This window comes from Bradyrhizobium sp. ISRA464 (assembly GCF_029910095.1).
In the GTDB taxonomy this organism is placed as follows: domain Bacteria; phylum Pseudomonadota; class Alphaproteobacteria; order Rhizobiales; family Xanthobacteraceae; genus Bradyrhizobium.
Window position 1 is genome coordinate 971,858 of record NZ_CP094526.1, and the last position, 55,584, is coordinate 1,027,441.

The window sequence follows — 55,584 nt, forward strand, 5'->3', positions numbered from 1 at the left end:
CGGGATGATATTTGCGGACGACGATCCCGCGCGGCGGTACGCCGGCGGCGGCGAACGTGGCCTGGATTTCGCGCAGCGAATCCTGGGCGGCGCGGGCGTTCGGCGTGTCGGCGGGGACGTCGATGGTGACGGCGCCGGTGCCTTCACGCATCCAGTCCCGCGCCATCCCCATCACTTCGGCGCGCTGCTCGGCGGTCAGGCCGCCGCGGCTGCGGCCGACGAAGACCACGATCGAGCGATCCGCCTCGGTGACCGCGATCGGATGACGCTGGCGATAGTCGGCCGGCGCGTTGATCATCGCGAGGCTGTCGTCGTTGGTGTGCTGGCAGGCGCCGAGCGTCACGGAAAGCCCGATGAGCGCCCCGCTGAGACAGAGGGCGCGCTTCCAACTGGCGGATGTCATGAATGTCGTCTGCGTCATTGTCCCCGCCTCAGTCGGTAATGAAGCCGTAAGTGCCGCGGTAATTCCGCGCCGGCTCCGCACGACCCCGTACGCCGTAGATGCGATTGATGCTGCCGAGCAGGTCGGCCTGCGGATCGGATGCGTTGACGAAGCCGTCATCCGGACGCGACAGGTCCTTTTGCGCCACCGCGCGCACGACATAGGGCGTCACCAGCACCATCAGCTCGGTCTGCTTGTTGACGAAGTCGCGGCTGCGGAACAGCGTGCCGAGCACCGGCAGCGACGCCAGGCCGGGAAGGCCGTTGATCGCCTGCTTGGTCTGGTCCTGGATCAGGCCGGCCATCGCCATCGAGCCGCCCGAGGGGATTTCCAGCGTGGTCTCGGCGCGGCGGGTCTTGATCGAGGGAATCGTCGTTCCGCCCTGGCCGCCTTGCAGCGCATTCTCGCTCGATACTTCCGACACTTCCGTCATCACCCGCAGGCTGATTCGCCCCTCGGTCAGCACCACCGGCGTGAAGTTGAGCGAGATGCCGAATTTCTTGAAGCTGACCGTCTGGACGCAGTTTCCGATCGTGCCAGTTGACGACGTCTGGCAGGTCACGCCGGTCGGGATTGGAAATTCGCCGCCCGAGATGAAAGTTGCCGATTCACCGGAGATCGCCGTCAGGTTCGGCTCGGCGAGCGTCCGGACGACACCCGCGCTTTCCATGGCGCGGAGCGTCGCCGACACCGACGGTGTGGAGCCGAACGAGGTGGCGAGAGCGTTGCCGGACACGAGCGGGGCGTTGTTCGCCGTGAACGGATTGTTGTTGGTGAATTTCACCACGGCCGTGCCGTAATTGAGGTTGGCGGTGAGGTCGATGCCGAGCTGCTTGATCAGGCTGCGCGAGACTTCGGCGACGGTGACCTTCAGCATCACCTGGTCGCGACCCCGAACCGTAATGGAGTTCACGACTTTGTCGGCGCTGCCGGCCAGCCGCGTTGCAATGTCATTGGCCTGCTGCGCCTCGATCGGGCTCGATGCGATGCCGGTCAGCATGATGCTGTCGCCGATGCCCTCGACCTGGATATCGGCATTGGGCATGACCTGCCGCAATGCGGCGCGTATGCCGTTGAGGTCGCGCTTGACGGCGATGTCATAGGCGGCGATCTGCTGGCCGGCGGCGTCGAAGAACACGATGTTGGTCTGGCCGACCGTCGCGCCGATGATATAGGCGCGCTGCGCGGAGCGGACGACGGCGTTGGCGATCTTGGGATCGGCGACCAGCACGTCCTTGATGTCCCTCGGCAGGTCGATCACCACCGATTTGCCGACGCCGAGCGACAGGAAGCGCGCATTCATCTGGCCGTCGGCTGAATTCGGCGCCGCGGCGCGATAATCGCTCGCCAGGACCGAGGTCAGCGCCGGGTTGAGTGTGAGTGCGGCGACCGCCGAAAACGACAGGGCGCGGACCAGCATGGTCCGCATCGTCCGTTGAGTTGCCCCGCAGTTCATCCCGTGTGCCCTCACCGTCACTTCTGCATCGTTGCCTGGCTGGCAACGCCGTAGCGGATGACGTTCACCGTCTCGCCGCGTCTGTTGTTGTGGTTGTCATCGGTCTGGTCGTCGGTCGCGTTGACGTCCGCGATGCTGCGCAGCGCGAGCGACAGCGTGCCGCTCTGGCGCGCGCGCGCCAGCGTCTCGGTCTGCTCGGGCTTCAACTCCAGCGTCACGGTCTTGCCGACCAGTGCGTTGGTGCCGTCCTTTTCCTTCGGGGCCTGATCGATCGCGAGCACGCGGACATTGGTCAGGATGACCTCGGAGTTGACGACGTCGGCGCCGGTGCGGTCCGGATTCTTGTCGCGCCGGGACAGCAGCACATCGACTCGGTCATTCGGCAGGATGAAGCCGCCGGCCGCCGTCTCAGGCGAAATTTCGGTCGAGACGGCGCGCATGCCGCTCGGCAGGATCGCCGCCATGAAGCCGCTCCCATTGGCCTTGACCAACTTCTGCTCGCGGATCGGCTCGCCCTGGATGAACGGGGCGCGGGCAATCGAGCCCGTGACGTCCTTGATGGCGTCGGCATGGTTGTCGCGGCGCATGAAGCTATTGCTGGCCGTCGCCGCCGGCCAGGTCTGCCATTGCAGGTCGTCGGGCTTCACGGTCTGACCGAGACCGATATCGGACCGTGCGACCAGGATGTCGACCGTCGGCAGCTGCGCAACGGGCGGCGCGGCGGGCGCCGGCTTGTTGTCGCTTCCGCTCGCCAGATAAAGGGCCGCGAGGCCGGCGCAGCCTGCGATAGCCAGGACCACAATGCGGGCCGTATTCATTACGCTTCACTTTCCACATGACACCGCGACGCTGCCGCCGCCGTGATGGGAGTTGACCAGCTATTCGTCAAAGCATGGTTAATGAGGCGTATCTAAATCGCCTTAACGGGCGGTTACCCCGTCTTTCTCAGCCCATGGCGAGGTGAGCGAGATCAATCGTCTTGATCCAGACGGTCTCCGGATAGACCAGCAATGCGCCGAGCGCGAGCGCGATGCCGTAAGGGATGCCGGTCTGCTTGTCGTGCAGGCGGGCGAGCCAGGCCTGGGACGCAAGCGGGTAGGGCAGCGGCCACAGCCTGAACTGCAAGAGCAGCACGGTCAGCGCACCGCCGAACAGTGATGCAAGCACCAGGTATTCGAGCAGGTGATCGAATCCGAACCAGAGGCCCACGGCCGCCGCGACCTTGGCGTCGCCGCCGCCGACCCATCCCATCGCGAACATGCCGAACGCCACCGCGAGCACCAGCGCGCCGGCGCCGACATGGCTGAGCATATCGTGGAGCCCCATGCCGGTCAGCGGCGCCAGGATCGCGAAGCCGGCGAGCAGCGCCAGCGACACGCGGTTCGGGATCGTCATGGTCAGGAGATCGCTCGCCGCCGCGAAAGCCATCAGGGCCGGAAACAGCATCAAGCGCGCGATGTCGAGGATCATGGATGAAACGCCATCAAGCTGGAGCTGAGGTCGAAATCCGAGGCTAGCGGCCAATGGTGAACAATCGGGAAAAGATCGTCCGCGGCCTTCGCAGACGGCGGACGATGGTCTCGGAATAGCAAAGGTCCCGGGAACGCCGGGACCTTTGAGGCGAGCTTCCCGAAACCGCTTACTTGAGCGAGGTCGAGATCGAGCTGAAGGTGGTGGACAGCGCCTTGCCGACGCCGTTAACCGCAGCGATGATCGCGATGGCGATACCGGTTGCGATCAGGCCGTACTCGATGGCGGTCGCGCCGGACTCATCCTTCACGAAGCGCGAAACAAGGTTCTTCATAAATGGCTCCTGTGTACACGTGGCTGGTCGAACTACATTTGGTCTGGCCGGCGTTCTCAGCACCGTGACCATTGCGGCACCCTAAGTTTCGACAATTTCGGCGCAGTTAATTTGATCGCGCAAAAACGGGACGAACCTGCAGTTGTTGCGCACAGTAAATTTGGCATTAAGCCGATCGCGAAAATTGCGCGTTGTTGCCGGACGTCAAAAGTTGATGAGGATTCACAGGTCTTTAAGCGCAGGTCGATACCCATGAGACTTGCCATTGGACGGGACCGCCATGCCTACGCTTCCCCTTGAAGTCATCGAGATGCTCGGCCAGACCATGATCAAGGTCGTGCCGATCACGATCATGCTGGCGATCGTCTTCACCGTGCTGACCCACTTCTGGGCCTGCAATCCCGGCAAGCCCTGGTGGCAGAAGCGCGAGCTCGTCACCGACATCTGCTACTGGTTCTTCGTGCCGGTGTTCGCGCGCGTGTTTCGCATCGGGCTGCTGATGGTCGGCGCCGCGGCCGTATTCAACGTGCATGGTGCCGACGAGCTGATCGCATTCTACGACAACGGACACGGCCCGCTGTCGAAGCTTCCGCTGGTGCTGCAGGCGATCATCTTCCTGGTCGCCTCCGACTTCATGCTCTATTGGCTGCACCGGATGTTTCACGGCGGCGACTTCTGGAAGTATCACGCGATCCATCACTCGTCCGAGGATCTCGAGTGGATTTCGGCCGCGCGCTTCCATCCCGTCAATCTCTTGATCGGCACGATTTCCGTCGACGTCATCCTGCTGATGGCGGGCATCTCGCCGAACATCATGCTGTGGGTCGGCCCGTTCACCACATTCCACTCGGCCTTCGTCCATGCCAACCTGAACTGGACGCTCGGTCCCTTCAAATACGTGATCGCGACGCCGGTCTTCCATCGCTGGCATCACACCGCCCTCGATGAGGGCGGCGACACCAACTTTGCCGGCACCTTCCCGATCTGGGATATCCTGTTCGGAACCTTCCGGATGCCCGACAATGTGCTGCCCGCGGATTACGGCGCCGACGACAAGGCAATTCCGACCGAGATCGGCGGACAACTGGCCTATCCGTTCCGTCAATGAGTTGATTGACCGGCGCATGCCGCCATGAGCTCAGAGATCGCAACCATTCCACGGGAGAGAGCCTCGGTCTTCGGCGAGGTGCCCGCGTGGTTTCTGGTGGCGTGCGGCGTCTACGCGCTGCTGTTGCTCGCCGGCAGCAAGCTGCTCGCCGATTCCGACACCTACTGGCAGATTGCCGTGGGCCGATGGATCCTCGATCACGGCACGGTGCCTTCGGTCGATATCTATTCGTTCACCAGAGCCGGCGAACCATGGATGTCGTCGTCCTGGCTTTCGCAGGTTCTGTACGCGAAGGCCTACGATCTCGCCGGATGGACCGGGCCCGCGGCGCTGGCCGCGATCTGCATCGCCGCCGCGTTCGCGCAGCTCACCGCCATTCTGAGCGGCCGGATGCCTGCGACCTATGCGAGCGTCGTCGCGCTCGCCGCGTTGGCGCTGTCGACGCCGCATCTGCTGGCGCGCCCGCACGTCCTCGTGCTGCCGGTCATGATCGCCTGGACCAATGCCCTGATGGTCGCCAGCGAGCGCCGCGAGACGCCCACGTTCTGGCTGCTGCCGTTGATTGCGCTCTGGGCCAATCTGCACGGCGGCTTTCTGTTCGGCCTGGTGCTGGTCGGTGCATTCGCGCTCGACGCCATCTGGAATGCCGCGCCGGCGCAGCGGCCATCGCTGGCGCTACGCTGGTTGGCTTTCGGGGTCGGCGCGCTGGCCGCGTGCTGCGTGACGCCCTATGGCTGGGGTTCGATCCTGGCTTCGCTGAAGATCCTGGGTCTCGGTGAACTGCTGCATCTCATCGGGGAATGGATGCCGGCGGATTTTGGCCATATCGGCGGATTCGAGTTTGTCGTTCTCGCCCTGATCGCCGCGGCGCTCTACGGCGGCGTGAGGCTGCCGCTGCCGCGGATCGCCCTGGTGCTCGGCCTGCTGTACATGGCGCTGTCCCACGTCAGGAATATCGAGATCTTCGCGCTGTTGTTGCCGATGGTCGTCCTCACGCCGCTGGCGTCCCAGTTCGGCTTGCGGGCGGCGGGCGTGGTCCGGCTTAGGGCCGCACCGGCATTCGCGCTGCTGGTGGCGCTTTGCATCTCGACCTGGGCCGTTGCCAGAAGCGAGCGTATCGCACCGCCGCCCCCGCAATCGCCTGCGGCCGCGGTGGACGTGTTGAAGGCGCGCAATGTCAAGCGGGTCCTCAACGACCTCCCGTTCGGCGGCTATCTGATCTGGCGGCAGGTGCCGGTGTTCGTCGACGGTCGCGCCGAGCTGTATGGCGAGACGTTCGATATCGCCTATTACCGTGCGCTGCAGCTCAAGGATGTCGATCGCTTCATCGATCTGCTCCGCACCTACGATATCGACGCAGTGATGCTCGAGCCGACGACGCCTGCGGTCAAACTGTTGGACCGGATTGGCGGCTGGCAGCGCGCGTACGCTGACGATCACGCGGTGGTTTATGTGCGCACCGCCGATTGAGCAGGAAGCCGTTGCCGCCGCATCGATGCCGGCGCGTCTCCATTCGGCGGGATCGGGCACGAGCTTGGCCGACGCCGGAAACGACGGCAGGCAAGGCGTCCTGCGGCCGCCTGTGGTCGTGCTCGTTGTCGGCCTGGTGACGTCGGTCTATGTCTGGGCCATCCTCGCCACGACCATTCCCTATCCGGGCAGGATCGGGCTCGACCACAACACGCTCGGCACCGACTGGATGGTGTTCTGCGGGGCGATCCGTTCGGTCCTTGATGGCAACGCGTCGCTGATCTTCGACGGTGATCGGTTCACCGGCTTTCTCAATACAGCGTTTGCAGGCTGGCTCTCCAAACCGCTGGAATTCCGGCCGTGGGCCTATCCGCCAAGCTTTCTGCTGCTGCTTCTGCCGTTCGCCCCGCTGGGGTTCTTTGGCTCCTATGCGGCGTTCCAGGCTGCGAGCGCAGGCCTGATGGCTGCCGCGCTGCGGTTGAACGCGGCCGGCTCGGCGTCCTCTGGAATTCTTCTGGCGATGGCCCTGCTGTGTCCGGCATCGGCGGTCAATGTGATCGATGGACAGCTCGCGTTCCTGGTCGTCGCGCTGATCGTCGCCGGCTTGGGGCTTCTCGAGGCGCGCCCGGTTTTGTGCGGGTTGACGTTGGGGCTGCTGACGTTCAAGCCGCAATTCTGCCTTCTGGTCCCGCTGGCGCTGATCGCCGCCGGACAGTGGCGCGCGCTGTGGGCGGCCGGTCTGTCCGCGCTCGCCATGGCCGTTGCGAGCGACCTGATCTTCGGGTGGGACCTGTGGCTTCGCTGGTACCCCCTCATGATCGACAATCTGGTCCGGCCCGATGCGAAGTGGATCGAGTACGGCCGCATGTGGGGCAACAGCGTCTACACATGTGTCGGCCTGCTTGGCGCTCCGCCGCGGCTGGCCTCGGCCATCCAGCTTGCCGCGATGATCGGCGCTGCGGCCTCTGTCGTTCTCGCCTTCCGCTCACGGCTAAGCACGATGGAGAAGACGGCCGTCTTTCTGGCGGCCACGGTGCTGGCCGCGCCGCATTCCGGCCCCTATGACCAGGTCCTGCTGGTGGTGGCGGCGGCGTATTGGCTGATGACGCAAGGGCGCGCGCAGCCGGTGTGGTGCTGGATTCTGATGTTCATGATCTGGCTGGTGCCGATCGTCAGCCCGCCACTTCTCTTTGTCCCGGGCCGCTTGGCTCCGTTGTTGACGGTCATGCTCATCGTGCTTGTGCTTCGCCGCGCGGCGCCGATGCTGGAGCCGCCAGCGCGGTAGACCTCGCTGAGGTGCGATGCGACCCTGCGCCCCGGCATTGCCTCAATCGATCAGGCGCCGGTGGATTGTACGTCCTGCGCCTGGATCGGTGTCGCCGTATTCTGGCGACGGACCAGGAGGATTGCGCCGATGGTCAGGGCGGCGCCCGCCAGCACATCGGCGAGGTGATGACCTCCGACGGGCATCGTCGCCAGGATCATCGTCGCATTCACGATGAGCAGGGGGATCAGGAGCCAGCGCGTATCGCGCGCCGCGTAGATCGTTATGAGGCCCAGCATGGTGTGAAACGAGGGAAAGCTGACGATCCCGTCAGGTGTCGAGAGGTCGATGATGGAGAGTGTTCCATCGCGCAGCATGAGGAAGGTTCGCAGAAAGGGCCACATCTCGCCCAACGCCGAGAAGTTCGCAAAGAGCTGCGGAGCGGGATGGAAATATGCGAAGGCGCCAGCGGCCGGAACGAGTGCCATGCCGATGCACACGGCGACCGTGCTCAGGCTCAGAACGGCCATGAATTCCGTGATCCTGTCCCCGCGGCGTCGCAGAACAAGCGAGATCAGGACCAAGTTGGAGAGGAGACCTACCGCATTGTAAGCCCTGGCCAGCAGATTCACGACGAGCGGGCTGGAGTTTGTCGCCTGTAGAAAGCCCAGCCAGTCAAAGCCAAGCAGGCGGTCGACATGCGCCAGCACATTGTCTCTCAAGGGCAAGTTCGCGGCGGTGATCAAATAGGTCAGTGTGACCCCCGTGAGCAGCAGCCCGCCGATGGGCAGGCTGGTACGCCACAGCAGTTCGGTTAGAAGCAAAACCCGTCGCAACAGAATCGCTGGTCGACTTTGGTCCCCGGCAAGACGGCCGTATGCAACGGCGATAAAGATACCGGCGAACGCGCTGCAGGCGACGCATTTCAGAATTATCGTCCAGTTCGAAGGAGCGAACGAAAGCCCTGAGCTTTGCAGCCAGATCACGTCGACAAGGGCGTATCCGACGACGCAAGACCAGACGATGGCCATGTGACGCTGCGCGACTGCGCCGTAGTCGCTGAACATGAACCAGCGTCCAAGGGCTACTCGAACCCGGATCGGATCCGGGGTGAGGCCGCGCACGCCAGCGCTGGCGGTGGGCTTCTCGATCCCGGATATCGACGACACGTGGTGCCCTCGCTGTTGCGGCTCCCGCAGAAGTTGCTGCCAGACTCTTAAGATTGCTATAACCCTGCAACGTGCGCTCAGTGCCGCCGCAGCCAGACGTCGGATGCGTCATCGCGGGTCTTGAGCACCGTATTTTTGCGGTTCGTTGCGACGGCCGCTGGCCCGACCGCAAGGGCGACGACGATGTTGAACCCACCGATCCAGATCGCCGGGATGCTGGGCCGGGGTGCCGCTGTTGCCCGCGTCTGTCGCACCGGGTTTCCGCTCCGGAAGTCGCGACATCCGCTCAATTGGCGGAGCGATTTTTGCTCTTCTTAAATGAATTGCGGTCAGATTTGCCGCGTCGGGCGCCGGTCCGCTGCGTATCGCTTTTGCCGGCTTGTCAACGTCCCGGGGTAGAGTATGTCGTTTCAGTCCCAGCGTATTCGCGCCGTCACGCGCGTCGGATTCGTCTCCCTCGCCGCAGCCATGCTGCTGTGGCCCGCCGTCTCCACGGCTGCGCCAGATCCCGACAGGATCGCGGTCAATGTTGACCAGGCCAAACTGGTCAAGCTGCCCACGGGCATCGCCACCATCGTCGTCGGCAACCCGCTGATCGCTGACGTGACCCTGCAAAATGGCGGCGTCGTCGTCGTCACCGGCAAGGGCTATGGCGCGACCAACTTCATCGCGCTCGACCGCACCGGCCAGGTGCTGGTGGATCGCCAGATCCAGGTCGAGGGCCCGACCGATCAGCTCGTCACGGTCTATCGCGGGGTCGATCGCGAGACCTACAGCTGCATGCCGGTCTGCCAGCGCCGCATCACGCTCGGTGACGGCGAGACCTACTTCAAGGCGACGATGGACCAGGCCGGCACGTTGAGCAGCCAGGCCTCCGGTTCGAGCGCCGCCGCGGCCAAGCCGACCAACTGACCCCTCATTGCTCCGGCGTATCCTCGACGCCGGGGCGGCGGTCGATCGCAGGCCGGCAATCCGACACGGTTAAGATTGGCTTAACGGAACGGGTCGCTCTGTCTCGATCCGGCGAAATACTTCAACAACGAGTCTTCGGTAGTCGTTGCCGCCATTAATCCGGGGTCGTTGATGCCGCTGCCCGCTCGTTTTTCCCTAAAACTCCTCAGACGCTTTCGCCGCAATCGCCGCGGCTCGGCCGCCGTCGAATTTGCGCTGATCGCGCCGTTGTTCTTCGGGCTGCTCTTCGCGATTATCGAGACGGCGATGACGTTTTTCGCCGGCCAGGTGCTGGAGACGGTGACGCAGGACTCCGCGCGCATGATCATGACCGGTCAGGCGCAGAAGGCGGCGCTCACCCAGGCGCAGTTCAAGAACTACGTCTGTAGCAAGACCAACGTGCTGTTCGATTGCGTCAACGGAATCTACGTCGACGTCCGTAGCTACCCGGCGAACCAGTTCGGCTCCGTCAACATCACCCCGCCGATCGACTTGACCGGAAACTTCCTCCCGACCATGCAGTACAATCCCGGCGGCGCCGGCAATATCGTCGTGGTCCGCCTGTTCTATCAATGGCCGCTGTTCGTGACCGGGCTCGGCTTCAACGCCGCCAACCTGAACAACAACAAGCGGCTGCTGACGGCGACCGCGGCCTTCAAGAACGAGCCCTTCTGATGCGGAACATGCAGCGGACATCTCGGATCCGGCTCTGCCTGCGCCACTTTGTGCGCGACGGACGCGGGCTCGCGGCCGTCGAATTCGCGATGGTGTTGCCGTTGATGCTGGTGATGCTCTTCGGCACCGTCGAGTTTTCGTCCGGCGTCGCCGTGGATCGCAAGGTGACGCTGATCGCGCGAACGCTGTCTGATTTGACCTCGCAGTCGACCTCGGTAGCGGACAGCGACCTCAGCAACTTCTTCAGTGCCAGCATCGGCATCATGACGCCCTATGATCCGACGCTCACGAAGGGCACATTGTCGGAGGTCTACATCGACTCCTCGAAGATCGCGCGGATACAATGGAGCGTGGCTGGGATCCTGACGAGCGGCTCTACGGTGGCGACGTTGACGACCTCGACCCGCAAGGTGGGTGACGTCGTGACCAGTATTGTTCCGCCCGCGCTGCTGATTCCGGGGACCTATCTGATCTTCAGCGAGGTGAGCTACACATACAAGCCGACGGTCGGCTACGTGATGGCACCGGCCGGCATCACGCTCAGCGACGTCGCCTATACCCGTCCCCGGCAGTCGCTGTGCGTATTCTATACGGCAAGCTCCGGAACCGCGCAGACGACTTGTCCGACCACTTAGAGCGTTTTCGAGCGAAGTGGACACCGGTTCGCGTGAAGAAAACGCGTCAAAACTAGAATCTAGGGCTTCGGTTCTGATTCTATCAGAACCGAAAATGCTCTAGCATTACAGTTGTAATTTTTGCTTGAGATGCGCTTTGCGCGCGTTGGCTTGATGAGCCCTGCGCCAGGATGACCATGCGAGGATGTGGGCATGCGGGATGCGCCGCTGGGCGAGCTTCATGGCGATGCGGCGGATTTCCTGGATCGACCAGCGGATCAAGAACGATGCTTCGGTCGGGGCCGCGGTCGCGTTTTTTTAAGCAATGCTCCGGTGTTGGCCCGATGACGGATGACGGCCATCGTGGCGAAGGCAAGCATGACCAGTGAGACATGGCGATGCCAGCCATGCCAGGAGCGGGTTTCGTTGTGATCAAGACCGAGCTCGTTCTTGGCGGTTTCGAAGCTGTCTTCGATGGCCCAGCGATGGCCTTCCACGGATACCAGCTTCTGCATGGACGTGCCCTTGGGGCACCATGTGGAGAAGAAGGCTAAGCTGTTGTCGGCAATATTGCGGCGGATCAGAAGACCTCGGGTCCATTCCCCGGCAAGGTCGTCGTTGTATTCGCCGGCGTCGAGATCGGCCAGCTCAAGATAGGCCCAGTCGTGCCAGCGCGGACCTTTGGTTCCTTCGCCGGACGGCAGGCGGCGCCAGGCCTTCTTGGGAAGGCTCTGCGCGATCGTAGAGGCAGTGCCGGCGACAGGCTGCTGCTTGCCCCAGGAATAGAACACGTGATTGGAAGCAACCCCCAGAACAAGCCTTTGCCCGCCTTGCGCAGCAGGGTTTCGATCGCTCCCGTGCCATACACGCTGTCCGCTGCTACGAACGAGAACGGCACCTTTGCGGCGATCGCGCGAGCGATCATTTGATGCGCGATCCGGGGCTTCGTCGCAAAGCTCACATCGCTCGGGACATGTGCGGCCTTCAGGCGAGCGGGTTCGTCCGTCCATTCCTTTGGCAGGTAGAGCGCCCGATCGATGAAGGCATGGCCATGCCGCGACACATAGGAGGCAAACACTCCGATCTGGCAATTGGTGATCTTGCCCGCCGAGCCAGTGTACTGGCGCGCGACCCCACACGAGGCCTTGCCCTGTTTCAAAAAGCCGGTCTCATCGATGACCAGAACCGCGTCCTCGTCACCCAGCGTTTCCAGCGCGTACTCACGTACAATATCGCGCAGCGCGTCGGCATCCCACTGCCCCCGACCCAGAATCGCCTGCTGGCGCCACGGGCCTGGATCGCCAGCCGCTTCCGCCCGCATCCAACCCGTCTTGCGCGGCTCGTTGCCCAACAGTCCGTCGAGAAATTGCCCCGCCGAGGCCGCGACCCGCTCTTGCGTAAACAGCGGACGGATGCGTTGCTTGGCATCTCGCAACGACGAAGCCCACAGCGTCAGCGTATCCTCAACCGACGCGCCACCAATCATCAGATCCCGAATCATGGTCGCCCATAGATTCAGAACCTTCAGGAAGATGCAACTGTAATGCTAGGCCGCGGTCGTTCGTCCGCTCGACAAAAAGGCCGCATCCGAGGAAGCGGCCTTTGTTGTCTTGACGCAATTTCCTGGAGCTTCGCGCGTCCGGGAAATCGGCTTATCCAGCGGCGCGGAGATTATCGGCCGAGGATTTGCCGGAACGGCGGTCAGCCACGATCTCGTAGGAGATCTTCTGGCCTTCACGCAGAGTGCCAAGGCCGGCGCGCTCAACGGCACTGATGTGCACGAACACGTCGTTCCCGCCTTCATCCGGCTGGATGAAGCCATAACCCTTGGTCGCGTTAAACCACTTCACGGTTCCCATGCTCACGTGGGTAGTCCCTTCTCAGATAGACAGTTCAAGACCCGCTTGGTCGGCGGGGTGGTGAGATCGAATTTTTGGAAGGGTCGTCAGCGTCTGAACCGGCTGTACCGGTGTTAGCTAATGTCGTCCGGCCGAAAATCGATAGCCAATATTATTCGATAGAACGGTTCAAAACAATCCTGACGTGCGCGATTTTTTGGCCGGCGGGCCCGCCGGCCATTTATCGCGCAGGACATCGGGATGTCACGCGCGCAGCAGTTGCAAAAGTTTCCCTCAGCGGCGGCGGAACTGGCCGCCGCGCTGCTGGCCGCCCCGCGGCGGACCGCCGGGGCTGCTCGGGCGCTCATCCTTGTGACGGAAAATCAGTCGTCCCTTTTCGAGGTCGTAGGGCGACATCTCGATCGTCACGCGGTCGCCGGCCAGCGTCTTGATGCGGTTCTTCTTCATTTTGCCCGCGGTGTAGGCAACGATCTCGTGTCCGGCATCGAGTTGGACCCGATAACGAGCGTCGGGGAGGATTTCGGTCACCAGTCCTTCGAACTGGATCAGCTCTTCCTTAGCCATGTGTTTCTCCAGATCGAGCGACGGCTAGTGCTGCGGTTGCTTGTTGCGGTTGGGTTGCGGTTTCGGCCGGCTCTCGCGATGCAAGAAGGCGACGCCCTGAATGCCTTCGCTGCTGCCGGTCTGCGACGGACGTGGCGACTCGCCCCGGTTCGTCTGCGGTGCGCTATTATTACCACCTCGACGGCGGCGGCGGCGAGGGCCTTTTGCGCCTGGAGTGGCCTCATTCCCACGGACATTATGTGCGCGTGGCGCAGAGCGGCCGCCCCGGTGCGGTTGGGAAGGAGGCTGCGCCGGCGCCGCGGCGTCGCGGTTGCCGGGCGTACGGCGGTCCTCCCGCGGCAGCGCGATCCGGATCAGCCGCTCGATATCGCGCAAATAGCCCATTTCCTCGGCGCCCGCGATCAGCGAGATCGCGACCCCGTCGGCGCCGGCACGCGCGGTGCGGCCGATGCGGTGGACGTAGGTTTCCGGCACGTTGGGCAGGTCGAAATTCACGACATGGCTGATGCCGTCGACGTCGATGCCGCGGGCGGCGATATCGGTCGCCACCAGCGTGCGGACTTCGCCGGAACGAAACGCCGCCAATACGCGTTCCCTATGGTTTTGCGATTTGTTGCCGTGAATGGCGTTGGCCTCGATGCCGGCCTTGGCGAGGCCCTTCACCACCTTGTCCGCGCCATGCTTGGTGCGGGTGAAGACCAGGGCGCGGTCGACCGGCTCCTGCTTCAAGAGCTGGGCCAGCACCGCCGGCTTGGCGGCGAAATCGACCTGGATCACGCGCTGGGCGATCCGGTCGGCGGTCGAGGACACCGGCGTCACCGCCACGCGAGCGGGGTCGCGCAGCATCGCCTCGGCGAGTTCGGCGATGTCCTTCGGCATGGTGGCCGAGAAGAACAGCGTCTGCCGCCTGATCGGCAGCTTGGCGACGATCTTCCGGATGTCGTTGATGAAGCCCATGTCGAGCATGCGGTCGGCCTCATCGAGCACCAGGAACTCGACCTGGTTGAGCTTCAACCCGTTGCTCTGCACGAGGTCGAGCAGGCGGCCGGGGGTGGCCACCATGACCTCGACGCCCTGCATCACGGCGCGCACCTGGCGGCCCATCGGTACGCCGCCGATCGCGAGCGCCGAGGTGAGGCGGATGTGGCGGCCATAGGCGTTGAAACTGTCGAGGATCTGCCCGGACAGCTCACGGGTGGGCGAGAGCACGAGCACGCGGCAGCTCTTGGGCTGCGGGCGGACCCGGTTCTCGAGCAGCCGGTGCAGGATCGGCAGGGCGAAGGACGCCGTCTTGCCGGTGCCGGTCTGGGCGATGCCGACGACGTCACGGCCAGCGAGCGCGAGCGGGATGGTCTGGGCCTGGATGGGAGTCGGCGTGAGATAGTTTTCTTCTCGAAGCGCGCGGGCGATGGGATCGGCGAGGCCGAAATCCTGAAAGGAGGTCAAAAGGTCGGTCTTTCCATAAAAGCAGTCGTCGTCCCGGCTGGTATCGCCGGGATCGCACGAGGGCGTCGGGACACCCGCGTGTCTAGGGCATCTAGCTTGGTTGGCTGATAAGGCGAGCCAGAAGCCGTTGGGACGGCCAGAACACGCAGCTCGCGGGTCGCTCCGCGATTCTCGCGGGCACGCCGCTGATATGGCCCAGGAACACGGCGCTTTCAAGATGCTGCAAATGCGAGGTTAGAGACCGCCCGATCATCGCGCAGACTGTCACAAATTCATGCCGGAAATTTAGCCAAAACGCCAATCTTGCTCATGAAATAATCAGTCTGCTCTTTCGGCATTCATTCGCACAGCCCAATGATTGGGCAGCCGATTTCCGTATTTCCCCGGAACTTTCGAAATTATCCAGTAAAGTCATAGGCTTAATTGACGCGCGGACCGTGGCACAGTTCTTGCGATTCTCTTAACCGCAGGCGGCCAGACGGCCGTTCGCAGCGTTCACGCCTGCGTCAGGGAGATGACATTTCATGCTTACTCAGCTTACTCACGATATAGCGACGATGACCCGTCGCCGCGCTCTTGCGGCGACTGCCGGCCTGGTTTTGGGGCTGGCTGCGTCTTCGCCATTCTCGCCCGCGCAAGCGGCCGACGACACCATCAAGGTTGGCGTTCTCCATTCGCTCTCCGGCACCATGGCCATCAGCGAAACCACGCTGAAGGACACGATCCTTTTCCTGATCGACGAGCAGAACAAGAAGGGCGGCGTGCTCGGCAAGAAGCTCGAGGCCGTCGTGGTCGACCCCGCATCGAACTGGCCGCTGTTTGCGGAAAAGGCGCGTGAACTGATCACCAAGGACAAGGTCGCGGTCGTGTTCGGCTGCTGGACCTCGGTGTCGCGCAAGTCCGTGCTCCCGGTGTTCAAGGAGCTGAACAACATCCTGTTCTATCCCGTGCAGTACGAGGGCGAAGAGTCCGAGCGCAACGTGTTCTACACCGGTGCGGCGCCAAACCAGCAGGCGATCCCCGCCGTCGACTATTTGATGAAGGAAGAGAAGGTGAAGCGCTGGGTGCTTGAAGGCACCGACTACGTCTATCCGCGCACCACCAACAAGATCCTCGAGGCCTATCTGAAGTCGAAAGGCGTTGCGCCCGCAGACATCATGATCAACTACACGCCGTTCGGCTTCTCCGACTGGCAGACCGAAGTCTCCAAGATCAAGACCTTCGGCTCGGCCGGCAAGAAGACCGCGGTGGTCTCCACCATCAATGGCGACGCCAACGTTCCGTTCTACAAGGAACTCGGCAACCAGGGCATCAAGGCGACCGACATCCCGGTGGTCGCGTTCTCGGTCGGCGAGGAAGAGCTCGCCGGCATCGACACCAAGCCGCTGGTCGGCCATCTCGCCGCCTGGAACTATTTCGAGTCGATCAAGACCCCGGCGAACGAGAAGTTCATCAAGGAGTGGCAGGCCTACACCAAGAATCCGAAGCGCGTGACCAATGACCCGATGGAAGCGCACTACATCGGCTTCAACATGTGGGTGAAGGCGGTCGAGAAGGCGGGATCGACCGATCCGGACAAGGTGATCGACGCGCTCCCGGGCATCGAGACGCCGAACCTGACCGGCGGCGTGGCCAAGATGCTGCCGAACCATCACATCACCAAGCCGGTGTTCATCGGCGAGATCAAGGGCAACGGCCAGTTCGACGTGGTCTGGAAGACCCCGGGCCTGGTGGCCGGCGACGCCTGGTCGAAGGAGCTCGAAGGCTCCAAGGACCTGATTGGCGATTGGGTCGGCAAGAAGTGCGGCAACTGGAACACCAAGACCAACAAGTGCGGCGGCCAGGGCTCCTGATTTGGCGCTCCTGATCTGATCCACGACACAACACAAACTTCCAAGAGATTGGAGAAGGCGGCTTCGCTCGCCGCCTTCTCCCCACACTCCTGCCGGGGTTATCGACGTGCTTGTTCATTGCTTTGATCGCGTTCGCGCGCTGTTTCTATCCGTTCTGCTATTGACCTGCCTTGTCGTGCCGGCGCTCGCCGGGCCGTTCGAGGACTCGGTCGCCAAATTCGCCAATGACGACTTCTCCGACACGGAGGCCGCGATCGGCGAGGTCGCGTCCTCAGGTAATCCGCTGGCGTCAGCGATCCTCGGCGCGCTGCAGGATGGCCGGCTGTCGGCCGATCCGGACACCAAGAAGGTCTTCGTCACGCGGAGTGACGGCAAGATCATCGACGCCGCAACCGGGGCCGCCGTCGACAAGCTGCCGGACAACGTCGCGGACGTCCGCGTCAACAATCGCCTGCGCCGCAGCATAGAGGCCGCGCTCGGCGGCCTGACGCTGCTGTCATCGGATCCGGCCAAGCGCCTCGCCGCCGCGCAATCGGTGTTCAAGAGCCATGAGGAGAACCTGCTTCCGACGGTGGAAAGCGCGTTTGCCAAGGAGACCAACAAGTCGATCAAGCAGGCCTTCGCCGAGGCGCGCGCCGCCATCATCCTGTTCAAGTCCGATGCGTCCGACAACGACAAGCTCGACGCCGTGGCCGTGATCAAGGCGCGCGGCGACCAGGAGGCGCTGGCGCTGCTCAACGACGTCGGCACCGATCAGCCGCCGCTGGTCGGCAAGGCGGCCGCGAGCGCGATCTCGTCGATCCAGAGCAACCTCGCAATGTGGTCGGCGGTGCAAAACGCCTGGTACGGCATCTCACTCGGCTCGGTGCTGCTGCTCGCCGCGATCGGGCTTGCCATCACCTTCGGCGTGATGGGCGTCATCAACATGGCCCATGGCGAGATGGTGATGCTCGGCGCCTACACCACCTTCGTGGTGCAGGAGGTGATCCGCAGCCGCTATCCCGGCCTGTTCGACTATTCGCTGTTCATCGCCGTGCCGCTCGCCTTCCTGGTCGCGGGCGGCATCGGCGTGTTGATCGAGCGCACCATCATCCGCTTCCTCTACGGCCGGCCGCTGGAAACGCTGCTCGCGACCTGGGGCCTGTCGCTGGTGTTGCAGCAGGCGGTGCGCACGGTGTTCGGCCCCACCAACCGCGAGGTCGGCAACCCCTCCTGGATGAGCGGCGCGTTCGAGCTCGGCCAGATCACCATCACCTATAACCGGCTCTGGATCCTCTGCTTCACGCTTGCGGTGTTCGCCGTCCTGCTCGCAATGCTGCGCTACACCGCGCTCGGGCTCGAGATGCGCGCGGTGACGCAGAACCGGCGCATGGCGGCCTCGATGGGGATCGCGACCTCGCGGGTCGATGCGCTGACCTTCGGGCTCGGGTCAGGCATCGCCGGCATTGCCGGCGTGGCGCTGTCGCAGATCGACAATGTCAGCCCCAATCTCGGCCAGAGCTACATCATCGATTCCTTCATGGTCGTGGTGTTCGGCGGCGTCGGCAATCTCTGGGGCACGCTGGTCGGCGCCTTCACGCTCGGTATTGCCAACAAGTTCCTCGAGCCGGTGGCGGGCGCGGTGCTCGGCAAGATCGCGATCCTGGTCCTGATCATCCTGTTCATCCAGAAGCGGCCGCGCGGCCTGTTCGCGCTCAAGGGACGGGCGGTGGAAGCATGACCCCGCACATCCTCACCCGTTCGCTGGATCGCGCCGCGACCAGCTTCATCCTGATCGTGGCCGGCCTCGGCGTGCTGATCCCGCTGTCGAACCTGCTCTTGCCGCAGGGCTCGGTGTTCCACGTGCCGACCTATCTGGTGGCGCTGTGGGGCAAATATGTCTGCTACGCCATCCTGGCGCTCTCGATCGACCTGATCTGGGGCTATTGCGGCATCCTCTCGCTCGGCCACGGCGCGTTCTTCGCGCTCGGCGGCTACGCCATGGGGATGTATCTGATGCGCCAGATCGGCAGCCGCGGCGTCTACGGCAACCCGATCCTGCCCGACTTCATGGTGTTCCTGAACTGGGACAAGCTGCCCTGGTACTGGTACGGCTTCGACAAATTCTGGTTCGCGGCGCTTATGGTGCTGCTGGTGCCGGGACTGCTCGCCTTCTGCTTCGGCTGGCTCGCCTTCCGCTCCCGCGTCACCGGCGTCTATCTCTCGATCATCACGCAGGCGATGACCTATGCGCTGCTGCTCGGCTTCTTCCGCAACGATTTCGGGTTCGGCGGCAACAACGGCCTGACCGACTTCAAGGACATCCTCGGTTTCAATGTCCAGGCCGAGGGCACGCGCTGCGCGCTGTTCCTGCTGAGTTGCCTCGCGCTGATCGTCGCCTTCGCGATCTGCCGCGCGGTGGTGACCTCGAAGCTCGGCAAGGTGCTGATCGCGGTGCGCGACGCCGAGAGCCGCACCCGCTTCCTCGGCTACCGGGTCGAATCCTACAAGCTGTTCGTGTTCACGCTGTCGGCCTGCATGGCCGGCGTTGCCGGCGCGCTCTATGTGCCGCAGGTCGGCATCATCAATCCGAGCGAGTTCGCGCCCGGCAACTCGATCGAGGCCGTGATCTGGGTCGCGGTCGGCGGTCGCGGCACGCTGGTCGGTGCGGCCATCGGCGCCATCGTCGTCAACTACGCCAAGACCTACTTCACGTCAGGGCCGCTCGCGCCGTACTGGCTGTTCATGCTGGGCGCGCTGTTTATCCTGGTCACGCTCCTCCTGCCCAAGGGCATCGTCGGCACCTTCAATTCCTGGTGGGAGCCCTGGAGGGCGCAGCGCAGCTCGCCCGATGCCGAAAGTGCCGCGCGTGAAGACGGCGTCGGCGCACCGAAGATGGCGGAGTAGGCCGATGAACGTGATGGATACCCGCGCCACCTCGGCCATGCTCTATCTCGACGGCGTGCACGTCTCGTTCGACGGCTTTCACGCCATCAACAACCTGTCGCTGACGCTTGAGCCCGGCGAGATGCGCGCGATCATCGGTCCGAACGGCGCCGGCAAGACCACGATGATGGACATCATCACCGGCAAGACCAAGCCGGACGAGGGCACGGTGCTGTTCGACGGCACCGTCGACCTGACCCGGCTCGACGAGACCCGCATCGCCGAGCTCGGCATCGGCCGCAAGTTCCAGAAGCCGACGGTGTTCGAGAGCCAGACCGTGCAGGACAATCTGCTGCTCGCGCTCAATGTCGACCACTCCGTTCGCGGCACCCTGTTCTGGCGCGGCAGCAAGGCCGAATCCGAGCGCATCGACAAGGTGCTCGAGACCATCCGCCTGACCGACGCGCGCAACCGCCTTGCCGGCAGCCTGTCGCACGGCCAGAAGCAGTGGCTCGAAATCGGCATGCTGCTGGCGCAGGACCCGAAGGTGCTGCTGGTCGACGAGCCGGTCGCCGGCATGACGGATGTCGAAACCCATCTGACCGCCGAGCTGCTCAAGGAGATCAACAGGAACCACACCATCATGGTGGTCGAGCACGACATGACCTTCGTCCGCGAGCTCGGCGTCAAGGTGACCTGCCTGCACGAAGGCTCGGTGCTGGCGGAGGGGACCATCGACCAGGTGTCGTCGAACGAGCGGGTCGTCGAAGTGTATCTGGGGCGTTGAACGATGCTGAAGGTCGACAACATCAACCTCTACTACGGCGCGGCGCAGGCCTTGCGCGGCGTCTCGCTCACCGCCGAGCCCGGCAAGGTGACGTGCGTGCTTGGGCGCAACGGCGTCGGCAAGACCTCGCTGTTGCGCGCCATGGTCGGGCAGTATCCGATCGCCTCGGGCGCGATCAATTTCGACGGCAAGGACATCACCGCGCTGAAGCCCTATGAGCGGGCGCGGCGCGGCATCGGCTTCGTGCCGCAGGGCCGCGAGATCTTTCCGCTGCTGACCGTGGAAGAGAACCTGAGGACCGGCTTCGGTCCGCTGAAGCGCGAGGACCGCAACATCCCCGACGACGTGTTCTCGCTGTTTCCGGTGCTGGAGACCATGCTCGGCCGCCGCGGCGGCGACCTCTCCGGCGGCCAGCAGCAGCAACTCGCGATCGGCCGTGCGCTGGTGATGCGGCCAAAGCTTCTGCTGCTCGACGAGCCGACCGAGGGCATCCAGCCCTCGATCATCAAGGATATCGGCCGCGCCATCTCCTATCTGCGCAACCTCGGCAACATCGCGATCGTGCTGGTCGAACAATATCTCGACTTTGCCTGCGAACTCGGCGACAGTTTTGCCGTGATGGACCGGGGTGCGGTGAAATATGCCTGCGACCGCGCGAACCTCGATCCCGCCGAGATCAGCCGCCAGATGGCGCTGTAATGCAATCTGACGCCGCAATGAGCGGCACGGGGATTAAGGGAGCGTCGGGGCGGATGCGGAGCGAGCTCGCGGGAGCGGCTTCAGCGACATTTGCGGCGAACCGCGCCCAGGGCGCGGTCAGGTTCGGCGTGCACCTCAAGGACGGCGTCACCCGGCGCGGCGACCTGCACGAGTCGGGCTCGCTGCGCGTCCGCTTCCCGTCACCGGAGGACGAGGGTCTGTCGGCCATGTTCGTCAACACCGCCGGCGGCATTGCCGGTGGCGACCGCTTCGACATCGCGATCTCGGCCGGCGAGGGCGCCCGCGTGACGCTGACCACGGCGGCCGCCGAAAAGGTCTATCGCGCATCGGCAGCGTTTTCGAGCGAAGTGGGTACCGGTTCGCGTGAAGAAAACGCGTCCAAACAAAATGAGAGCATGGTGCGATCCAACCGGATCGCACCATGCTCGATCGCAGCGGCGCGGCTCGACATCGCGCTGAAGGCCGACACAGGTGCGCATCTGGCCTGGCTGCCACAGGAGACCATCCTGTTCGACCGCGCCCATATTCACCGCCGCTTCGACATCGACCTAGCCGACGATGCCTCGCTCTTGCTCTGCGAGATCGTGGTGTTCGGCCGCTCCGCGATGGGCGAGACCATGCGCCATGGCGAATTTGTCGACCGCTGGCGGATGCGCCGCGGCGGCCGGCTGGTGTTTGCCGAGACGGTCCGTCTCGACGGCGAGATCGGCGAGAAGCTCGCCAGGCCCGCGATCGCGGGTGGCGGCACGGCGATCGGCACCGCGCTGATCGTACCGGGCGATGCGGCGCTGGTCGAGCGCATCCGCGAGGCATCGGACAACTTCGGCGGCGAGGTCGGCATCTCCGCCTGGAATGGCTTTGCAATGGCGCGCTTCTGTGCCCAAGATGCCGCCCGGCTCCGCGCCGACATGATGACGGTGCTGAGCCGCGCCTCCGCCGTGCCGCTGCCGCGGCTCAACTGAATTCCTGAACGACAGAGTGCTCGCATGAATTTGTCTCCCCGCGAAAAGGATAAGCTCCTGGTCTCGATGGCGGCCATGGTGGCGCGCCGCCGGCTCGAGCGCGGCGTCAAGCTGAACCATCCCGAGGCGGTCGCGTTGATCACCGACTTCATCGTCGAGGGAGCCCGTGACGGGCGCACGGTCGCCGAGCTGATGCAGGCTGGCGCCAAGGTGCTGACCCGCGACCAGGTGATGGCCGGCATCCCCGAGATGATCCACGACATCCAGGTCGAGGCGACATTCCCCGACGGCACCAAGCTCGTCACCGTGCACGAGCCGATCCGATAGGACAGCCGTCATTCCGGGGTGGCCGCAAGGCCGAACCGGAATCCAGCGATTGTTGATCGAGATTCCGGGTTCGATGCCGCGCATCGCCCCGGAATGACAGGAGAGACAGATGATCCCCGGCGAACTCTTCATCAAGGACGGCGAGATCGAGCTCAATGCTGGCCGCAAGACCGTGACGCTGTCGGTCGCCAACACCGGCGACCGGCCGATCCAGGTCGGCTCGCACTATCATTTCTTCGAGACCAATCCGGCGTTGAAATTCGACCGCAGACGCGCCCGCGGCATGCGTCTCGACATCGCCGCCGGCACCGCGGTTCGCTTCGAGCCGGGCCAGACCCGCGACGTCCAGCTCGTGGCGCTCGCCGGCAAGCGCGTGATCTACGGCTTCCGGGCCGAGGTGAAGGGCAAGTTGTGATCCGGCCGAGACCCGCGGTGATGTCGAGTGAGGTGAGCACGCTGGCCGGGCTCCCTCCCCCCTCATGTCCGCCGAAGCCTCGGCGAAGGCGGATGCGGGGGAGGGCTGGGGAGAGGGGTAAGCCCCGAGCGCCGACCGAAGAGATTCGGCAATCTGGTGCAAAGTGGATTTGCAACGTGCGCTCCTGCCGAGGAGCACTGTAGCCGTCATGCTCCCCGCGATCCGCCTGATCTCCGAAGCCGCCGAGTTCGCTGCGCGCCGTCACAACGGGATGGCGCGCAAGGGGCGGGGGAGCGAGCCCTATATCAACCATCTCGCCGAGGTCGCGAACCTGCTCGCCGCCGTCACAGATGGCACCGATGCCGAGCTGGTGGCGGCCGGCTGGCTGCACGACACCATCGAGGACGCCGGGACCACGCGCGAGGAGCTTGCGCGTGAATTCAGCGAGCGCGTCGCCTCGCTGGTCGTCGAGTGCACCGACGACATGAGCCTGCCGAAGGCCGTGCGTCGGCAAAGGCAGATCGAGGATACCCCGCACAAATCACCCGCCGCCAAGCTGATCAAGGCTGCCGACAAGGTCAGCAATATCGGCGCTCGGATCGTGCCGCATCCAAGCAAGGACGAGCGTGACGACCTCGCCGATTATGCAGCCTGGGCCGAGAAGGTGGTCGCAGGTTGCCGGGGAATCAATCCGCGGCTTGACCGCATTTTCGACGACACCATTGCGCGCGCGAGGGCTGCGCTGGCTGAAGCAGGGGGCTGACATGGCCGTGAAGATCAAGCGTTCCGTCTATGCCGACATGTTCGGACCGACCACCGGCGACAAGGTGCGGCTCGCCGATACCGATCTGATCATCGAGGTCGAGAAGGATCTCACCACCTATGGCGAGGAGGTGAAGTTCGGCGGCGGCAAGGTGATCCGCGACGGCATGGGGCAGTCGCAGGTGACCAACGCGCAAGGCGCCGCCGATACCGTCATCACCAACGCGCTGATCGTCGACCACTGGGGCATCGTGAAGGCCGACGTCGCGATCAAGGACGGGATGATCGCAGCGATCGGCAAGGCCGGCAATCCCGACATCCAGCCCAACGTGACCATCGTGATCGGCCCGGGCACCGACGTGATCGCGGGCGAAGGCAAGCTCCTCACCGCCGGCGGATTCGACAGCCACATCCATTTCATCTGCCCCCAGCAGATCGAGCACGCGCTGATGTCCGGCGTCACCTCGATGTTAGGGGGCGGCACCGGCCCGTCGCACGGCACCTTCGCCACCACCTGCACGCCCGGCCCGTGGCACATGGGGCGGATGATCCAGTCGTTCGATGCCTTCCCGGTCAACCTCGGCATCTCGGGCAAGGGCAACGCGTCGCGCCCGGCGGCGCTGGTTGAGATGGTCAAGGCGGGCGCCTGTGCGCTGAAGCTGCACGAGGACTGGGGCACCACGCCGTCGGCGATCGATACCTGCCTCTCGGTGGCCGACGATCACGACGTCCAGGTGATGCTGCACTCGGACACGTTGAACGAATCCGGCTTCGTCGAGGACACGGTGAAGGCATTCAAGGGCCGCACCATCCATGCCTTCCACACCGAAGGCGCCGGCGGCGGCCATGCGCCTGATATCATCAAGATCGCCAGCCTGAAGAACGTGCTGCCGTCCTCGACCAATCCGACCCGGCCGTTCACCCGCAACACCATCGACGAGCATCTGGACATGCTGATGGTGTGCCATCACCTCGATCCCTCGATCGCCGAGGATCTCGCCTTCGCCGAGAGCCGGATCCGCAAGGAGACCATCGCCGCGGAAGACATCCTGCACGACCTCGGCGCGCTCTCGATGATGTCGTCGGACTCGCAGGCGATGGGCCGGCTCGGCGAAGTCATCATCCGCACCTGGCAGACCGCCGACAAGATGAAGAAGCAGCGTGGCGCCCTGCCGCAGGACAAGGGCAACGACAACGACAATTTCCGCGTCAAGCGCTACATCGCCAAATACACCATCAACCCCGCGATCGCGCACGGCGTGTCGAAGCTGATCGGCTCGGTCGAGAAGGGCAAGCTCGCCGACCTCGTGCTGTGGTCGCCGGCCTTCTTCGGCGTCAAGCCGGACTGCATCATCAAGGGTGGCTCGATCGTGGCCGCTCCGATGGGCGATCCCAACGCTTCGATCCCGACGCCGCAGCCGGTGCACTACCGGCCGATGTTTGCCGCCTTCGGCAAGTCGCTCACCGCGTCATCGGTGGTGTTCACATCGAAGGCCGCCGTCGCGGGCGGCCTCGCTCGCAAGCTCGGCACAGCCAAGAAGCTCTACGCGGTGCAAAACACCCGCGGCAAGATCTCCAAGAAGAGTATGATCCACAACGATGCAACCCCCGAGATCGAGGTCGATCCCGAGACCTATGAGGTACGCGCAGACGGCGAGCTGCTGACCTGCGCGCCGGCGGAGGTGCTGCCCATGGCACAGCGTTACTTTATGTTCTAAAACCCCTCCCGGTATCTGAAACCAGAAGAGAAAACCGGGAGGAATTTCCGTGATTTACGTCGTTGCCACGCTGACCATCAAGCCCGAGACCCGCGCCGAATTCATCGCCGCGGCAACGGCCTGCATCAAGGAGACCCGCAAGGAGCCCGGCAACATCGCCTACGACCTGCACGAGAGCGTCACCGACCAAAGCAAGATGGTGTTCGTCGAGCAGTGGGAAAACGCCGAGGCGCTGGTGCCGCATCGCACCGCCGAGCACATGAAGACGTTCGGCCGGGTCGCGGTGAAATGCATGGCCGCCCCGCCGAGGATCGAGGTGATCACCCCGGAGAAGGTTGACGTCCGCTAGCCAAGAAGAACAAGGAGCCAATCCATGATCTACGTCATTGCCACCACGCCGATGAAGCCGGAGAGCCGCGAGGACTTCATCAAGGGGCACAAGGCCTGCACGGTCGAGACCCGCAAGGAGAAGGGCTGCATCGCCTATGACGGCCATGTCAGCGTCAACGATCCCAACCTCTATGTGGTGGTGGAGCGTTGGGAGAGTCGCGAAGATCTCAATGCGCATGCCCGCGCGCCGCACATGAAGGTGTGGCGGGAATATTCGTCGCAAATGAAGACCGGACCGACGGTGATCGAGATCATCAGCGACGGCAAGGTCGAGAAGATCTAATGTGTACCTGTTTGGTGGCCTCATGGTTCGAGACGCGCGGCGGCGCCGCGCTCCTCACCATGAGGGTTTGAGACCTCATCCTGAGGAGGCGCGAAGCGCCGTCGAAGGATGAAGCCACCGAACGCCGGGATATCGAGGCAGACAAGCATGATCCGCGCGACCAAGGTTCTGGGACAGCACCGCTGGAAGGATACGCCGGCCGACACCGTCGTGCTCGATTTCGACGACCGGCACCGGCGGCGGATGGCGATGACCGGGACGCGCGGGCTTGAGTTCCTGCTCGATCTCGAGAACGCCGTCGCATTGCGCGGCGGCGATGCGCTGGTGCTGGAGGACGGCCGCCTCATCGAGGTGGTCGCCGCTCCGGAGCCGCTGGTGGAAATCCGCGGCAGCGATCCGCATCATCTGATCCGGGTCGCCTGGCATCTCGGCAACCGTCATCTGCCGACGCAGATCATGCCGAAGGGCCTGCGCATCCGCCGCGATCACGTGATCGAGGCGATGGTGAAGGGGCTCGGCGCCCGCGTCATCGAGATCGAAGCGCCGTTCGATCCCGAGGGCGGTGCCTATGCAGAGCATGCGCATGCCGAAGAGCCGCACGCACATGGCCATGCCGGGCACGATCACACCCACGGCCATGCGCACGATCATGGTCATGAACACCATCATGATCACGGCCATCATCACCACGGTGATGGTCATCTCCATGGTCATGATCATCAGCACGACGCGCATTGCGGTCACGACCATCATCACCATCAAGACCACTCCCATGCTCATGACCACAAATGAGCCGGATCGCGCCGCTGTCGGCGACGGGATGACGGAAGGTGAGGCGAGGGCGCTGTACCGGCTGATGACCTGGCTGTCGCCGTCGTTCCCGGTCGGCGCGTTCTCCTATTCCAGCGGCATCGAATGGGCGGTGGAGGCCGGCGATATCACCGATGCCGGATCACTCCGCGGCTGGCTGGCCGCGATCCTGACCGACGGCAGCGGATTTTGCGACGGCGTCTTGCTGGCGCAGAGCCATCGCGCGGTGTCCGACCAGGATCATGCCGCTTTGAGCGAGATCGCCGAGCTTGCCGCCGCGCTCGTGCCGTCGCGCGAACGGCAGCTCGAGACCACGACGCAGGGGCGCGCCTTCATCGACATTGCGCAGGCCGCCTGGAATTCGCCCGGCCTCGACACGATCATTGCGGCCTGCGGCGGCCCGATCGTCTATCCGGTCGCCGTCGGCCTCGTCAGTGCGGCACACGGCATCCCGCTCGCGCCGTCGCTGCACGCCTTCCTCCACGCCGTGGTGTCGAACTGGATTTCCGCAGGCAGCCGGCTGATCCCGCTCGGGCAAACCGACAGCCAGCGCGTGCTGGCCGATCTCGAGCCCGATGTCGCCGCGACCGCGCGCCGCGCCGAAGGAGCATCGCTCGACGATCTCGGCAGCGCGACTTTCCGCGCCGACATCGCGAGCTTGCGGCACGAGACGCAATATACGAGGCTGTTCCGGTCATGATGCGCGATCGAGCGATGATGCTGGCGCAGCGTCCTCAGCCGTCGTCCCGGCCTAGTGCGCAATTGCGCACGGGACCGGGGCCCATAACCACAGGCTCTTGTGGTTATCCAGGGCTGGGGCCCCAGCGCGCTGCCGCAATGAGGTTTGGTGGTAATGGTTCCCGGCCTTCGCCGGGACGACGATGGATGGTGTGACATGCCCACTTCCCACGGTCCGTTGCGGGTCGGCGTCGGTGGCCCGGTCGGCTCCGGCAAGACCGCACTGATGGATCTGCTCTGCAAGGCGATGCGCGAGCGCTACGACATCGCGGCGATCACCAACGACATCTACACCAAGTGGGATGCCGAGTTTCTGGTGCGCTCGGGCTCGCTGACGTCGGATCGTATCGCGGGTGTCGAGACCGGCGGCTGCCCGCATACCGCGATCCGCGAGGACGCCTCGATGAACCTGGCCGCCGTCGCCGACATGCGGGCCAAGTTTCCCAACCTCGATCTGATCCTGATCGAATCCGGCGGCGATAACCTTGCCGCGACGTTCTCGCCGGAATTGGCCGACCTGACGATCTATGTCATCGACGTCGCCGCGGGCGACAAGATTCCCTCCAAGGGCGGCCCCGGGATCACCCGGTCCGACCTGCTGGTGATCAACAAGATCGACCTCGCCCCCTATGTCGGCGCGTCGCTGGAGAAGATGGATACCGACGCCAGGCGGATGCGCGGCGAGCGGCCCTTCGTGATGACCAACCTGAAGAAGAGCGACGGCCTCGACCGCATCGTCAGCTTCATCGAGACCAAGGGCGGCCTTCGGTCGCAGGCTCCAGGCAAGGCCGCCGAGGCAGGCTAGCGCGTTAATCATTGTGGCACCGCCCGGCTCTCCCCCGTCATCCCCGCGGCAACGTGACGTTGCCGCGGGAGGTGCGCCGCAAAAAAGCTGCGCAATCGCCGGAACAATTTCCCAGTTCACCGATTAGCATGCTCTAGCGTCGCCTCAGATCAGCCAGGTGCCGTGGGCGTTAATGTTGCCGAGCAGCTCTTGTTGCGTACCGATGATCGCTATTCCATATTCCGCTGCGGTTGGCGTTCATCACACCTTGATTTGTTGCCGCCCCGCAGATCTCAGATGAATTCCATCCGCTTTTGCCACCCCCTGATTGCCGAGTAAGCGAGTGGTCCGGCTGGGCTTTATCGTTGCCTTGATCGCGCTGATCGGAGTGCTGCTTTCCGGTCTCGCGGCCTATCGGGTGCACGATCAGGAGCTCGCGCTCGACAGCATCGCACTGGCGCGGGCGATCGACGTCCACGCCAGCCTGGTGCAGGACCGCCTGACCGAGCGTGAGCTGCTGGCGCGGGTGGCTTCGGGCCTGTTCCGCTCTCCGTCGACGGTGAAGGCCAATATGCTGCAGCCGCTGCGCTCGGCGATCTACGCCTTCAAGACCGATTTCGTTGTCGCCGCCTGGATTGCGCGGCTCAAGCCGAATGAGCTGTCGGCGGCGGAGGCAGAGTTGAAAGCCGCGGGCTTCACCAACCCGTCGATCCGCGACTTCGACGATCAGCCGCTTGATCTCAAGGCGCTCGACAGGCCGATCAACGTGCTGATGGATGTCGAGCCGCGCAACCAGGAAACCCTCAGCATCCCGGGCCGCGCCTTCGATCGCCACTCGGTGGTCGGTCCGATGCTCGCCCGGGCGATGGCGGAGGCCAAGCCGGTTGCGTCGGACCCGATCCCGCTGCTGCGACAGAATGGCCCGGTTGGCGTCGTGCTCGCGGCGCCGGTGTTCCAGGAGCATGCGTCGGAGCCGGCCGGCTTCATCACGTTCTCGTACGAACTGGCGTCGCTGATGCTGACCAACGACGACGCTTCGCTGTTTTCGGTGGCGCTGAAGGATCCACGCGATTCCAACGATGAGTTCACCGCCAACGAGCAGGGCGTCGTCACCTCGCGCGCGGTGCGCCAGGAAGGGCCGGCGCCGTCGATAGTCCGCACGGTGACCTTCGGCGGCCGCGACTGGTCGCTGGACTACTACGCCAAGAGCAACGCCACGATGCGCGCGCAGCAGACCGCGACGATCGTCGCCGCGATCGGACTGGCGCTGACCGGTATCGTCTGCGGCCTGTTCGGCTATGTCGCCTACAACAACCTGCGTCTGAGCCGCGAGATCGAAGTCCGGATCGGCTTCGAGCGCCGGCTGACGGCCGTCATCGACGAGCTCAACCATCGCGTCAAGAACATCCTCGCGGTGATCCAGTCGATCGTGACGCGCACGCTGCGCCACGGTTCCGACATCGAGGTCGCGCGCGAGCTTCTGATCGGCCGGATCCACGCAATGTCGAATGTCGTGACGCTGCTCAGCGAGAGCCAATGGCAGGGCGTCAAGCTGAGGGGCCTATTCGAATCGCGATCGATCCCGCATGCCGACCGTATCGCGGTGAACGGCCCCGACATCACCGTCAGCGCCCGCGCGGCGCAATCGCTGTCGCTGTTGTTCTTCGAGCTCGCCTCGCATTCCGACGAGGGCCTGTCGTTGGTCGGCAAGCACCCGCACATCGTCGCCAATTGGGAAGTCAACGGCGACGGCGCGGACGCGATCTTCCATTTCCGCTGGGAGGAGTTCAACACCAGCGAGGCCACGCGGCGGTCAGACAGCGACTTCGGCCTGATCCTGCTCGACCGCGTCGCGCCCGAGGCGCTCGGCGGCACCGCGAAGCGCTATTTCACCGACGTCTCCTATGTCTATGAGCTGATCGCGCCGATGGGCACCGTCGTCGACATGACCGAGCGCGACCGTACCGAGCAGTTCTCCGCCCCGGTTCGCCCCGTCAAGGCAAAGTAGCGGCCGGCGGCATCCTGCAATGCCGCAATCATGGGCTGGCGGGGGCTCATTCCGCGTTGCGGCGATGCCGTTATGAGGTCCTCGGAACTTTCCCGCCGGACACCCGTCGCACTCCCGGTTTTGCAACTCATTGTTAAACCTTCATTGAGCATGCTTGGGGCATATGGAGCAGGATACCGTCTGAGGACCCCGATGAGGCTTTGGGTCAGCCTGACCTTGCTGGCGGCAATTTTGCCGGCGGGGCTGTCGTTCGCCTTGACCGGGACGGAGACGCCGGACGAGCTTGCGAAGGTCCGTGCCAGCTATCGCCGGCCGGACGCCGTTCCCTTCCCAAGCAGCAACCCCTATTCCAAGGCGAAATCCGATCTCGGAGAAATGCTATTCTTTGACCCGCTGCTTTCGCGGTCGAAGACGCACTCATGCGCGTCGTGCCACAACCCAGCCCTCTCCTGGGCCGACGGCCTTCCGCGCGCCATCGGGGAGGATCCCAAAGGGCTGCCGCTTCGCGCACCAACCCTGATCGACGTGGCCTTCACCGAGCCCCTGGGATGGGACGGCAAGTTCAAGACTCTCGAGTCCGTTGCGTTCGGACCTATCGAGAGCCCCGCCAACATGAACATGACGGAGCCGGAATTGATCGCCCGCCTCTCGGCGATCCCCGGTTACGTCGACGCGTTCGCCCGTGCCTTTGGCGACGGCGCGATCACGCGGCCGCGAATCGAAGCGTCACTGGCGACGTTTGAGCGCTCGATCCTGGCCGGCGAGGCGCCGTTCGACCGGTGGATCAAGGGAGACGACACCGCCATCAGCGCGTCGGCGCAGCACGGTTTTCGAATTTTCAACGGCAAGGCACGTTGCTCGTCCTGTCACAGCGGCCCGTCCTTCTCGGACGGATCCTTTCAGGACATCGGTACCGCGAAGGGCAAGGACATCGGGCGGGGCAGTTTCTTTCCGACCTCCGTCAAGCTGCGATACGCGTTCAAGACGCCGACATTGCGCGACGTTGCGCGTCGCGGGCCCTACATGCACGACGGATCGGTCGCGACTCTGGAAGACGTCATAGAGCTGTACAACAAGGGCGGAATCGATCGGCCGAGCCGGTCTCCGGACATCAAGCCGCTGTCCCTGACAGCCAGCGAGAAGAAGGACCTCATCGCCTTTCTTCAGACGCTGACCGCATCCGCGCCAGCGTCCGTGGCGCCAAGGCTGCCGCGATGACGGCCGACTGACGCGTGTCAGGACACGCTCGGCAGGACGCACCCCAACAGGCCTAGACCCACGATCAGAAGCGCGCCCGCGCAGGTCTCCAGGGCATCGGTCCGCTCCGGATACCGTTTTGCTCCGAGGGCGAGCACCGAGCCCACCCCGACACTCACGACACTCAACGCTCCGAGCATGCATCGGCTCCCTGTCCGCCTTGTCTGCGCTTTCACTACGACAGGTCGAATTGAGGCTCCGTGCCGGAATTAGCTAAAATCCGAGACAATCGGCGGAAAGCGGCGTAAAGGCGCCTGCCTGTTCATCGTTAACCACGAAACAACCAATGAGTGTTGGCCCGCAAAAATTGTTAAAATTTGATGTAAGATGAACAGATCGTTAAAGGTGGGCGGTAGTTGAAATGTTCAGTGGATGGGAGCGGGGTGCCAATTCGGCACCGCGTGGGCGCTCCGTCTTCGCCAAGTGCATTCTCGGGATTTTGTTTTGCGTCATCGCGGCACGAGAGGCCGATGCGCATGTCAAATGGTTTTGTGCCTATAACGTCGCCGGGCAGCCCCGCGGTCTCGAAAATGTCCTGTGCCAGGATTTCGAACTGCTGCTGGGCGTTGCCGTCTTCTGGCTCTTCGCCGGCTGCCTGATCGAGCCAACTGCTCTGGGCGCGGCAACGATCCGCGTCCTCGACCGGATCACCGAGCCGCTGCGGCTGCGCACGGAGACGATGATCCGCGCTGTCTGTGCTTTCTTCTTCATCTCGATCTGGGCCGTCGGCGGAATCCTGCTGACCCCTGAGCTGAAGACGACGTCGCCCCTCGTGGGCATGCTGCAGCTTGGCATCGCCGCCGGCATGCTGTCGCGACGCACGCTGCCGCTGTCTGCAGCCGGGATCGCGATCCTGTTCGGGATCGGCGTGCGCGACTACGGCATCTTTCACCTTGCCGACTATCCGATCTTTCTCGGGATCGCTGCCTACCTGGCGCTTGTCGGGCTCAAGAAGGACCTGTTCGGAATTTCGCCGCTCGACGTGGTCAGGTGTTCGGCCGGCGTGACGTTGATGTGGGCCTCCATCGAAAAATGGGCCTACCCGGAATGGAGCTTCCCGCTGCTCATCGAGCACGCCACCATCACGTTCGGCTTCGACAACGAATTCTACATGCGCGCTGCGGGCATGGTGGAATTCACGCTCGCCTTCGCGCTGCTGTGGACGCCGCTGATCCGGCGCTGCGCGGCCGTGGTGCTTACCGGGATGTTCATCGGCGCATGCTTCGAATTCGGAAAGATCGACGCGATCGGGCACTCGGCGATCGTGGCCGTCCTGCTCGCAATCGTCTGTGACAACCGCACGTCCGCGCGCGATGTTCGTGCGGCGTGGCTTGCGCCCGTCAGCCTGTGCGCGGCGCTGACCGTGACGCTGTTCGTCTACTATGCCGGTCACGCCGCGCTGTTCAAGACATCGATATTGTAGGACCGCCGGGATCGCTGCCCGAGACCACTACCTGGCGACGTGGACGGTGAGCTTCATTTTCGGATGAATGCCGCATAACACCGTGTAGTCACCGGATACGGGAAAGGCGACGTCATATTTGCTGCCCGGCTGCTGATCGCCGGAATCGAAGCTGAACTTGTCCGAGCTCAAATAAGCGTGATGCAGCAGTTCGCCGTCGTCGTTAATGAACCGTAAAGTCTCGCCACGCCTGATCGAGATCTCCGCGGGTCTGAACTCCCGATCCTTCTGTGAGATGGCATAGGGGCTCGCGCCCAAGGCCGTTCCTGCCAGCGCTCCCGCGATCATCGCGGCCGCAATCTCCACGCGGCCGAACCTGCCCAGTCGCAAAGCGCACAACCAGCCTGACTGCATTTGACCCCCGCTCGAAAGTCGGACATCAGACATCCTACGGCGTAAATGGTGCCTTCAGGGTTACTTTGTCATGATGATTATCGGCAGTTGATCTTAACGATTTTGGCATGAGTTGTAGTCACAACTAGCGCAATTTACGCAAGCAGTTTCTTTCCGCTGCGTCAGGTGTTCTGCGTGGCTCGAGTAACGTACACTGCAGCCGGACACGGACATGGACCTTCTCTTGAGCCTGAAAACGGGAAGTGTTGCGGTGTTTCGGTTTGTTGCCGGCTGCCTGTCGCGTGTCGCTTTGACCAAAGGCTCAATTCGTACTCAAATTCTCATTTTCTCCCTTGCGATGAGCGCCATTGCGGTGGCGCTCGGGGGATACTCCGTGCTTGGAATCCGCCATGCCGGCGATCTGGTGGCCAGGACGTTCGACAAGTCGTTGATGTCGATCAACTACGCCCGCGCTGCGGGCGCGGATTTCGCCGCAATGCGGGTGGCATCGTCACAACGCCTGTTGACCATCGACCCGACGGCCCGCGCCAGGCTCGACCGCCAGATCGAAGCGCTCGCGAAGACGCTTTCGGAAGATCTGACCGTCGCTGCCGATCGGTCGCAGTCGTCCCGGGCCGCGAAAGCCGCCGCCAAGGTTCAGGAAGCCGCCGACGCCTGGATGGCGCTGCATCGTCGCGCCGTCGAATCGTCTTCGCAGGAAGCCGCTGCTGCCGGGCCACATGCACCGGGCACGTCTGTCGGCGACGTCGACCGATACGCCGAGATCGTCAGTCAGCAGGTTGAACTGCTGGTCAACTATACGGCAGGCGACGGCTTTCTGTTTCGGCAGCGGGCACTCTCGACGATCAAGCGGGATCTGCAGCTCAACGTGGCAGGGCTGACCGCTGCGCTGTTTCTGTCCGCGCTCTTTTCGTGGTTGCTGGCGCGCCGCATCATTGGACCGGTCGCCATTGCGTCGAAGGCGGCAAGGCGCATCGCCGGCGGCGATCTCGACGCAACGATCCCCAAGGGCGGCACCGACGAACTCGGCACGCTTCTGACCGCAATGGAAACCATGCGGGACAACATCAGAAGGACGGTCGATCAGGAAGTGTCGCAACGCCGGTCGGCACAGGCCAGGCTGTCCGATGCGCTGGAAACGTCGCATGAAGGCGTCGTGCTTCTGGGCGCGGACGGCGAAATCGCTCTGGCGAATTCGCGCGCAAGCGAGTTCATCCGCCTCTCCCCGCGGCTTCTGCGCTCGAATCGACTCGATGCCGCGGCGCCGGCCGACGGCGAGGTCAATGGATTCGCGAGTGAGGCCCAGCTTTCCGATGGACGATGGTTGCGCGTGAGCCGGAGCGAGACCCAGGAAGGCGGCGTCGTCCTTGTCTACAGCGACATCACCACGCTGAAGCAGCAAAAGGCGGAGCTGCACGCGACCAATCTGCGGCTCGATGCGGCGCTGACGCACATGTCGCAGGGCCTGTGCCTCTACGACAGTGACGGACGGCTGCAGGTCGTCAACCCGCGCTTCTGCGAGATCTTTGATGTTTCGCCCGAATTGATCGTGCCGGGGATGACGCTGGAAGACATCCTCGAGATGAGTGTTGCCGCGGGCAATCATGGCACGCGGACCGTGGCCGATCTGCTGGCGGAGCGCGAGCGGTCGATCAACGCGCGCGAGGGAGGCAACTATCTCCAGCATCTGAGCGACGGGCGCATCATTTCGATCGCGCAGCGACCGACATCCGACGGCGGGTGGCTTGTCACCTGTGAGGACGTGACCGAGCAACAAAGGGCGGAGTCGCAAATCGCGTTCATGGCCCGGCATGATGCTTTGACCAAGCTGCCGAATCGAACCTTGCTCGCCGAACGGATTGAGCAGGCGGTTGCGCAGGCCGGCCGGGGCCTCGGCTTTGCCGTGTTCTGCCTGGATCTCGACAACTTCAAGCAGGTCAACGACACACTCGGGCACCCGGTGGGTGACGAATTGCTGTGCGCGGTCGCGGACCGCCTGAATGCGTGCGTCCGCGAGGTCGACACCGTCGCGCGCTTGGGCGGCGACGAGTTCGCGGTCATACAATGCGGCATCCAGAACCCCGAGGACACCGAGCGTCTTGCGCGCCGTATCGTCGAATGTGTCGCAGCGCCGTACGAGGTGAGCGGGCATCGCGTCGTCGTCGGGTGCAGCGTCGGAATGTCGGTGTCGCCGGGCGACGGCACGACCGGCGAGAAGCTCTTGAAGAACGCCGACGTGGCGTTGTACCGCGCCAAGATGGAAGGCAGGGGAACCTGGCGGTTCTTCGAGCCTGCGATGGACGCGAGCCTGCAGCGGCGCCGCGCGCTCGAGCTGGATCTTCGCGAGGCGATGGCCAAGGACGAGTTCGCGCTGTTCTATCAGCCTCTCTATGATCTGCATCTCGACCGCATCTGCGGCTTCGAGGCTTTGCTGCGCTGGCATCATCCCAAGCGCGGACTCGTGCCGCCCGACCAGTTCATCCCGATCGCGGAAGAGATCGGGCTTATCGTCAAGCTCGGAGAATGGGTGCTCAATCGTGCCTGCGAACAGGCGGTCACCTGGCCGAGCGAGATGAAGCTTGCGGTCAATGTCTCTGCGGCCCAGTTTCGCGATCCGGGGCTGATCGACATCATTTCCGGCGCACTCGCAGCTTCAAAGCTGTCGCCGCGCCGGCTTGAGCTCGAGATCACCGAATCCATCTTCCTGGCAAACAGCAGCGAGACGATTGCGATGCTCCACGAGCTGAAGGCGCAGGGGCTGCGCATCGCATTGGACGATTTCGGCACCGGCTACTCGTCGCTGAGCTATCTGCGCAGCTTTCCGTTCGACAAGCTCAAGATCGACAAGTCGTTCGTCCGGGACGCGACGGCGACCCATGGGTCGAAATCGATCGTCCGCGCCGTCATCAGCCTCGGCAGAAGCCTCGGCATGACGACCATCGCCGAGGGGGTCGAGACGGTCGAGCAACTGGACCATATGAGAGCTGAAGGCTGCAACGAGGCCCAGGGCTTCCTCTTCAGTCCTCCGGTCCCGGTGACCGAAATCGCGGCGAAGATTCTGGAGCTGAGAAACGGCTTCAAGGCAGACGCGTTCAGGAGTGCGATGGCGAGCTAGAGCATGATCCGGAAAAGTGTGAAGCGGTTTTCCGAAAAGATCATGCTCAAACAAGAGGCTAAAGCGCGATGACGATTCAACCCAATCTCATCGCGCTTTAGCGGCGCGTGACCGCGCTCGCCGAGTCCCTCTTGCACCCCAAACGAAAAGGCGGCCCGGTCGGGCCGCCTTTCCTCATCCGCATGTCTCGCGCCTAGCCACCATTGCCGCCGATCACGGCGCGCACGGTGTTGTCGGGGCCGAAATCCTCGGCGCTGTCGACATAGAGCAGGGCGCTCAGTTTCGAGCGCGCACGGTTGACGCGGCTCTTGATGGTGCCAACCGCGCAGCCGCAGATCGCCGCGGCATCCTCGTAGGAGAAGCCCGAGGCGCCGACCAGGATCAATGCCTCGCGCTGGTCCTGCGGCAGCTTGTCGAGCGCGGCGCGGAATTCCTCGAACTCCAGATGCGCGGCCTGCGACGGCTGGCTCTTCAGCGTCTTGGCATAGTTGCCTTCGGCGTCCTCCACCTCGCGTCGCCGCTTCCGGTAGTCGGAGCGAAACAGGTTGCGCAGGATGGTGAACAGCCACGCCGGCAGGTTCGAGCCCGGTTGGAACGAGTCGATGTTGGCGATCGCGCGCAGCAGGGTCTCCTGCACCAGATCGTCGGCGCGATCGCCATTACCGGAAAGCGAGATCGCGAACGCGCGCAGGCTCGGCACGGACGCCAAGATGTCGTCGCGAAGTTCATTCGTGAGAGGCATTAGTCCCCTCCATTGTTCTTGTCAGCATCGCCCCCGGCAACGGCCGCCGCAGCAGCCTCAGGCCCGTCGAGTTTGCGGATCAATTCCGCAAAGCGGTCGGGCACCCCCTGTCGCACCACGTCGTCGTACATGGCGCGAAGCTGGTGGCCGATTCTTGATTGAATCTCGGCGTTGAGACCGCCCTGCTTCTTTACTTCCTTCATGATCTGATCCACGCTTCCCCGGGAGTTAAGTCTCTGATTTCCAAGTCGTTTCCTCGAACACAGAGGTTGGCCGCGTCACCTCGTCGGTTCGGAGCTAATGCAAAGTTGCGCAGAAAGTTCCGAAATGCTGGAACTATTTCACGGAACTTTTTCGCCTTTCGCGCGTAGTCCGGCATGCGGGGGAACAGGGGTCGCCTTAGGAGCTTGATACGTCACCCCAGGACAACGTGTTTCAGGCCGATAGGCTCAAGAACAAGGATGGAGTGGGAATGTCCCGATCGCAGGTCGTTGCTGAACATCTTCCGTTGTTGCGGCGCTATGCGCGCGCGCTGACAGGAAACCAGGCGTCCGGAGACGCCTATGTCGGGGCCATGCTCGAGGCCCTGCTGCAGGATGGATCATTGCTGGATCAGACGCACGGCCCGCGCGCCGGGCTGTTCCGGCTGTTCACCCAGATATGGAATTCAGTGTCCGTGAACAACGACAACGCCGATGTGGCGACGTTGTCGCTGCCGCCGGAGCGCAGGCTCTCCAATATCACGCCGTTGCCGCGCCAGGCCTTCCTGCTGCTTTCGCTGGAAGGCTTCTCGGAAGAGGAGGTGGGTTATATCCTCGGTACCGACATCGCGGAGACGCGCAAGCTCACCGACGCCGCCGGCCGCGAAATGGCCGCCGAGATCGCCACCGACGTGCTGATCATCGAGGATGAGACCTTCATCGCGATGGACCTCGAGAGCCTGGTGAAGAATCTCGGCCACAACGTCATCGGCGTCGCCCGCACCCATTCGGATGCGGTGGCGCTCGCCAAGAACAAGAAGCCCGGCCTGATCCTCGCCGACATCCAACTCGCCGACGGCTCGTCGGGCCTCGATGCGGTGAACGAGCTGCTGCGCACCTTTGAGGTGCCGGTGGTGTTCATCACCGCCTATCCCGAGCGCTTCCTGACCGGCGAGCGGCCGGAGCCGGCGTTCCTGATCTCAAAGCCGTTCCAGCCGGCGATGGTGTCGGCGGTCGCGAGCCAGGCGCTGTTCTTCCAGCGCAACTCGCGCAACCGCACGGCGCGCGCGGCGTCGGCATGATGTCCTGATTCAGATAGGCTGGCAGAACCTGGTACCGGCGCGCCGAAAGGTGCGCCGTTTTTCTTTAGAGCATGATCTTTTCGGGAAACCGCTTCACACTTTGCGCTAGCGCGGCCCTCCGGGTCCGGATCATGCTCCAGGCGACCTCCGTGCGCGTTTCGCGCGGCCCGACATGCGGCGCAGGCGGTGGAGCCTCACGTGTCCGCCTGCTAAGCGCATGCCATGGACACAACGCGGCGCGACAGATCGATCGGTTTTCTCTGCCTGGTGGTGACGGCCTCCGGCTGGGCGCTGAACTGGCCGCTGATGAAGCTGTTGCTGCAGCAATGGCCGCCGCTGTTCGCACGCGGGTTGGCCGGGACTTGCGCGGCGGCGATCCTTGGGCTCCTCGCACTGGTCCGCGGGCAGTCGCTCGCGGTAGCCCGCGAAGCGATCCCGCGGCTGCTGTTCGCGTCGTTCACCAACGTCTTCGCCTGGATGGGCTTCGGCACCGTCGCGATGAAGTTCGTCACCGTCGGCGAGGGTGCGCTGCTGGCCTACACGATGCCGATCTGGGCGATGCTGTTCGCCTGGCCGGTCCTGCACCTCCGCCCGACGCTGCGCGACCTTGCTGCGCTGGTGCTGGGCGTCGCCGGTGTCGCGTTGCTGCTCGGCGGAGCCGGCTTTGCCTTCACCGCCGGCAAGCTGACCGGCATTGCGCTCGCGCTCTCCTGCGCGATCCTGTTCGCGCTCGGCAACGTGCTGAACGGCAAGCCGTTGCCGATGCCGCCGCTCACCGTGGTCGCCTGGCAGGTCGGCATTGGTTGCCTGGTGATGCTGGCGCTGGGCGTGCTGTTCGAGCACCCGACCTACACGGCGATCACGCCGCTCGGCATTGGCTGCTTCGCCTACATGACGCTGATGCCGATGGGCATCTGCTACCTCACCTGGTTCGAGACCCTGCGCCGTCTGCCGCCGACCTCGGCCTCGACCGGCATGCTGCTGGTGCCCGTCATCGGCGTGGTCTCCGCCGCGATCATCCTGGGCGAACCTCTGGGCCTGCGCGAACTCGGCGCCGTGGTGCTCACCCTCGGCGGCGTGACACTGGCGCTGCGGCGGGCCTGACGCGCGCTCACTCCTGCCGGGTCTGAAGGGAACCGACGTCGCTGGGGCGCGTTCTCTGCAAGATAAGGAGCTTGGCCATGCGCAAGGTACTCGCGCAGCTTGATGAAGAGCAGAAGGCGCAGCTGCTTTATATCGCGGATCTCGGCACGGCGATGTTTACGTCGGCGCTGGTGGTCTGCATCCTGAAGGGAATCGTGGACCTCTTCAGCGGGGCTTGAGCCAGCGCCGCATCGTGCTCTGGGCACGGACCGCACAACGCGCCGTCAATCCTTTGTGGGCGCGTCCGTTTCCGTCTGCGTGTGCCCCTCAGGCCCTCGATCGAACACACCATATTCGCTGGATTTCACCCCGGCTGCGGCATCGACGGCCGAGCTTGCCAAGCCGAGCCTGAGCAGCTCGCGGACCGCCGCGGCGCGGGTCGGCATGCGGTGCCTGAATCGGAAATCGTCGACGGCCGTCAGTTCTTCGGGGGAAAGCATGACCTGGAGACGTTCGGCACGAAGCTCGTTCATTGCTGACCACCCAAACTTAGTCAGTTGAGCAATTTGCTGAACGAACCAAATTGCGTCGGGTTCCTCAAGCTCAGACAAAAAAGTTAACTTAGTAAAATTACCAAGCAAAATCAATAATTTACATGGATGCAAACGGAACGAATCTGGTGCTCGCGTCTTTCTACTCCGGAGAGATGTCATGGCCGACAAGCTCAAGCTGCCCCGCAAGCTATCCGAGGAGCCGGCTGCGCCGAAGCCGCTGCGGCCGAGCCACGCGCGGGTCATCGAGCAATTGGACCGCTGGGCCAACAGTCCCGGTCTTCAACCGCCAAAGGTAGACGATGCAGAAGACGATGCAGAAAGTGATTCAAAGACGGAAGCGATCTGAGCCCCATACATTCGAGCAACGCCTGGAAGAGCATCGGGTGCGGCTCGAGCGCGAACTGGTGCGGCTGCCGGCCGGCGCCAAGCGTGAGCAGCTTATCTCGCGCATCGAGCAATTGCGGGCCGCAGCCGAGCTGAATGCGATGCTGTCACTATAGGCATGAGCGATTGCGCGTGGAGGGGCCGGCTTAGCAGCCGCTGCAGATCGAACGTATGTTGGCGCTGACTTCCGCGCTATCCTTCGAGCTTTCCGTGGGAGGGCCGAGCCATCTGGGGCGTGCCCATCCCGAAGGGCCTTCCCATCCGGGACGTTCCCAATCCGGCCTTGCTGGCCTTGCCAGAAAGATAAAGGGTAAGGTGAACTTGAGCGCATCCTCGTCCATTTCTGCGGGCGGTGGCGGAAGGGGTTGCGCACGTTCGACAATCGCACGCGCTTCGTTGTCGAGCGCGAGAATTCCACTGTTCTCGACTAGCTAGGTCGGCAGCAGCTTGCCCGTCCGGTCGAGGCGGAAGCCGACTTTGACGGTCGCGGTCTTCCCATCGGGCGGTGTGGACGGCCGCTTGGCGGCGTCCAAGCGCGCTACCAGTTCCTTTCTCCATGCATCGACCGCGCGGCTCTGTGCGAACGACGGAGTGGCAGTTGCGATCAACAAAACAACGACAACGATCCGGTGCCACATGAAAAGACCTAATCAATTCCAATCGACTTGCCCGTGCGATCCTATTCGCGCGACGATTGATTGCAAGCGACGCCGCTCGTTATGCATCGGCTTTGCCTGCACCGGTGCCGCACCGCCGGGGACTACATCGCGGCGTCGGTTGCGCTGCCGATCCTCGCGCTGTTCGGCGGCCTGTTCCTGGTGAGGACGTTCGCGACGTAGCGCTCTGGAGCATCTTCGAGCGAAGTGGATATCTCTTCGCGCGAAACGAACGCGTCGATCAGAGCCGAAACAGCTAGTCGGTCGGGTGCCGGCCGGTGCGTGGGTTCAATGGGTCGGTCGGCCGTCGCCGCAGTGCCTCGGGGAGGAACGCTTCGCTGCGCTTGGGCGAGGCGTCGGCGCGGACGTCGGCCGCCCATTGTGCGCGTTCGTGCGAGGTCTGGTTGTCGTCGAATGTCCGCTTCACGTCGGTCCCATCGACCGGATCGTTGACCCCATGCTGACTCACCGGTGCGTTGGTGCCGCTGTGGATATCGCGGGAATCGTCCATGGCGGGCTCCGCTTGCGGTTTCATCCGGACCAACGTTGCCCGTTCGCGCATCGTTCCGAAAATGTGAAGGACTGGCGGCGCGATCCGCTGGCCGGAATCCTTGGCTCGTGCAGGACCAGTCGGTAGTATGGAACCCGTTTGGGGCCCAAGACCAAGGCAAGACCAAGGAAAGACCAGGGAATGAAGCACGTCGACGTCGCAGTGATTGCTGCCACCTTGTGGCTGCTGGCGTCGATGGTGCTGGACATCCTGACGCCGAAGTCCATCACCGCGCTGATGATTGCGGGCGCACTCGCCCCGCCGTTCCTGATCGGGATAGGCATTCATTTCGCGCGCGAATACTTCAAGGCGAAGCGGCGCAGCTACGGGCCGCCGCCCCGATGGGACGAACGCTTCAAGAACTGAGCAGGGCAGGCGTGCGATTGCTGCATTGAACCGCGCCGAGGCGGCTTGCTATAGCGTTGCCAAGCGAAGCGAAAACCGCGCGCGAGGAAAACGCATCAAGGCAAAGGGTTTGCGGCATGGCCGACACGCTCCCCGATACGATCAGCCGCCTCTACACCGACCCCGGCGAATATATCGACAGCGATCATCCCGCGGTCGAGCAATTCGCCCGTGCCGCCGTCCCTGCCGGTGCGAGCGCGCGTGACAAGGCGAGGCTGTTGTACAAGGCGGTGCGCGACGGCATCCGCTACAACCCCTATGTCAGCATGCGAACGCCCGAGAGTTACCGGGCCTCCAGCGTGCTCGCCGCCGGCAACGCTATTGCGTCGGCAAGGCGGCGCTCTACGCCGCCGCCTGCCGCGTCCACGGCATTCCGGCCCGTGTCGGCTTCGCCGATGTCCGCAACCACCTCACCACCGAGAAGCTGCGCCAGAGCATGGGGACCGACCTTTTCACCTGGCACGGCTTCACCGAGGTGTTCGTCGACGGCGCCTGGCGCAAGGCGACGCCGACGTTCAACGATACGCTGTGCGCCAAGCTCGGCGTCAAGCCGCTCGATTTCGACGGCCATTCGGACGCGCTGCTGCATCCCTTCGACGGTGCCGGGCGCGCCTACATGCAGTATGTCAACGACCACGGCACCTATCACGACGTGCCCGCCAAATTCCTCATGCGCGAGATGGCGCGCGAATATGCCAACATGCATGGCGAGGACCTCTCTGGCCGCGACATGGAGCGCGAGGCTGCGGAGCAGTAGCGGGCGGGTGTCTCGGCGGGCGACGGCGCTGACGCAAACCACCTTCGTCGATTGCGCGCCGACTGAGGGGGGCGTGTTATGGATGCGGAGTTGCCGAAAGCTTCGCTGAGCCGCTCGGCTACGGGCTGGGAGGACGCGGTCGCGCTGATCGGCTTCATCCTGGTTGCCGCCGGGCAAGCCTCCAACCAGGTTCTGGCGCGCGGCCTTGCCGGCTCGGTGCCGCCGTTTTCGCTGGCCTTCTTCCGCTGGAGCATCATCGCCATCGGGCTGGCGCCCTTTGCGATCGCGGCGATCCGCGATGGCAAGATCCCGCTGGCGCAGAACGCTTGGCCAATCCTCGCCGCGGGCTTTCTCGGCATGTTCCTCTGCGGCGGCCCGGTCTATGTCGCCGGCATCACGACCACGGCAATCCACATCGCGCTGATCATGGCGCTGTCGCCGATCGTCGTGCTCCTGATATCGGCAGCGCTCGGCATCGAGCATATCGGCCCGCTGCAGTGGCTCGGGACGGGTCTTGCGCTCGTCGGCGCGCTCCTGATCGTCTCGGGCGGTCACCTGGAAACCTTCACCCAATCGGCGGCGGCATGGGGCGACCTGCTGGTCGTGTTCGCGATGCTCGGGTGGTCCGGCTACACCCTCCTGCAATCGCGCGTCGCGCCGCGTGCCTCGCTGCTGGCGCGCGTCAGCCTGTTCGCCGCGGCTGGCGCGCTGTGCTCGCTGCCGCCTGCGATCCGCGAGATGTGGATCGAACCGACACAGGTCTTCAACGCCAGGGCGCTGGAGGCCTACGTCTTCGCCGGTCTCGTGCCCGGCCTGCTCGCCTACGCCGGCTTCGCATGGCTCGGCGGCAAGTTCGGCTCGGTGCGGACGTCGCTGGTGCTCTACGTCGCGCCGATCGCGAGCGCGATCCTGTCATGGATCATCCTCGGCGAGCCGCCGACCACGCTCCACGTGCTCGGCGGCGCGCTGATCCTCGGCGGCGTCTGGGCGAGCTTGCGGAAGTAGCCGCGGCGCGCGAGAGGCGAGCGCATCAGTCGGCTCTATGCCGCGGGTAATGCAGAAAAAAGCAGGGCGCGACCGGCATCACCACGATCGCGCCCTACGTCGCCGGTCAATGGGGCAGGGGGAATAACCGGCTGCCGAAATGACGCAGAAACCCCCGGACTCGTTCCGGGCGAGCGAAAATATTTTTTGTACACGGTTAAGTGATTGTGGGGGGCCAGAACCCCCCAGCTTTTGTTCGCGTTGTGCCCGGGATCGCCAAGGGAATTTTAAGGGAATTTTTCACGGGGCGAGGGACATCACCATGTCACAGATTCATATGGGAATTTTCGGCGTGCTTGCTGTTGGCCTGACGCTCGGAGCCGTCCAGCTCGCGTCGGGCCATGATCTGATCGGCGGCCAGCAGGTCGCCACGACCCCGGCGCCCGAGAGCGCCGTCAATCGCGCCGCCAAGGCCGACCGTGCTGCGGCGCCGGTGGCCGGTCAGAAGACGAAGACCATCGCGTTGAAGTTCGACGGACTTCCAGCCACCTCCGTCGTGGTCCGTGTTCCCGCGGCCAAGGAAGAAGCGCGCAACCGCCCGGTGGCGCCCGCTCCGGCCCGGCCCGGCGAGGCCCGCAAGGTTGCTTGCGAGCCCGTGGTCAGCGTGCTGACTGACGTCGCCAAGCTCCTGCAACCCGGCCGCTGCGTGACCTGAGGCCGATTGCGCTGATCCGTGATCGGTCGGCGCGGCCAGCATCCACGCTCTTGTCAGTCCGGACTCGCGCCAAATGGCGCGCCCCGGAACGACCGGGGCAATCGCATAAAGCATCACTGGCCTCAGGGGCTAACGTTGTTTCCGCGTCGTCATGGCCGGGACAAGCCATGGACAAGCCCGGGCATGACGAGTTTGCGGTTAGACCAACCAAACCGCACGCATCGAACGCGCAGCGTGATCTGCATATGCAGTTGCCCTGCCGGAACGACGGTGGAGGATGGAACGCCGCCCCTGGCACTGATTTGCCCGACGGCGCAAGCCCCTCACGCAAAAATATTTCTGTTTTTCAGAAGCGCAACTCAGTGTATGAATTGCCCGTCTCACCCGCCTGAGGGGCGCTTCGCGATCGTCACGAGTGTTGGGTCGAGATGCGGTGGACGCCGATGTCACGGCTGACGAGCGTGGCAGATAGCGGACGGTAAAGTCGTGCAGGCCTGACGCCCTAGTGGCAGGTGTCTCATCAGCAAGAGGCAAGACCTCTCGCTGATGACGGTGACAACAAAGCCCAGTCTCGCCGGGGAGAGCACGTATAAGCCGTAAACCATCGCGCAGGGAAAGCCGGGATTGCTCCGGTTTCACCTGTGGTCCTACCTCCCGCGTTTTTACTACACGGGACCCATGGGTGCGATCGGCACCCGGCTTTCCCTGCGCCCTCTGTTCAAGAGAGGGCGAAACGAAATGCAGGCCTCGGACAGATCATGTCGCGAGAATGCGAAGCTGCGTCCCCATCCACTTCTGTCATCGCCCGGCTCGACCGGGCGACCCGGTACGCCGCGGCCTCTCGGTCAAGCTCCACGTCTCTGGAATACTGGATCACCCGCATGCGCGGGTGATGACACCGCGCTGTTTGACATTTTAAATCGCTAAATCGAGGTCCATCCGCGACGTCGTTTCCGGCCATCCGCCGGAACAACCGCGCGGGCCGCTACTTTTCCGTCGGCTCGTTGCTGCCGGCAGCGCTGCGGCTTGCCATCAGGCCGAGTGCGAGGCCGCCCACCGCCAGGATCGGGATCAGCCGCTTGGCGCCGATGGCGCGGACGATCTGCAAGCCGGTGGCGATCACCACCGGGTCGGTAAGAGCGTTGGCCGCAGCAGCCTTGGCGGCCTTCTCGGCCTGCCGCCGCATCTCGCGCTTGCGTACTGTGTACGCTATGGCGGCGATCAGCGTGACCACGAAGAACAGCGCGGCACCGGCAAGGCATGCCTCCACCGGGCCGTAGTGCTGCAGCACGAATACGAAGGCGGCCGCGCACAGGAAGACGATGGTGATGAACAGCGCAGCCGCGACGGCGCCGGCGAGCGAGGTCAGCCGCAGAGCGTTCCCGGCGGATTGCTTGACGTCATCGATCAGCCGCTGAAGCATTGCGATGCCTTGCCCTGTAAAGTGCTTCGACAAACGACGCGGCGGCGCGCCAGCGTCGCCAACGCGCTATGAGGCGTGGTTTGTGCATGATTGCCATCGCTGACCTTACTCGCCGGAAGCCATTGGTCGTTTACCGGCGCCAGGTGAGGCCGATCAGAAAGCCGAGGCCGAGCGCGAGGCCGACAGTCGCAAGCGGCCGCTGCGTGATCACCTCTTCCAGTGTCTCCTCGATCGAGGAGGCTGCATCCTGCGCCGCGCCCATCATCGCGCCGCCGCGCTCCGACATGTCGTCGAGCGCGGATTCCGCGTTGGCGCGCGTCTCGCTGTAGCGGCGGCGGGCCTGCTTGCCGGCATTTCCGGCAAACGAATTGAGCGCTTGGGTGATCTGTTCGGTGAGGGCGGCGATATCGTTCTTCACGGCGGTGACATCCTTCTCGAGACGTTCGTAGGTCGCTTTGTCCGTCATGTTCTTGATCCCAAATGCGCTGTCCGTGCCCGACATCGAAAGCACTCCCGGAAAACCCTGCGTTGAAAAAACGCCGCGCCATCGCCAATGTTCCTGCGGTGAAACCGCGCATTCTCGTTTGACGCGTTCTCTTCACGCGAACCGGTGCCCATTTCGCTTGAAAACGCTTCTAGCCTTCAGGCAATTGCGGAGAATTGACCGGCATCAAATGTTCTTTCACGATGAGCCCGACGATCAAAAGCGGCGACGACAGAAAGGCGCCCATCGGGCCCCATAGCCAGGTCCAGAACGCCAGCGCGAGGAAGACCGCGAGCGCATTCAACGACAGCCGGCGGCCGACGATGGTCGGGGTGATGAAATGTCCTTCCAGGAAGGTCACGACCGTGAAGCAGGCCGGCGCGATCAGTCCGGCAGCGATGGTTGGCAAGGCGATGATTCCGATCACGACCAGCACCACGAACATCGCGACCGGTCCGATGATCGGGATGAAGTTCAGCGTCGCGGCGAGCGCGCCGAGACCTGCCGGGCTCGGCATGCCCGTCATCGCGCAGATCGCCCCGGTGACGATGCCGACGCCGGTGTTGATCACGGTCACGGTCAGCAGGTAGTTGCCGAGATGCGTCTCGAGCTCGTTCAGGATCCGCAGCACACGCAGCCGCGCCTGCCGCTCGCGGAAGGTCATGACCAGCGTGCGACGCAGATCCTTCCAGCTCGCGATGAACAGGATCAGGGTCGCGATGAAAAGCAGGAATTCGGCGAAGGTCGGTGACAGGAATTCCAGCGTCGGCTGCACCCATTCGAACTTCGGGAGCTGGAAGGCGGGGAGCGTCTCGGAGCCGCCGACCATGCTCTGCAGCTCCTGCCAAAGCGCAAGGAGGGGGTCGAACACGTGCAGCTTTTGCTTCAGGATCGCGCCGAGCTCCGGCAACCGCGAGCTCCACTCCACGATCGGCGACGAGATCAGCCCGACCAGGAAGGCAACCGCCGCTCCGACCGCGATCACGAGCAGCACCGCACCGAGCGGGCGCGGGATCCGGTAGCGTTCGAGGAAGCTCGCCGCCGGCGACAACATGGTGCCGATGATGAAAGCCATGGTGATCGGCAGGAAGAATGCGCGTGCCAGATAGAGCACCACAACGACGACGATCACGAGAAGCGCGACCAGCGCGAAGGCCACGACCTCGGCGCGGCGGATCACTGGCGGCCGTTCGGCCTTGCTGTCGGGGACCGGGGTGCCCTCCGGCGTATCGGCGAGGAAACGTTCACTTGGAAGGACGCGCACCAGACCTCTCCCGCGCGGGGATAAACACATCCGCGCCGCGAAGTCGCCCCGCGCGTCGAATTACCAAACGACAACGGTGCATCCGGACGAAGGTTCCATCGCGGAATCGTGAGGCTGCGTGGGTTGACAGTCGCGGCTTTGCGACGATTCGCGGCGGAACCGCATGGCGGCAACGCGCGTTTGTCCGCCATCGCATCACCACGATGCGCATCCCTTCAGGGGCAGCACATGACACAGGAGTCTCTCTTCAGCCGCCGGCTTTCGTCGCGCGCCACGCGCACCCTTGCCCGCACTCTTGCCTTCGCCAGCGTCCTGTTCGTGACGCCATTCATCGCCACCAGCGCGGCCAACGCGCAGGCCAATCCCCGGGCGTTTGGCTACGCGTCGACCCAATCAGGCGCGTTTCCGAGCGACGAGGTGTTGAACGATCCCGCGACCGAGGACGGTGCTCTGCCGGCGCGCTTCCGCCGCACCACCGTCGCGCTCAACACGACCGAGGCGCCGGGCACCATCATCATCGACACCGGCAACACCGCGCTCTATTACGTGCTCGGCGGTGGCCGCGCGATCCGCTACGGCGTCGGCGTCGGCCGCGCGGGCTTCACCTGGTCCGGCGTGCAGAGCATCAGCCGCAAGGCGGAGTGGCCGGATTGGCATCCGCCGGCCGAGATGATCAAGCGTCAGCCCTATCTGCCGCGCTTCATGGCGGGCGGTCCGGGCAATCCGCTCGGCGCGCGGGCGATGTATCTCGGCTCGAGCGAATACCGTATCCACGGCACCAACGATCCGACGACGATCGGCAAGTTCGTGTCGTCGGGCTGCATTCGCCTGACCAATGAGGACGTCACCGATCTGTTCAGCCGCGTCAATGTCGGGACCAGGGTTGTGGTGCTGCCGAAGAACGGGCCGCATGTCGCCGCACGCGAGCTCGGTCCGACGACGACCGAGATCTCGGTGCGCCCGGCTCCGATGCCGCCGCGACCTACGGTGATGACGCAGCGCTCGGGTCGCCAGGCGATGAACATCCCGGTCTCGTCCGCGCTGTATTGAGGATCGGCATGGTGAAATGGAATACCAAGCGGTGGGTGCGCGGGACGGTCGCATTGTTCGGCCTCTCGCTCGCACCCGCCGCGCAGGCCCAGGACTTTTTCTCGGAGCTGTTCGGCGGCCTGATGCAGGGACGCCCGCCGCTCATCCGCGTGCCGTTCGACGACGGCAACGCGCCCGTCGCGCCGCGGGTCGAGCGTCCCCGCTATGGCAGCACTGGCGGCGGCCAGGCCTATTGCGTGCGGACCTGCGACGGCCGCTACTTCCCGATCTCGACCTCCGGCAAAGTGAGCAAGGCGGAGATCTGCAACAGCTTCTGCCCGGCGAGCGAGACCAAGGTCGTCTACGGCAGCAGCATCGACAATGCCGCCGCCGAAAACGGACAGCCATACTCCGAACTGCCCAACGCATTCCGCTATCGCGACGAGATTGTCGCGGGCTGCACCTGCAACGGCAAGGATTCGGTCGGGCTGGCCGCGGTCAAGATCGAGGACGATCCGACCCTGCGCAAGGGCGACATCGTCGCCGGCAAGGATGGGCTGATGTCGGTTGGCCGCGGTGCGGACCGGCGTGGAGCGCAGCTCAACTTCACGCCGGTGCCGGAGCGTATCCGTGCCAGGTATGGGTATCCGCCTGTGGTGGCGCGGGAGTAGCGGACGTCGGTGCCTGCCGGAAGGGTATCTCCAACAAAAAAGCCCCGGCTTCACGCCGGGGCTTGTGCTTGTCACGTTGTCGCGGGCGCGCAAATCAGCCCGCGGCCTTGGCCTCGCGGCGGCGCGCGGTGAGGATGTATTCGGTGTAGCCGTTCGGCTGCTCGCGGCCCTTGAACACGAGGTCGCAGGCGGCCTTGAAGGCGACGCCGTCGAACGAGGGCGCCATCGGCCGGTAGAGCGGATCGCCGGCATTCTGCTTGTCGACCACGACGGCCATGCGCTTCAAGGACTCCATCACCTGGTCCTTCGTGATGACGCCCTGATGCAGCCAGTTCGCCAGATGCTGGCTCGAGATGCGCAGGGTGGCGCGGTCTTCCATCAGGCCGACATCGTGGATGTCGGGCACCTTGGAGCAGCCGACGCCCTGGTCGATCCAGCGCACGACATAGCCGAGGATGCCCTGGCAGTTGTTGTCGATCTCCTGCTTCACGTCATCGGGCGCCCAGTTCGACTGCGACACCGGGATGGTGAGGATGTCGGAGAGCTTGGCGCGTTGGCCGCCCTTGGCGATCTCCTGCTGCCGGGCGATCACGTTGACCTGGTGGTAATGCAGCGCATGCAGCGTCGCCGCGGTCGGCGACGGCACCCAGGCGGTGGTGGCGCCAGCCTGCGGGTGGCCGAGCTTTTGTGTGAGCATGTCCGCCATCTTGTCGGGCGCCGCCCACATGCCCTTGCCGATCTGGGCGTGGCCGGGCAGGCCGTCGATCAGGCCGATGTCGACGTTCCAGTCCTCATAGGCCTTGATCCAGGGCTGCGCCTTCATGTCGTTCTTGCGGATCATCGGACCTGCTTCCATCGAGGTGTGGATCTCGTCGCCGGTGCGGTCGAGGAAGCCGGTGTTGATGAACATGATGCGCTTGGACGCGCGCTGGATGCAGGCCTTGAGGTTGACCGTGGTGCGGCGCTCCTCGTCCATGATGCCGACCTTCAGCGTGTTCTCCGGCAGTCCGAGCATCTTCTCGACTTCGGCGAACAGGTCGCAGGTGAGCTGCACCTCGTCGGGGCCGTGCATCTTCGGCTTGACGATGTAGGCCGAGCCGGTGCGGCTGTTCTTGACCTTGGAGTTGCCCTTGAGGTCGTGGATTGCGAGCAGGCCGGCCACGGCGGCGTCCAGAATGCCTTCCGGAATCTCTTCGCCCTTGGCGTCGAGCACGGCGTCGGTGAACATGTGGTGGCCGACATTGCGCATCAAGAGCAGGCTGCGGCCGTGCAGCTTCAATTCGCCGCCAGCGGGCGTCTTGTAGACGCGGTCGGGATTGAGCGAGCGGGTCATGGTCTTGCCGCCCTTCTCGAAATCCGCCGACAGCGTGCCGTTCATCAGGCCGAGCGTGTTGCGATAGACCAGCACCTTGTCCTCGGCATCGACGGCGGCGACCGAGTCTTCCATGTCGAGGATGGTGGAAATGGCGGCTTCCATGATCATGTCGGCGACACCGGCCGGATCGTCCTTGCCGATCGGATTGTTGCGGTCGATCTTGATCTCGACATGCAGGCCGTTGTTGACGAGCAGGATCGCGCTGGGTGCGGCGGCATCGCCCTGGTAGCCGGCGAACTGCGCGCCGTTCTTCAGCGCGGTGGCACTGCCGCTCTTCAGCTTGGCGGAGAGCTGGCCGGAGACTACGGTGTAGGAGGTGACATCGGTGTGGCTTCCGGTCGCAAGCGGCGCCGCGGCATCGAGGAAAGTCTTGGCCTTGGCGATCACCTTGTCGCCGCGCGCCTTGTTGTAGCCCTTGCCGGACTCGCTCGGATCATGCGGGATCGCGTCGGTGCCGTAGAAGGCGTCGTAGAGCGAGCCCCAGCGCGCGTTCGCGGCGTTCAGCGCGTAACGGGCATTGGTGAGCGGCACCACGAGCTGCGGGCCGCAGATCTTGCCGATCTCCTCGTCGACATTGGCGGTCTCGACCTTGTGGGTCGCCGGCTCAGGCAGGAGATAGCCGATCTCCTTCAGGAATGCGGTGTAGGCGTTGATATCGAAGGCCTTGCCCTTGTGGGCGCGATGCCAGTCGTCGATCTTGGCCTGCAGCGTGTCGCGGACGGCTAGCAGCTCGCGGTTCCGCGGCCCGAGCTTCTGGATGATGGCGGCCAGTCCGGCCCAGAACGCATCAGGCGCGATCCCGGTTTTGGGTGTCGCCTCCTTGGCGATGAAATCGAACAGGACAGGGGCGATCTTCAATCCGTGGGCGTCGACACGAGTCATGATGGGCTTTCTCAAAAGAACCGGGCGTTTCGAGGCCGTTTTCAAGCGAAAACAGCAAAAAACGCGCCAAAGGGCCGCGTTCACGGCCCTTTTAGCCCTAAAAACACGGCTCTGAGAAGGCCCCTTCGTCGCCCGGGCGCGCCGGGCGACGACAGGTCGAAGACGTCAGATATTCGCCGCCAGATCGGTCAGTTCGTCGAACACAATGCCGGTCCTGGCCAACATCCGCTCGATCTCGTCGGTGGCGTCCGCGACCGAGCGGTTCGAGGTGTCGATGGTCAGCTCGTTGCCGGTCGGCGGCTGATAGTCGTTGGCGATGCCGGTAAAGCCCTGCAGCGCGCCCGAGCGGGCCTTGGCGTAATGGCCCTTGGGGTCGCGGGTCTCGCAAACCTCGGCCGGCGTCGCAACGTAGATCTCGCGGAACGCGCTGTCGGCGATGCGACGCGCTGCCGCACGATCGGCTGCCGATGGCGACACCGCGGCGACGATCGCGATATGGCCGTTGCGGGCGAGATGGGTCGCGACCTCGGCGAGACGGCGGATGTTCTCAGCTCGATCCTGCGGCGAGAAGCCGAGATCGCCGTTGAGCCCGGCACGCAGCGTGTCGCCGTCGAGCAGGATCGGCGAGCCACCATTGCCGAACAGCCGCCGCTCCAGCGCACGCGCCAGCGTCGACTTGCCGGAGCCGGGCAGGCCGGTTAGCCAGATCACCGCGCCGTTGTGGCGATAGCGCGCGGAGCGCTCGTCGGGGCGCAGCGCGGATTCGACCGGCACGATGTCGACAGGCACGGCAGGACGGCCGGCGTCGACCGACAGCACGAGGCCGCCGCCGGCGATGCGGCCGTTGACCTCGATCACCAGGCGGCCGGTGCGCGGATTCTCGGTGTAGGGATCGGTGGCGACCGGCTGTGCCAGCGAGATGTCGATCTCGCCGACATGGTTGCGCGCGATCGCCGCATTCTCCTCATTCGACAGCGCGCCGGGATCGATCGCCTTCTCGATCGCGACGACGGTGGCGCGGCTCTCCCTGGTGCCGAGGCGGATCAGGATCTGCTCGCCCTTGGTGAGCGGCTTGTCGTGCAGCCAGAAGATGCGCGCGCGGATGCGGCGGGTGTCGCGCGGGCTCTGTCCGGGATGGCCGATGATGTCGCCGCGTTCGATGAACAGCTCGCGGTCGAGCGTGATGCCGACCGAACGTCCCGCGGTCTGCGGACCGTCCACCGGCGTCACCGGCCAGCTCTCGACCGTCTTGATCCTGGCGATCTTGCCAGCCGGCATGATCACGATCTCGTCGCCCGCCTTGAGGCTGCCGGACTCGATGCGACCTGCGATGATGCGGCGGTCGTCGAACTTGTAGATCGCCTGCGCCGGCAGCCGCAGCGGAAGCTGCGCTAGCGGCCGCGCTGGCTCGAGCGCATCGAGGGCCTCGACGACGCTTGGTCCGGAGTACCAGCCGATCCGCGGGGTATGCTCGGCGACGCCGTCGCCGTCGCGTGCGGAGATCGGGATCACCGCGGACGGTGTAACGCCGAGGCCGATCAGGTGCGCCGAAATCTCGTCGCTGATCTCCTTGAACCTGATGGCGCTGAAATCGACCCGGTCCATCTTGTTGACGACCACCGCAACCTGCTTCACGCCGAGCAGATGCAGCAGATAGCCGTGCCGCCGCGTCTGGTCCCGCACGCCTTCCAGCGCGTCGATGATCAGCACCGCGCCGTCGGCTTGCGAGGCACCGGTGATCATATTGCGCAGGAATTCGGCGTGACCGGGCGCGTCGATCAGCACGACGTCGCGCGAGCGGGTGCGGAAGCGGATCTGTGTGGTGTCGATGGTGATGCCCTGGTCGCGCTCGGTCTGCAGCGCATCCAGCAGGAACGACCATTCGAACGGCATGCCGCGCCGCGCGCTGACCGCCTTCAGCATTTCCAGCTTGCCGTCGGGCAGGCTGCCGGTCTCATGCAGCAGGCGGCCGACGAGAGTGGATTTGCCGTGATCGACATGGCCGACGATGACGATGCGAACCTGCGGCCGCGTGGTGCCGTTGGGCGTTGCCGAAATCGAGGCGGTGGGAAGGATCATGTTCATCGAAACGCTCGCGCCAATGTGAGATCAGAGATAACCGGCGACACGCAGCCGCTCGAACGCATCCTCGGTCTCGTGGTCGAGCGCGCGGCCGGCGCGTTCTGGGATCTTGGTGCCGTCGAGCTCGGTCAGGATTTCGTCGATGTTGGATGCGGTGGATGCGACCGGGAAGGTGATGTCGGCATCGCCCAGCGAGCGATAGCGCTTGCCGTCCCTGGCGAGATAGAGCGGGATGATCGGGATGTTCTCGCGCTTGGTGTAGGCCCAGATGTCGGCCTCGGTCCAATGCAGGATCGGATGAATGCGCAAGTGCGCACCCTGTGGCGGCGAGGCATTGAAATGATCCCAGAATTCCGGCGGCTGGTCGCGCACGTCCCATCCACCCTCGACGGCGCGCGGCGAGAACACGCGCTCCTTGGCGCGCGTCGCCTCCTCGTCGCGGCGGATGCCCGCGATCAGTCCGTCAAAGCCGTGCTTGACCAGCGCCAGTTTGAGGCCTTCGGTCTTGCGCGCGGCGGAGCGCGCGGCCGGCGGCAGGGTCGGATCGACGCTGTCGATCGGCGGGCAGGGCTCGACGCGCAGGTCGAGGTCCCATTCCTTTCCGAAGTGATCGCGGAACGCATACATCTCCGGAAACTTCTTGCCGGTGTCGACATGCAATGCCGGGAACGGGACGCGGCCGAAGAACGCCTTCCGTGCCAGCCAGATCATCACGTTCGAATCTTTGCCGAGCGACCACAGCAGGGCGAGCTTCTTCAGCCGCGCGAACGCCTCGCGCAAAATGTAGATGCTCTGCGCCTCGAGCTCGTCGAGGTGATCCATCGTCGGCGCATCCCGCCCGGCCGAAAAATTCGGCACGGAAGATGCTTTCGGAAGGGCTGCGGGCCGCGATCCGGCGGCGGCGGATTCGTTGTCGAGAAGATGCATCTATCGGCCCTTGGCCCGTGGGGGTGAAAATTCTAAAGTTGCGCCGCAATAGAGAAGAAATAATTTTCTCTTTATCGGCCTTGATCGAGAGATAAATAGAAAATAATTTCAGTCAACCCCCAAGTTGGGGAAGCGAGTGTCTGATGCGATACCTGCCCGTCTTTTTGGATCTGCAACGCGGCAAAGTGCTGCTCGTCGGAGCTGGCGAGCTTGCGCGCGCCAAGTTGCGCCTGCTCGTGGCTGCGGGCGCCGACGTCCGCTGGTATGCGACCGACGGCGATCGTGATCTCGCGGGCCTCGCAGCAGGCGAAGCGGCGCGCATCGAACGCGTCGAGGGTGATCCGCTCGCCGCCGATCTCTCCGATGTCATCGCCATTCTGTGCGCCGGTGCGGGCGACGTCGGCGTCGCGATGTCGGCACGTGCGAAGGCGGTTGGCCTGCCGGTCAACGTGATGGACGACCTCGCGCATTCCAGTTTCATCTTCCCGGCGATCGTCGATCGCGGCGATGTCGTCGTTGCGGTCGGGACCGGCGGCGCGTCGCCCGTGGTGGCTCGCCGCGTGCGCGAGCGCATCGAGGCGGTGCTGCCGGCGCGCATCGGCGATCTCGCCGGTTTCATCGGGCGCTTCCGCAAGTCGATCCACGCCCATATTCCTGAGTTTTCGCTCCGCCGCCGCTTCTGGGAGCGCATTGTTGACGGTCCGATTGGCGCACTCGTGCTGGCCGGCCGCAACGACGAGGCCGAGCAGGCGCTGACCGCCATCGCCGATCCCGCCGCATTTGCCGGCGCGAATAATGAAGGACAGGCCGAGGGCCATGTGACGCTGGTCGGCGCCGGTCCGGGCGATCCCGATTTGCTCACCGTCAAAGCGCTGCGCGCGCTGCAGGACGCCGACGTCGTGT

60 protein-coding genes and 1 pseudogene (2 of these 61 only partly in view) are annotated in these 55,584 nt (G+C 64.1%); 38 read left to right on the forward strand and 23 right to left on the reverse strand.

Going from position 1 to position 55,584, the window contains the following annotated elements; translation table 11 throughout:
* The 5 genes from MTX19_RS04490 to MTX19_RS04510 form a co-directional block, all read right to left on the reverse strand.
* Window positions 1-421 carry the 5' portion of a CpaD family pilus assembly protein gene (locus tag MTX19_RS04490; RefSeq protein WP_280982603.1) on the reverse strand. It extends 332 nt beyond the left edge of the window, so the window shows 421 of its 753 coding nt (coding positions 1-421); the start codon lies at window positions 419-421; the stop codon falls past the left edge of the window.
* Window positions 422-431: 10 nt separating this feature from the next.
* A complete protein-coding gene (locus MTX19_RS04495) occupies window positions 432-1,871 on the reverse strand; it encodes a type II and III secretion system protein family protein (RefSeq protein WP_280982604.1) in 1,440 nt (479 codons plus the stop codon).
* Window positions 1,872-1,915: 44 nt separating this feature from the next.
* On the reverse strand, window positions 1,916-2,716 hold the full coding sequence (cpaB, locus tag MTX19_RS04500; protein WP_280982605.1) for a Flp pilus assembly protein CpaB: 801 nt from the start codon (window positions 2,714-2,716) through the stop codon (window positions 1,916-1,918).
* Between the two features lie 127 nt (window positions 2,717-2,843).
* The gene (locus tag MTX19_RS04505; protein ID WP_280982606.1) at window positions 2,844-3,368 is read right to left on the reverse strand and encodes a prepilin peptidase; all 525 of its coding nucleotides are present in this window, start codon (window positions 3,366-3,368) and stop codon (window positions 2,844-2,846) included.
* A gap of 169 nt (window positions 3,369-3,537) precedes the next feature.
* Window positions 3,538-3,702 (reverse strand): Flp family type IVb pilin, encoded by a 165-nt coding sequence (locus MTX19_RS04510; protein WP_280982607.1) that lies wholly within the window; start codon window positions 3,700-3,702, stop codon window positions 3,538-3,540.
* A 280-nt stretch (window positions 3,703-3,982) separates the two neighbouring features.
* Here MTX19_RS04510 and MTX19_RS04515 point away from each other — a divergent pair, with 280 nt between their 5' ends.
* The 3 genes from MTX19_RS04515 (at window position 3,983) to MTX19_RS04525 (ending at window position 7,565) form a co-directional block, all read left to right on the forward strand.
* Window positions 3,983-4,810, forward strand: a complete 828-nt coding sequence (locus MTX19_RS04515) for a sterol desaturase family protein (protein ID WP_280982608.1) — start codon at window positions 3,983-3,985, stop codon at window positions 4,808-4,810.
* A 24-nt stretch (window positions 4,811-4,834) separates the two neighbouring features.
* Window positions 4,835-6,280, forward strand: a complete 1,446-nt coding sequence (locus tag MTX19_RS04520; RefSeq protein ID WP_280982609.1) for a hypothetical protein — start codon at window positions 4,835-4,837, stop codon at window positions 6,278-6,280.
* A 64-nt stretch (window positions 6,281-6,344) separates the two neighbouring features.
* Window positions 6,345-7,565: a glycosyltransferase family 87 protein gene (locus tag MTX19_RS04525; RefSeq protein ID WP_280982610.1), complete on the forward strand. Its 1,221-nt coding sequence runs from the start codon at window positions 6,345-6,347 to the stop codon at window positions 7,563-7,565.
* Window positions 7,566-7,615: 50 nt separating this feature from the next.
* Here MTX19_RS04525 and MTX19_RS04530 read toward each other — a convergent pair whose 3' ends face one another.
* Window positions 7,616-8,713, reverse strand: a complete 1,098-nt coding sequence (locus MTX19_RS04530; RefSeq protein ID WP_280982611.1) for a phosphatase PAP2 family protein — start codon at window positions 8,711-8,713, stop codon at window positions 7,616-7,618.
* Between the two features lie 402 nt (window positions 8,714-9,115).
* On the opposite strand from MTX19_RS04530, the gene MTX19_RS04535 reads away from it, so the two are divergent.
* The 3 genes from MTX19_RS04535 to MTX19_RS04545 all read left to right on the forward strand — a co-directional run bounded on the left by MTX19_RS04535 (window position 9,116) and on the right by MTX19_RS04545 (window position 10,974).
* Window positions 9,116-9,625 (forward strand): pilus assembly protein N-terminal domain-containing protein, encoded by a 510-nt coding sequence (locus MTX19_RS04535; protein WP_280982613.1) that lies wholly within the window; start codon window positions 9,116-9,118, stop codon window positions 9,623-9,625.
* A gap of 171 nt (window positions 9,626-9,796) precedes the next feature.
* Window positions 9,797-10,339 carry a TadE family protein gene (locus tag MTX19_RS04540; RefSeq protein WP_280982614.1) on the forward strand — a complete coding sequence of 181 codons (543 nt, stop codon included), beginning with the start codon at window positions 9,797-9,799 and terminating at the stop codon, window positions 10,337-10,339.
* Between the two features lie 8 nt (window positions 10,340-10,347).
* Complete coding sequence (locus MTX19_RS04545; RefSeq protein ID WP_280982615.1) at window positions 10,348-10,974, forward strand: TadE/TadG family type IV pilus assembly protein; 627 nt, start codon at window positions 10,348-10,350, stop codon at window positions 10,972-10,974.
* 105 nt (window positions 10,975-11,079) lie between these two features.
* Here MTX19_RS04545 and MTX19_RS04550 read toward each other — a convergent pair whose 3' ends face one another.
* The 5 genes and pseudogenes from MTX19_RS04550 to MTX19_RS04570 form a co-directional block, all read right to left on the reverse strand.
* Window positions 11,080-11,235 (reverse strand): hypothetical protein, encoded by a 156-nt coding sequence (locus tag MTX19_RS04550; RefSeq protein WP_280978692.1) that lies wholly within the window; start codon window positions 11,233-11,235, stop codon window positions 11,080-11,082.
* A pseudogene (locus tag MTX19_RS04555) lies at window positions 11,232-12,454 on the reverse strand (IS701 family transposase). Before MTX19_RS04555 ends, MTX19_RS04550 begins: the two are co-directional and overlap by 4 nt.
* 151 nt (window positions 12,455-12,605) lie before the next feature.
* Window positions 12,606-12,818 (reverse strand): cold-shock protein, encoded by a 213-nt coding sequence (locus MTX19_RS04560; RefSeq protein WP_016842648.1) that lies wholly within the window; start codon window positions 12,816-12,818, stop codon window positions 12,606-12,608.
* A 267-nt stretch (window positions 12,819-13,085) separates the two neighbouring features.
* Window positions 13,086-13,376 carry a translation initiation factor IF-1 gene (gene infA / locus MTX19_RS04565; RefSeq protein ID WP_066515688.1) on the reverse strand — a complete coding sequence of 97 codons (291 nt, stop codon included), beginning with the start codon at window positions 13,374-13,376 and terminating at the stop codon, window positions 13,086-13,088.
* 24 nt (window positions 13,377-13,400) lie between these two features.
* Window positions 13,401-14,822, reverse strand: a complete 1,422-nt coding sequence (locus tag MTX19_RS04570; RefSeq protein WP_280985859.1) for a DEAD/DEAH box helicase — start codon at window positions 14,820-14,822, stop codon at window positions 13,401-13,403.
* 524 nt (window positions 14,823-15,346) lie between these two features.
* Between MTX19_RS04570 and urtA the strand changes: the two genes are divergently transcribed.
* The 18 genes from urtA (at window position 15,347) to MTX19_RS04660 (ending at window position 32,924) form a co-directional block, all read left to right on the forward strand.
* The gene (gene urtA, locus MTX19_RS04575) at window positions 15,347-16,675 is read left to right on the forward strand and encodes an urea ABC transporter substrate-binding protein (protein WP_280982616.1); all 1,329 of its coding nucleotides are present in this window, start codon (window positions 15,347-15,349) and stop codon (window positions 16,673-16,675) included.
* A 160-nt stretch (window positions 16,676-16,835) separates the two neighbouring features.
* Complete coding sequence (gene urtB / locus MTX19_RS04580; RefSeq protein ID WP_280984692.1) at window positions 16,836-18,395, forward strand: urea ABC transporter permease subunit UrtB; 1,560 nt, start codon at window positions 16,836-16,838, stop codon at window positions 18,393-18,395.
* Window positions 18,392-19,561, forward strand: a complete 1,170-nt coding sequence (urtC, locus tag MTX19_RS04585; protein WP_280982617.1) for an urea ABC transporter permease subunit UrtC — start codon at window positions 18,392-18,394, stop codon at window positions 19,559-19,561. The genes urtB and urtC overlap by 4 nt, the downstream gene beginning before the upstream one ends.
* A gap of 4 nt (window positions 19,562-19,565) precedes the next feature.
* A complete protein-coding gene (gene urtD / locus MTX19_RS04590; RefSeq protein WP_280982618.1) occupies window positions 19,566-20,327 on the forward strand; it encodes an urea ABC transporter ATP-binding protein UrtD in 762 nt (253 codons plus the stop codon).
* A 3-nt stretch (window positions 20,328-20,330) separates the two neighbouring features.
* Complete coding sequence (gene urtE, locus MTX19_RS04595; RefSeq protein ID WP_280982619.1) at window positions 20,331-21,026, forward strand: urea ABC transporter ATP-binding subunit UrtE; 696 nt, start codon at window positions 20,331-20,333, stop codon at window positions 21,024-21,026.
* Window positions 21,027-21,079: 53 nt separating this feature from the next.
* On the forward strand, window positions 21,080-22,009 hold the full coding sequence (locus MTX19_RS04600; protein WP_280982620.1) for an urease accessory protein UreD: 930 nt from the start codon (window positions 21,080-21,082) through the stop codon (window positions 22,007-22,009).
* A 24-nt stretch (window positions 22,010-22,033) separates the two neighbouring features.
* The gene (locus tag MTX19_RS04605) at window positions 22,034-22,336 is read left to right on the forward strand and encodes an urease subunit gamma (RefSeq protein WP_212396654.1); all 303 of its coding nucleotides are present in this window, start codon (window positions 22,034-22,036) and stop codon (window positions 22,334-22,336) included.
* A gap of 109 nt (window positions 22,337-22,445) precedes the next feature.
* On the forward strand, window positions 22,446-22,751 hold the full coding sequence (locus MTX19_RS04610; protein ID WP_229196673.1) for an urease subunit beta: 306 nt from the start codon (window positions 22,446-22,448) through the stop codon (window positions 22,749-22,751).
* 208 nt (window positions 22,752-22,959) lie between these two features.
* A complete protein-coding gene (locus tag MTX19_RS04615) occupies window positions 22,960-23,514 on the forward strand; it encodes an HD domain-containing protein (RefSeq protein WP_280982621.1) in 555 nt (184 codons plus the stop codon).
* Between the two features lies 1 nt (window position 23,515).
* Window positions 23,516-25,231: an urease subunit alpha gene (ureC, locus tag MTX19_RS04620; RefSeq protein ID WP_280982622.1), complete on the forward strand. Its 1,716-nt coding sequence runs from the start codon at window positions 23,516-23,518 to the stop codon at window positions 25,229-25,231.
* Between the two features lie 49 nt (window positions 25,232-25,280).
* On the forward strand, window positions 25,281-25,580 hold the full coding sequence (locus MTX19_RS04625) for a putative quinol monooxygenase (protein ID WP_280974230.1): 300 nt from the start codon (window positions 25,281-25,283) through the stop codon (window positions 25,578-25,580).
* Window positions 25,581-25,604: 24 nt separating this feature from the next.
* A complete protein-coding gene (locus MTX19_RS04630) occupies window positions 25,605-25,904 on the forward strand; it encodes a putative quinol monooxygenase (protein WP_280982623.1) in 300 nt (99 codons plus the stop codon).
* A 147-nt stretch (window positions 25,905-26,051) separates the two neighbouring features.
* Window positions 26,052-26,696, forward strand: coding sequence for an urease accessory protein UreE (locus tag MTX19_RS04635; protein ID WP_280982624.1), 645 nt, complete (start codon window positions 26,052-26,054; stop codon window positions 26,694-26,696).
* A complete protein-coding gene (locus MTX19_RS04640; RefSeq protein WP_280984693.1) occupies window positions 26,677-27,414 on the forward strand; it encodes an urease accessory protein UreF in 738 nt (245 codons plus the stop codon). Before MTX19_RS04635 ends, MTX19_RS04640 begins: the two co-directional genes overlap by 20 nt.
* A gap of 195 nt (window positions 27,415-27,609) precedes the next feature.
* Entirely contained in the window at window positions 27,610-28,257 is a 648-nt protein-coding gene (ureG, locus tag MTX19_RS04645; protein ID WP_280974227.1) for an urease accessory protein UreG, read from the forward strand.
* Window positions 28,258-28,579: 322 nt separating this feature from the next.
* Window positions 28,580-30,244 carry an HWE histidine kinase domain-containing protein gene (locus MTX19_RS04650; RefSeq protein WP_280982625.1) on the forward strand — a complete coding sequence of 555 codons (1,665 nt, stop codon included), beginning with the start codon at window positions 28,580-28,582 and terminating at the stop codon, window positions 30,242-30,244.
* Between the two features lie 192 nt (window positions 30,245-30,436).
* Window positions 30,437-31,462, forward strand: coding sequence for a cytochrome c peroxidase (locus MTX19_RS04655; RefSeq protein ID WP_280984694.1), 1,026 nt, complete (start codon window positions 30,437-30,439; stop codon window positions 31,460-31,462).
* 478 nt (window positions 31,463-31,940) lie between these two features.
* A complete protein-coding gene (locus MTX19_RS04660) occupies window positions 31,941-32,924 on the forward strand; it encodes a hypothetical protein (protein ID WP_280984695.1) in 984 nt (327 codons plus the stop codon).
* 27 nt (window positions 32,925-32,951) lie between these two features.
* Here MTX19_RS04660 and MTX19_RS04665 read toward each other — a convergent pair whose 3' ends face one another.
* Window positions 32,952-33,251, reverse strand: coding sequence for a methylamine utilization protein (locus tag MTX19_RS04665; protein ID WP_280982626.1), 300 nt, complete (start codon window positions 33,249-33,251; stop codon window positions 32,952-32,954).
* 277 nt (window positions 33,252-33,528) lie between these two features.
* Here MTX19_RS04665 and MTX19_RS04670 point away from each other — a divergent pair, with 277 nt between their 5' ends.
* Window positions 33,529-36,432: an EAL domain-containing protein gene (locus tag MTX19_RS04670; RefSeq protein WP_280982627.1), complete on the forward strand. Its 2,904-nt coding sequence runs from the start codon at window positions 33,529-33,531 to the stop codon at window positions 36,430-36,432.
* A gap of 193 nt (window positions 36,433-36,625) precedes the next feature.
* Here the strand turns inward: MTX19_RS04670 and MTX19_RS04675 are convergent, their stop codons facing one another.
* A complete protein-coding gene (locus MTX19_RS04675) occupies window positions 36,626-37,174 on the reverse strand; it encodes a sigma-70 family RNA polymerase sigma factor (protein ID WP_066515735.1) in 549 nt (182 codons plus the stop codon).
* Entirely contained in the window at window positions 37,174-37,377 is a 204-nt protein-coding gene (locus tag MTX19_RS04680) for a NepR family anti-sigma factor (RefSeq protein ID WP_280974221.1), read from the reverse strand. Before MTX19_RS04680 ends, MTX19_RS04675 begins: the two co-directional genes overlap by 1 nt.
* Before the next feature lie 269 nt (window positions 37,378-37,646).
* Between MTX19_RS04680 and MTX19_RS04685 the strand changes: the two genes are divergently transcribed.
* From MTX19_RS04685 to MTX19_RS04695, 3 genes are all read left to right on the forward strand, one after another.
* The gene (locus MTX19_RS04685) at window positions 37,647-38,456 is read left to right on the forward strand and encodes a response regulator (RefSeq protein WP_280982628.1); all 810 of its coding nucleotides are present in this window, start codon (window positions 37,647-37,649) and stop codon (window positions 38,454-38,456) included.
* A 222-nt stretch (window positions 38,457-38,678) separates the two neighbouring features.
* The gene (locus MTX19_RS04690; RefSeq protein WP_280982629.1) at window positions 38,679-39,560 is read left to right on the forward strand and encodes a DMT family transporter; all 882 of its coding nucleotides are present in this window, start codon (window positions 38,679-38,681) and stop codon (window positions 39,558-39,560) included.
* Window positions 39,561-39,637: 77 nt separating this feature from the next.
* Window positions 39,638-39,778, forward strand: a complete 141-nt coding sequence (locus MTX19_RS04695) for a hypothetical protein (protein WP_280974218.1) — start codon at window positions 39,638-39,640, stop codon at window positions 39,776-39,778.
* Window positions 39,779-39,823: 45 nt separating this feature from the next.
* Here the strand turns inward: MTX19_RS04695 and MTX19_RS04700 are convergent, their stop codons facing one another.
* Window positions 39,824-40,072 (reverse strand): hypothetical protein, encoded by a 249-nt coding sequence (locus MTX19_RS04700; RefSeq protein ID WP_280974217.1) that lies wholly within the window; start codon window positions 40,070-40,072, stop codon window positions 39,824-39,826.
* A 178-nt stretch (window positions 40,073-40,250) separates the two neighbouring features.
* On the opposite strand from MTX19_RS04700, the gene MTX19_RS04705 reads away from it, so the two are divergent.
* On the forward strand, window positions 40,251-40,439 hold the full coding sequence (locus MTX19_RS04705) for a hypothetical protein (protein WP_280982630.1): 189 nt from the start codon (window positions 40,251-40,253) through the stop codon (window positions 40,437-40,439).
* A complete protein-coding gene (locus tag MTX19_RS04710; protein ID WP_280974215.1) occupies window positions 40,393-40,593 on the forward strand; it encodes a hypothetical protein in 201 nt (66 codons plus the stop codon). The genes MTX19_RS04705 and MTX19_RS04710 overlap by 47 nt, the downstream gene beginning before the upstream one ends.
* 315 nt (window positions 40,594-40,908) lie before the next feature.
* Here the strand turns inward: MTX19_RS04710 and MTX19_RS04715 are convergent, their stop codons facing one another.
* Window positions 40,909-41,115 (reverse strand): hypothetical protein, encoded by a 207-nt coding sequence (locus MTX19_RS04715; protein WP_280982631.1) that lies wholly within the window; start codon window positions 41,113-41,115, stop codon window positions 40,909-40,911.
* Between the two features lie 274 nt (window positions 41,116-41,389).
* Window positions 41,390-41,644, reverse strand: a complete 255-nt coding sequence (locus MTX19_RS04720) for a hypothetical protein (RefSeq protein WP_280982632.1) — start codon at window positions 41,642-41,644, stop codon at window positions 41,390-41,392.
* A gap of 180 nt (window positions 41,645-41,824) precedes the next feature.
* On the opposite strand from MTX19_RS04720, the gene MTX19_RS04725 reads away from it, so the two are divergent.
* From MTX19_RS04725 to MTX19_RS04745, 5 genes are all read left to right on the forward strand, one after another.
* Complete coding sequence (locus tag MTX19_RS04725) at window positions 41,825-42,049, forward strand: hypothetical protein (RefSeq protein WP_280982633.1); 225 nt, start codon at window positions 41,825-41,827, stop codon at window positions 42,047-42,049.
* A gap of 409 nt (window positions 42,050-42,458) precedes the next feature.
* Window positions 42,459-42,845 (forward strand): hypothetical protein, encoded by a 387-nt coding sequence (locus MTX19_RS39195; protein ID WP_348638308.1) that lies wholly within the window; start codon window positions 42,459-42,461, stop codon window positions 42,843-42,845.
* Window positions 42,846-42,935: 90 nt separating this feature from the next.
* Window positions 42,936-43,850, forward strand: a complete 915-nt coding sequence (locus MTX19_RS04735; RefSeq protein WP_280982634.1) for a DMT family transporter — start codon at window positions 42,936-42,938, stop codon at window positions 43,848-43,850.
* 301 nt (window positions 43,851-44,151) lie between these two features.
* A complete protein-coding gene (locus MTX19_RS04740; protein ID WP_280982635.1) occupies window positions 44,152-44,544 on the forward strand; it encodes a hypothetical protein in 393 nt (130 codons plus the stop codon).
* A gap of 167 nt (window positions 44,545-44,711) precedes the next feature.
* Complete coding sequence (locus tag MTX19_RS04745; protein WP_280982636.1) at window positions 44,712-44,936, forward strand: hypothetical protein; 225 nt, start codon at window positions 44,712-44,714, stop codon at window positions 44,934-44,936.
* Window positions 44,937-45,529: 593 nt separating this feature from the next.
* Here MTX19_RS04745 and MTX19_RS04750 read toward each other — a convergent pair.
* The 3 genes from MTX19_RS04750 to MTX19_RS04760 all read right to left on the reverse strand — a co-directional run bounded on the left by MTX19_RS04750 (window position 45,530) and on the right by MTX19_RS04760 (window position 47,715).
* Entirely contained in the window at window positions 45,530-45,967 is a 438-nt protein-coding gene (locus tag MTX19_RS04750; RefSeq protein WP_280974209.1) for a hypothetical protein, read from the reverse strand.
* 130 nt (window positions 45,968-46,097) lie between these two features.
* Window positions 46,098-46,469 carry a DUF883 family protein gene (locus tag MTX19_RS04755; protein WP_280982637.1) on the reverse strand — a complete coding sequence of 124 codons (372 nt, stop codon included), beginning with the start codon at window positions 46,467-46,469 and terminating at the stop codon, window positions 46,098-46,100.
* A 133-nt stretch (window positions 46,470-46,602) separates the two neighbouring features.
* On the reverse strand, window positions 46,603-47,715 hold the full coding sequence (locus tag MTX19_RS04760; RefSeq protein ID WP_280974207.1) for an AI-2E family transporter: 1,113 nt from the start codon (window positions 47,713-47,715) through the stop codon (window positions 46,603-46,605).
* A gap of 228 nt (window positions 47,716-47,943) precedes the next feature.
* Between MTX19_RS04760 and MTX19_RS04765 the strand changes: the two genes are divergently transcribed.
* A complete protein-coding gene (locus MTX19_RS04765; protein WP_280982638.1) occupies window positions 47,944-48,765 on the forward strand; it encodes a L,D-transpeptidase in 822 nt (273 codons plus the stop codon).
* A gap of 8 nt (window positions 48,766-48,773) precedes the next feature.
* On the forward strand, window positions 48,774-49,415 hold the full coding sequence (locus MTX19_RS04770) for a DUF2865 domain-containing protein (protein WP_280982639.1): 642 nt from the start codon (window positions 48,774-48,776) through the stop codon (window positions 49,413-49,415).
* Window positions 49,416-49,509: 94 nt separating this feature from the next.
* Here the strand turns inward: MTX19_RS04770 and MTX19_RS04775 are convergent, their stop codons facing one another.
* The 3 genes from MTX19_RS04775 to cysD all read right to left on the reverse strand — a co-directional run bounded on the left by MTX19_RS04775 (window position 49,510) and on the right by cysD (window position 54,576).
* Window positions 49,510-51,672, reverse strand: a complete 2,163-nt coding sequence (locus tag MTX19_RS04775) for a malate synthase G (protein WP_280982640.1) — start codon at window positions 51,670-51,672, stop codon at window positions 49,510-49,512.
* Between the two features lie 165 nt (window positions 51,673-51,837).
* Window positions 51,838-53,757, reverse strand: coding sequence for an adenylyl-sulfate kinase (gene cysC, locus MTX19_RS04780; protein ID WP_280982641.1), 1,920 nt, complete (start codon window positions 53,755-53,757; stop codon window positions 51,838-51,840).
* A gap of 24 nt (window positions 53,758-53,781) precedes the next feature.
* Window positions 53,782-54,576: a sulfate adenylyltransferase subunit CysD gene (gene cysD, locus MTX19_RS04785; protein ID WP_280982642.1), complete on the reverse strand. Its 795-nt coding sequence runs from the start codon at window positions 54,574-54,576 to the stop codon at window positions 53,782-53,784.
* Between the two features lie 248 nt (window positions 54,577-54,824).
* On the opposite strand from cysD, the gene cysG reads away from it, so the two are divergent.
* Window positions 54,825-55,584 carry the 5' portion of a siroheme synthase CysG gene (gene cysG / locus MTX19_RS04790; RefSeq protein ID WP_280982643.1) on the forward strand. 677 nt of this gene lie beyond the right edge of the window, so the window shows 760 of its 1,437 coding nt (coding positions 1-760); the start codon lies at window positions 54,825-54,827; its stop codon lies off the right edge, out of view.

Coding starts and splice junctions, on each gene's coding strand:
- MTX19_RS04495 (WP_280982604.1), bottom strand. CDS start 1,871: ATGCGGACCATGCTGGTCCGCGCCCTGTCGTTTTCGGCGGTCGCCGCA.
- cpaB (WP_280982605.1), bottom strand. CDS start 2,716: ATGAATACGGCCCGCATTGTGGTCCTGGCTATCGCAGGCTGCGCCGGC.
- MTX19_RS04505 (WP_280982606.1), bottom strand. CDS start 3,368: ATGATCCTCGACATCGCGCGCTTGATGCTGTTTCCGGCCCTGATGGCT.
- MTX19_RS04510 (WP_280982607.1), bottom strand. CDS start 3,702: ATGAAGAACCTTGTTTCGCGCTTCGTGAAGGATGAGTCCGGCGCGACC.
- MTX19_RS04515 (WP_280982608.1), top strand. CDS start 3,983: ATGCCTACGCTTCCCCTTGAAGTCATCGAGATGCTCGGCCAGACCATG.
- MTX19_RS04520 (WP_280982609.1), top strand. CDS start 4,835: ATGAGCTCAGAGATCGCAACCATTCCACGGGAGAGAGCCTCGGTCTTC.
- MTX19_RS04535 (WP_280982613.1), top strand. CDS start 9,116: ATGTCGTTTCAGTCCCAGCGTATTCGCGCCGTCACGCGCGTCGGATTC.
- MTX19_RS04540 (WP_280982614.1), top strand. CDS start 9,797: ATGCCGCTGCCCGCTCGTTTTTCCCTAAAACTCCTCAGACGCTTTCGC.
- MTX19_RS04545 (WP_280982615.1), top strand. CDS start 10,348: ATGCAGCGGACATCTCGGATCCGGCTCTGCCTGCGCCACTTTGTGCGC.
- infA (WP_066515688.1), bottom strand. CDS start 13,376: ATGGCTAAGGAAGAGCTGATCCAGTTCGAAGGACTGGTGACCGAAATC.
- urtA (WP_280982616.1), top strand. CDS start 15,347: ATGCTTACTCAGCTTACTCACGATATAGCGACGATGACCCGTCGCCGC.
- urtC (WP_280982617.1), top strand. CDS start 18,392: ATGACCCCGCACATCCTCACCCGTTCGCTGGATCGCGCCGCGACCAGC.
- urtD (WP_280982618.1), top strand. CDS start 19,566: ATGAACGTGATGGATACCCGCGCCACCTCGGCCATGCTCTATCTCGAC.
- urtE (WP_280982619.1), top strand. CDS start 20,331: ATGCTGAAGGTCGACAACATCAACCTCTACTACGGCGCGGCGCAGGCC.
- MTX19_RS04600 (WP_280982620.1), top strand. CDS start 21,080: ATGCGGAGCGAGCTCGCGGGAGCGGCTTCAGCGACATTTGCGGCGAAC.
- MTX19_RS04605 (WP_212396654.1), top strand. CDS start 22,034: ATGAATTTGTCTCCCCGCGAAAAGGATAAGCTCCTGGTCTCGATGGCG.
- MTX19_RS04610 (WP_229196673.1), top strand. CDS start 22,446: ATGATCCCCGGCGAACTCTTCATCAAGGACGGCGAGATCGAGCTCAAT.
- MTX19_RS04615 (WP_280982621.1), top strand. CDS start 22,960: ATGCTCCCCGCGATCCGCCTGATCTCCGAAGCCGCCGAGTTCGCTGCG.
- ureC (WP_280982622.1), top strand. CDS start 23,516: ATGGCCGTGAAGATCAAGCGTTCCGTCTATGCCGACATGTTCGGACCG.
- MTX19_RS04630 (WP_280982623.1), top strand. CDS start 25,605: ATGATCTACGTCATTGCCACCACGCCGATGAAGCCGGAGAGCCGCGAG.
- MTX19_RS04635 (WP_280982624.1), top strand. CDS start 26,052: ATGATCCGCGCGACCAAGGTTCTGGGACAGCACCGCTGGAAGGATACG.
- MTX19_RS04640 (WP_280984693.1), top strand. CDS start 26,677: ATGCTCATGACCACAAATGAGCCGGATCGCGCCGCTGTCGGCGACGGG.
- ureG (WP_280974227.1), top strand. CDS start 27,610: ATGCCCACTTCCCACGGTCCGTTGCGGGTCGGCGTCGGTGGCCCGGTC.
- MTX19_RS04655 (WP_280984694.1), top strand. CDS start 30,437: ATGAGGCTTTGGGTCAGCCTGACCTTGCTGGCGGCAATTTTGCCGGCG.
- MTX19_RS04665 (WP_280982626.1), bottom strand. CDS start 33,251: ATGATCGCGGGAGCGCTGGCAGGAACGGCCTTGGGCGCGAGCCCCTAT.
- MTX19_RS04670 (WP_280982627.1), top strand. CDS start 33,529: ATGGACCTTCTCTTGAGCCTGAAAACGGGAAGTGTTGCGGTGTTTCGG.
- MTX19_RS04675 (WP_066515735.1), bottom strand. CDS start 37,174: ATGCCTCTCACGAATGAACTTCGCGACGACATCTTGGCGTCCGTGCCG.
- MTX19_RS04680 (WP_280974221.1), bottom strand. CDS start 37,377: ATGAAGGAAGTAAAGAAGCAGGGCGGTCTCAACGCCGAGATTCAATCA.
- MTX19_RS04685 (WP_280982628.1), top strand. CDS start 37,647: ATGTCCCGATCGCAGGTCGTTGCTGAACATCTTCCGTTGTTGCGGCGC.
- MTX19_RS04690 (WP_280982629.1), top strand. CDS start 38,679: ATGGACACAACGCGGCGCGACAGATCGATCGGTTTTCTCTGCCTGGTG.
- MTX19_RS04695 (WP_280974218.1), top strand. CDS start 39,638: ATGCGCAAGGTACTCGCGCAGCTTGATGAAGAGCAGAAGGCGCAGCTG.
- MTX19_RS04700 (WP_280974217.1), bottom strand. CDS start 40,072: ATGAACGAGCTTCGTGCCGAACGTCTCCAGGTCATGCTTTCCCCCGAA.
- MTX19_RS04705 (WP_280982630.1), top strand. CDS start 40,251: ATGGCCGACAAGCTCAAGCTGCCCCGCAAGCTATCCGAGGAGCCGGCT.
- MTX19_RS04710 (WP_280974215.1), top strand. CDS start 40,393: ATGCAGAAGACGATGCAGAAAGTGATTCAAAGACGGAAGCGATCTGAG.
- MTX19_RS04715 (WP_280982631.1), bottom strand. CDS start 41,115: ATGTGGCACCGGATCGTTGTCGTTGTTTTGTTGATCGCAACTGCCACT.
- MTX19_RS04720 (WP_280982632.1), bottom strand. CDS start 41,644: ATGGACGATTCCCGCGATATCCACAGCGGCACCAACGCACCGGTGAGT.
- MTX19_RS04725 (WP_280982633.1), top strand. CDS start 41,825: ATGAAGCACGTCGACGTCGCAGTGATTGCTGCCACCTTGTGGCTGCTG.
- MTX19_RS04740 (WP_280982635.1), top strand. CDS start 44,152: ATGTCACAGATTCATATGGGAATTTTCGGCGTGCTTGCTGTTGGCCTG.
- MTX19_RS04745 (WP_280982636.1), top strand. CDS start 44,712: ATGGACAAGCCCGGGCATGACGAGTTTGCGGTTAGACCAACCAAACCG.
- MTX19_RS04750 (WP_280974209.1), bottom strand. CDS start 45,967: ATGCTTCAGCGGCTGATCGATGACGTCAAGCAATCCGCCGGGAACGCT.
- MTX19_RS04755 (WP_280982637.1), bottom strand. CDS start 46,469: ATGTCGGGCACGGACAGCGCATTTGGGATCAAGAACATGACGGACAAA.
- MTX19_RS04765 (WP_280982638.1), top strand. CDS start 47,944: ATGACACAGGAGTCTCTCTTCAGCCGCCGGCTTTCGTCGCGCGCCACG.
- MTX19_RS04770 (WP_280982639.1), top strand. CDS start 48,774: ATGGTGAAATGGAATACCAAGCGGTGGGTGCGCGGGACGGTCGCATTG.
- MTX19_RS04775 (WP_280982640.1), bottom strand. CDS start 51,672: ATGACTCGTGTCGACGCCCACGGATTGAAGATCGCCCCTGTCCTGTTC.
- cysC (WP_280982641.1), bottom strand. CDS start 53,757: ATGAACATGATCCTTCCCACCGCCTCGATTTCGGCAACGCCCAACGGC.
- cysD (WP_280982642.1), bottom strand. CDS start 54,576: ATGGATCACCTCGACGAGCTCGAGGCGCAGAGCATCTACATTTTGCGC.